Origin of the sequence: Nocardioides panacisoli, from assembly GCF_039537325.1 — a bacterium.
GTDB lineage: Bacteria > Actinomycetota > Actinomycetes > Propionibacteriales > Nocardioidaceae > Nocardioides > Nocardioides panacisoli.
In genome coordinates this window covers 112,504-168,549 of sequence record NZ_BAABAH010000002.1, presented here as the reverse complement: position 1 = coordinate 168,549, position 56,046 = coordinate 112,504, and the positions used below count along the sequence as shown (strand labels likewise).

54 protein-coding genes and 2 tRNA genes (2 of these 56 cut by a window edge) are annotated in these 56,046 nt (G+C 71.6%); 36 read left to right on the top strand and 20 right to left on the bottom strand.

Features of this window, described 5'->3' with window-relative positions; translation table 11 throughout:
* The 5 genes from ABD709_RS03795 to serA all read left to right on the top strand — a co-directional run.
* Positions 1-654: the 3' portion of a DsbA family oxidoreductase gene (locus ABD709_RS03795; protein ID WP_344772470.1), read on the top strand. 54 nt of this gene lie to the left of the window's left edge; the window shows 654 of its 708 coding nt (coding positions 55-708); its start codon lies beyond the left edge, outside the window; the stop codon is at positions 652-654.
* An 80-nt stretch (positions 655-734) separates the two neighbouring features.
* Positions 735-1,601, top strand: coding sequence for an iron uptake transporter permease EfeU (efeU, locus tag ABD709_RS03790; protein WP_344772469.1), 867 nt, complete (start codon positions 735-737; stop codon positions 1,599-1,601).
* A gap of 66 nt (positions 1,602-1,667) precedes the next feature.
* On the top strand, positions 1,668-2,828 hold the full coding sequence (gene efeO / locus ABD709_RS03785; RefSeq protein WP_344772468.1) for an iron uptake system protein EfeO: 1,161 nt from the start codon (positions 1,668-1,670) through the stop codon (positions 2,826-2,828).
* An 8-nt stretch (positions 2,829-2,836) separates the two neighbouring features.
* The gene (efeB, locus tag ABD709_RS03780) at positions 2,837-4,090 is read left to right on the top strand and encodes an iron uptake transporter deferrochelatase/peroxidase subunit (RefSeq protein ID WP_344772467.1); all 1,254 of its coding nucleotides are present in this window, start codon (positions 2,837-2,839) and stop codon (positions 4,088-4,090) included.
* A 125-nt stretch (positions 4,091-4,215) separates the two neighbouring features.
* Positions 4,216-5,805 carry a phosphoglycerate dehydrogenase gene (serA, locus tag ABD709_RS03775; RefSeq protein ID WP_344772466.1) on the top strand — a complete coding sequence of 530 codons (1,590 nt, stop codon included), beginning with the start codon at positions 4,216-4,218 and terminating at the stop codon, positions 5,803-5,805.
* A gap of 169 nt (positions 5,806-5,974) precedes the next feature.
* On the opposite strand, the gene ABD709_RS03770 is transcribed toward serA, so the two are convergent.
* Positions 5,975-6,784: a hypothetical protein gene (locus ABD709_RS03770; RefSeq protein ID WP_344772465.1), complete on the bottom strand. Its 810-nt coding sequence runs from the start codon at positions 6,782-6,784 to the stop codon at positions 5,975-5,977.
* 101 nt (positions 6,785-6,885) lie between these two features.
* Positions 6,886-8,331 carry a MocR-like transcription factor YczR gene (gene yczR / locus ABD709_RS03765; RefSeq protein ID WP_344772464.1) on the bottom strand — a complete coding sequence of 482 codons (1,446 nt, stop codon included), beginning with the start codon at positions 8,329-8,331 and terminating at the stop codon, positions 6,886-6,888.
* Positions 8,332-8,393: 62 nt separating this feature from the next.
* On the opposite strand from yczR, the gene yczE reads away from it, so the two are divergent.
* The 12 genes from yczE (at position 8,394) to ABD709_RS03705 (ending at position 21,795) form a co-directional block, all read left to right on the top strand.
* On the top strand, positions 8,394-9,083 hold the full coding sequence (yczE, locus tag ABD709_RS03760; RefSeq protein WP_344772463.1) for a membrane protein YczE: 690 nt from the start codon (positions 8,394-8,396) through the stop codon (positions 9,081-9,083).
* Positions 9,080-9,223 (top strand): hypothetical protein, encoded by a 144-nt coding sequence (locus tag ABD709_RS03755; protein WP_344772462.1) that lies wholly within the window; start codon positions 9,080-9,082, stop codon positions 9,221-9,223. The genes yczE and ABD709_RS03755 overlap by 4 nt, the downstream gene beginning before the upstream one ends.
* Positions 9,224-9,329: 106 nt before the next feature.
* Positions 9,330-10,565 carry a toxic anion resistance protein gene (locus ABD709_RS03750; RefSeq protein WP_344772461.1) on the top strand — a complete coding sequence of 412 codons (1,236 nt, stop codon included), beginning with the start codon at positions 9,330-9,332 and terminating at the stop codon, positions 10,563-10,565.
* 10 nt (positions 10,566-10,575) lie between these two features.
* Positions 10,576-11,094 (top strand): hypothetical protein, encoded by a 519-nt coding sequence (locus ABD709_RS03745; protein ID WP_344772460.1) that lies wholly within the window; start codon positions 10,576-10,578, stop codon positions 11,092-11,094.
* Positions 11,091-12,734, top strand: coding sequence for an AAA family ATPase (locus tag ABD709_RS03740; RefSeq protein WP_344772459.1), 1,644 nt, complete (start codon positions 11,091-11,093; stop codon positions 12,732-12,734). Before ABD709_RS03745 ends, ABD709_RS03740 begins: the two co-directional genes overlap by 4 nt.
* Positions 12,731-14,026 (top strand): hypothetical protein, encoded by a 1,296-nt coding sequence (locus ABD709_RS03735; RefSeq protein WP_344772458.1) that lies wholly within the window; start codon positions 12,731-12,733, stop codon positions 14,024-14,026. Before ABD709_RS03740 ends, ABD709_RS03735 begins: the two co-directional genes overlap by 4 nt.
* Entirely contained in the window at positions 14,023-15,015 is a 993-nt protein-coding gene (locus ABD709_RS03730) for a glutamate ABC transporter substrate-binding protein (protein ID WP_344772457.1), read from the top strand. The genes ABD709_RS03735 and ABD709_RS03730 overlap by 4 nt, the downstream gene beginning before the upstream one ends.
* Positions 15,016-15,022: 7 nt before the next feature.
* Entirely contained in the window at positions 15,023-16,138 is a 1,116-nt protein-coding gene (locus ABD709_RS03725; RefSeq protein ID WP_344772456.1) for a hypothetical protein, read from the top strand.
* Positions 16,135-18,540, top strand: a complete 2,406-nt coding sequence (locus ABD709_RS03720; RefSeq protein WP_344772455.1) for a serine/threonine-protein kinase — start codon at positions 16,135-16,137, stop codon at positions 18,538-18,540. Before ABD709_RS03725 ends, ABD709_RS03720 begins: the two co-directional genes overlap by 4 nt.
* A complete protein-coding gene (locus ABD709_RS03715; RefSeq protein WP_344772454.1) occupies positions 18,537-19,700 on the top strand; it encodes a PP2C family protein-serine/threonine phosphatase in 1,164 nt (387 codons plus the stop codon). The genes ABD709_RS03720 and ABD709_RS03715 overlap by 4 nt, the downstream gene beginning before the upstream one ends.
* A gap of 5 nt (positions 19,701-19,705) precedes the next feature.
* Positions 19,706-20,989 carry a vWA domain-containing protein gene (locus ABD709_RS03710; RefSeq protein ID WP_344772453.1) on the top strand — a complete coding sequence of 428 codons (1,284 nt, stop codon included), beginning with the start codon at positions 19,706-19,708 and terminating at the stop codon, positions 20,987-20,989.
* Positions 20,986-21,795 carry an FHA domain-containing protein gene (locus ABD709_RS03705; protein ID WP_344772452.1) on the top strand — a complete coding sequence of 270 codons (810 nt, stop codon included), beginning with the start codon at positions 20,986-20,988 and terminating at the stop codon, positions 21,793-21,795. The genes ABD709_RS03710 and ABD709_RS03705 overlap by 4 nt, the downstream gene beginning before the upstream one ends.
* A 236-nt stretch (positions 21,796-22,031) precedes the next feature.
* Here the strand turns inward: ABD709_RS03705 and ABD709_RS03700 are convergent, their stop codons facing one another.
* The gene (locus ABD709_RS03700) at positions 22,032-22,601 is read right to left on the bottom strand and encodes an O-methyltransferase (RefSeq protein WP_344772451.1); all 570 of its coding nucleotides are present in this window, start codon (positions 22,599-22,601) and stop codon (positions 22,032-22,034) included.
* A 265-nt stretch (positions 22,602-22,866) separates the two neighbouring features.
* Here ABD709_RS03700 and ABD709_RS03695 point away from each other — a divergent pair, with 265 nt between their 5' ends.
* The 4 genes from ABD709_RS03695 (at position 22,867) to ABD709_RS03680 (ending at position 27,052) form a co-directional block, all read left to right on the top strand.
* Positions 22,867-23,007: a hypothetical protein gene (locus tag ABD709_RS03695; RefSeq protein ID WP_344772450.1), complete on the top strand. Its 141-nt coding sequence runs from the start codon at positions 22,867-22,869 to the stop codon at positions 23,005-23,007.
* An 11-nt stretch (positions 23,008-23,018) separates the two neighbouring features.
* The gene (locus ABD709_RS03690; protein ID WP_344772449.1) at positions 23,019-24,101 is read left to right on the top strand and encodes a 3-isopropylmalate dehydrogenase; all 1,083 of its coding nucleotides are present in this window, start codon (positions 23,019-23,021) and stop codon (positions 24,099-24,101) included.
* A gap of 126 nt (positions 24,102-24,227) precedes the next feature.
* The gene (locus tag ABD709_RS03685) at positions 24,228-25,307 is read left to right on the top strand and encodes a branched-chain amino acid aminotransferase (RefSeq protein ID WP_344772448.1); all 1,080 of its coding nucleotides are present in this window, start codon (positions 24,228-24,230) and stop codon (positions 25,305-25,307) included.
* 47 nt (positions 25,308-25,354) lie between these two features.
* Positions 25,355-27,052 carry a serine/threonine-protein kinase gene (locus tag ABD709_RS03680; protein WP_344772447.1) on the top strand — a complete coding sequence of 566 codons (1,698 nt, stop codon included), beginning with the start codon at positions 25,355-25,357 and terminating at the stop codon, positions 27,050-27,052.
* A 9-nt stretch (positions 27,053-27,061) separates the two neighbouring features.
* Here the strand turns inward: ABD709_RS03680 and ABD709_RS03675 are convergent, their stop codons facing one another.
* Entirely contained in the window at positions 27,062-27,394 is a 333-nt protein-coding gene (locus ABD709_RS03675; RefSeq protein WP_344772446.1) for a hypothetical protein, read from the bottom strand.
* Positions 27,395-27,592: 198 nt separating this feature from the next.
* Between ABD709_RS03675 and cimA the strand changes: the two genes are divergently transcribed.
* Positions 27,593-29,209 (top strand): citramalate synthase, encoded by a 1,617-nt coding sequence (gene cimA, locus ABD709_RS03670; protein ID WP_344772445.1) that lies wholly within the window; start codon positions 27,593-27,595, stop codon positions 29,207-29,209.
* A 6-nt stretch (positions 29,210-29,215) separates the two neighbouring features.
* Here the strand turns inward: cimA and ABD709_RS03665 are convergent, their stop codons facing one another.
* Positions 29,216-31,069, bottom strand: a complete 1,854-nt coding sequence (locus ABD709_RS03665; protein ID WP_344772444.1) for a hypothetical protein — start codon at positions 31,067-31,069, stop codon at positions 29,216-29,218.
* A gap of 63 nt (positions 31,070-31,132) precedes the next feature.
* Complete coding sequence (locus tag ABD709_RS03660) at positions 31,133-31,747, bottom strand: TetR/AcrR family transcriptional regulator (protein ID WP_344772443.1); 615 nt, start codon at positions 31,745-31,747, stop codon at positions 31,133-31,135.
* A gap of 95 nt (positions 31,748-31,842) precedes the next feature.
* Between ABD709_RS03660 and ABD709_RS03655 the strand changes: the two genes are divergently transcribed.
* The gene (locus tag ABD709_RS03655) at positions 31,843-32,394 is read left to right on the top strand and encodes an NADPH-dependent FMN reductase (protein WP_344772442.1); all 552 of its coding nucleotides are present in this window, start codon (positions 31,843-31,845) and stop codon (positions 32,392-32,394) included.
* A 19-nt stretch (positions 32,395-32,413) separates the two neighbouring features.
* Complete coding sequence (locus tag ABD709_RS03650) at positions 32,414-33,859, top strand: amidase (RefSeq protein ID WP_344772441.1); 1,446 nt, start codon at positions 32,414-32,416, stop codon at positions 33,857-33,859.
* Positions 33,860-34,014: 155 nt separating this feature from the next.
* Here the strand turns inward: ABD709_RS03650 and bioD are convergent, their stop codons facing one another.
* Genes bioD through bioB form a run of 4 tightly spaced genes read right to left on the bottom strand, consistent with a single transcriptional unit; the run spans position 34,015 to position 38,315 of the window.
* A complete protein-coding gene (bioD, locus tag ABD709_RS03645; RefSeq protein WP_344772440.1) occupies positions 34,015-34,701 on the bottom strand; it encodes a dethiobiotin synthase in 687 nt (228 codons plus the stop codon).
* Complete coding sequence (locus ABD709_RS03640) at positions 34,698-35,822, bottom strand: 8-amino-7-oxononanoate synthase (RefSeq protein WP_344772439.1); 1,125 nt, start codon at positions 35,820-35,822, stop codon at positions 34,698-34,700. The genes bioD and ABD709_RS03640 overlap by 4 nt, the downstream gene beginning before the upstream one ends.
* Positions 35,819-37,117, bottom strand: coding sequence for an adenosylmethionine--8-amino-7-oxononanoate transaminase (locus ABD709_RS03635; protein WP_344772438.1), 1,299 nt, complete (start codon positions 37,115-37,117; stop codon positions 35,819-35,821). Before ABD709_RS03635 ends, ABD709_RS03640 begins: the two co-directional genes overlap by 4 nt.
* 13 nt (positions 37,118-37,130) lie before the next feature.
* Entirely contained in the window at positions 37,131-38,315 is a 1,185-nt protein-coding gene (bioB, locus tag ABD709_RS03630; RefSeq protein ID WP_344772437.1) for a biotin synthase BioB, read from the bottom strand.
* A 50-nt stretch (positions 38,316-38,365) separates the two neighbouring features.
* Here bioB and ABD709_RS03625 point away from each other — a divergent pair, with 50 nt between their 5' ends.
* From ABD709_RS03625 to zwf, 3 genes are read left to right on the top strand one after another with little or no spacing between them, the layout of a single operon-like run.
* Positions 38,366-38,566: a hypothetical protein gene (locus ABD709_RS03625; protein ID WP_344772436.1), complete on the top strand. Its 201-nt coding sequence runs from the start codon at positions 38,366-38,368 to the stop codon at positions 38,564-38,566.
* Positions 38,563-39,060 carry a TetR family transcriptional regulator gene (locus tag ABD709_RS03620; RefSeq protein WP_344772435.1) on the top strand — a complete coding sequence of 166 codons (498 nt, stop codon included), beginning with the start codon at positions 38,563-38,565 and terminating at the stop codon, positions 39,058-39,060. The genes ABD709_RS03625 and ABD709_RS03620 overlap by 4 nt, the downstream gene beginning before the upstream one ends.
* A gap of 58 nt (positions 39,061-39,118) precedes the next feature.
* Positions 39,119-40,564, top strand: a complete 1,446-nt coding sequence (zwf, locus tag ABD709_RS03615) for a glucose-6-phosphate dehydrogenase (protein ID WP_344772434.1) — start codon at positions 39,119-39,121, stop codon at positions 40,562-40,564.
* Positions 40,565-40,567: 3 nt separating this feature from the next.
* Here the strand turns inward: zwf and ABD709_RS03610 are convergent, their stop codons facing one another.
* Positions 40,568-42,079, bottom strand: a complete 1,512-nt coding sequence (locus tag ABD709_RS03610; protein WP_344772433.1) for a flavin-containing monooxygenase — start codon at positions 42,077-42,079, stop codon at positions 40,568-40,570.
* Positions 42,076-42,924: an SDR family oxidoreductase gene (locus ABD709_RS03605; RefSeq protein WP_344772432.1), complete on the bottom strand. Its 849-nt coding sequence runs from the start codon at positions 42,922-42,924 to the stop codon at positions 42,076-42,078. The genes ABD709_RS03610 and ABD709_RS03605 overlap by 4 nt, the downstream gene beginning before the upstream one ends.
* An 89-nt stretch (positions 42,925-43,013) precedes the next feature.
* Between ABD709_RS03605 and ABD709_RS03600 the strand changes: the two genes are divergently transcribed.
* On the top strand, positions 43,014-43,655 hold the full coding sequence (locus tag ABD709_RS03600; RefSeq protein ID WP_344772431.1) for a TetR/AcrR family transcriptional regulator: 642 nt from the start codon (positions 43,014-43,016) through the stop codon (positions 43,653-43,655).
* Positions 43,656-43,772: 117 nt separating this feature from the next.
* The gene (locus tag ABD709_RS03595; protein ID WP_344772430.1) at positions 43,773-45,302 is read left to right on the top strand and encodes an MXAN_6640 family putative metalloprotease; all 1,530 of its coding nucleotides are present in this window, start codon (positions 43,773-43,775) and stop codon (positions 45,300-45,302) included.
* On the opposite strand, the gene ABD709_RS03590 is transcribed toward ABD709_RS03595, so the two are convergent.
* Positions 45,295-46,098 (bottom strand): 3-methyladenine DNA glycosylase, encoded by an 804-nt coding sequence (locus ABD709_RS03590; protein ID WP_344772429.1) that lies wholly within the window; start codon positions 46,096-46,098, stop codon positions 45,295-45,297. The two genes, ABD709_RS03595 and ABD709_RS03590, sit on opposite strands and share 8 nt — an antisense overlap.
* Positions 46,099-46,130: 32 nt before the next feature.
* On the opposite strand from ABD709_RS03590, the gene ABD709_RS03585 reads away from it, so the two are divergent.
* The 5 genes from ABD709_RS03585 to ABD709_RS03565 all read left to right on the top strand — a co-directional run bounded on the left by ABD709_RS03585 (position 46,131) and on the right by ABD709_RS03565 (position 49,658).
* Positions 46,131-46,946, top strand: coding sequence for a fumarylacetoacetate hydrolase family protein (locus ABD709_RS03585; protein ID WP_344772428.1), 816 nt, complete (start codon positions 46,131-46,133; stop codon positions 46,944-46,946).
* Between the two features lie 22 nt (positions 46,947-46,968).
* Complete coding sequence (gene gltX / locus ABD709_RS03580) at positions 46,969-48,426, top strand: glutamate--tRNA ligase (RefSeq protein ID WP_425575039.1); 1,458 nt, start codon at positions 46,969-46,971, stop codon at positions 48,424-48,426.
* Positions 48,413-49,342: a CPBP family intramembrane glutamic endopeptidase gene (locus ABD709_RS03575; protein ID WP_344772426.1), complete on the top strand. Its 930-nt coding sequence runs from the start codon at positions 48,413-48,415 to the stop codon at positions 49,340-49,342. The genes gltX and ABD709_RS03575 overlap by 14 nt, the downstream gene beginning before the upstream one ends.
* Positions 49,343-49,409: 67 nt before the next feature.
* Positions 49,410-49,481 (top strand) — tRNA-Gln (locus tag ABD709_RS03570).
* 104 nt (positions 49,482-49,585) lie between these two features.
* Positions 49,586-49,658: transfer RNA gene (locus ABD709_RS03565), tRNA-Glu, on the top strand.
* Positions 49,659-49,717: 59 nt separating this feature from the next.
* Here ABD709_RS03565 and ABD709_RS03560 read toward each other — a convergent pair.
* Entirely contained in the window at positions 49,718-51,175 is a 1,458-nt protein-coding gene (locus ABD709_RS03560; RefSeq protein WP_344772425.1) for a phospholipase D family protein, read from the bottom strand.
* A 90-nt stretch (positions 51,176-51,265) separates the two neighbouring features.
* Between ABD709_RS03560 and ABD709_RS03555 the strand changes: the two genes are divergently transcribed.
* Positions 51,266-52,165: a patatin-like phospholipase family protein gene (locus ABD709_RS03555; RefSeq protein WP_344772424.1), complete on the top strand. Its 900-nt coding sequence runs from the start codon at positions 51,266-51,268 to the stop codon at positions 52,163-52,165.
* A 14-nt stretch (positions 52,166-52,179) separates the two neighbouring features.
* Here ABD709_RS03555 and ABD709_RS03550 read toward each other — a convergent pair whose 3' ends face one another.
* From ABD709_RS03550 to ABD709_RS03525, 6 genes are all read right to left on the bottom strand, one after another.
* A complete protein-coding gene (locus ABD709_RS03550) occupies positions 52,180-52,368 on the bottom strand; it encodes a hypothetical protein (protein ID WP_344772423.1) in 189 nt (62 codons plus the stop codon).
* Between the two features lie 370 nt (positions 52,369-52,738).
* Complete coding sequence (locus ABD709_RS03545) at positions 52,739-53,290, bottom strand: GrpB family protein (protein ID WP_344772422.1); 552 nt, start codon at positions 53,288-53,290, stop codon at positions 52,739-52,741.
* A 4-nt stretch (positions 53,291-53,294) separates the two neighbouring features.
* Positions 53,295-53,459 (bottom strand): hypothetical protein, encoded by a 165-nt coding sequence (locus tag ABD709_RS03540; protein WP_344772421.1) that lies wholly within the window; start codon positions 53,457-53,459, stop codon positions 53,295-53,297.
* Between the two features lie 7 nt (positions 53,460-53,466).
* On the bottom strand, positions 53,467-53,895 hold the full coding sequence (locus ABD709_RS03535) for an SRPBCC family protein (protein ID WP_344772420.1): 429 nt from the start codon (positions 53,893-53,895) through the stop codon (positions 53,467-53,469).
* Positions 53,896-53,968: 73 nt separating this feature from the next.
* Positions 53,969-55,252: a COG4705 family protein gene (locus tag ABD709_RS03530; protein WP_344772419.1), complete on the bottom strand. Its 1,284-nt coding sequence runs from the start codon at positions 55,250-55,252 to the stop codon at positions 53,969-53,971.
* Between the two features lie 63 nt (positions 55,253-55,315).
* Positions 55,316-55,822 (bottom strand): MarR family winged helix-turn-helix transcriptional regulator, encoded by a 507-nt coding sequence (locus ABD709_RS03525; protein ID WP_344772418.1) that lies wholly within the window; start codon positions 55,820-55,822, stop codon positions 55,316-55,318.
* A gap of 139 nt (positions 55,823-55,961) precedes the next feature.
* On the opposite strand from ABD709_RS03525, the gene ABD709_RS03520 reads away from it, so the two are divergent.
* Positions 55,962-56,046 carry the 5' portion of a phosphatase PAP2 family protein gene (locus tag ABD709_RS03520; RefSeq protein ID WP_344772417.1) on the top strand. It continues 698 nt past the right edge of the window, so the window shows 85 of its 783 coding nt (coding positions 1-85); its start codon is at positions 55,962-55,964; its stop codon lies beyond the right edge, outside the window.

The window sequence follows — 56,046 nt, the reverse complement described above, 5'->3', positions numbered from 1 at the left end:
CGCCGTCTCGAGAAGGCCCTCGCCGACTTCCCGCACCCGGTCGAGGTCGCGTGGCACTCCTTCCAGCTCGACCCGGGCGCTCCGATGGTGCCGACCGACACGGTCGCGACCCACCTCGGACGCAAGTACGGCGGCGGGGAGGCCGCCGGCCGGCAGATGGTCGAGCGCGTCGAGGCCGCGGCTGCCGAGGAGGGCATGATCTGGCGGCACCACGAGTCGCTGCGGGTCAACACCCTCGACGCGCACCGGCTGATCCACCTCGCCGAGGCGGAGGGCGGCCTCGCGCTGCAGGGCGCGCTCAAGGAGGCGCTGCTCGACGCCTACTTCGCGAAGGCCGCAAACATCGCCGATCACGACGTGCTGCGCCGGCTCGCGACCGGCGCCGGCCTCGACCCGGCACGGGTCGACGAGGTGCTCGCCTCGAGCGAGTACGGCGACGCGGTGTGGGCGGACCAGGAGCAGGCGGCGGCGTACGGCGCCAACGGCGTGCCGTTCTTCGTCATCGACGGCCGGTTCGCCGTCTCCGGCGCCCAGCCCGCCGCGCTGTTCGCCCAGGCTCTCGAGCAGGCCTGGTCCGCTGCCCACCCGGTTCTCCAACCGGTCGGCGGCGCCGCCGACGCCGACGCCTGCGGCCCCGACGGCTGCGCGCTCTGACGACGCCCTGGACAGCACGGAATAAGGCTTACCTCACATTGGTTAGCCAAGCCTAAGCAGCGTGGTCTACAGTCGATCTCATGATCGCCACTCTGCTGCTGGGCCTGCGCGAGGGCCTCGAGGCCGCGCTGGTCGTGAGCATCCTGGTCGCCTACCTGGTGAAGACCGAGCGTCGTCACCTGCTGCCCCGGATCTGGGGCGGCGTGGCGCTCGCGGTGCTGGTGAGCCTGACGTTCGGCGCGATCCTGTTCTTCGGTCCGCGCGGGCTGACCTCGGCGGCGCAGGAGGCCATCGGCGGGTCGCTGTCCATCCTCGCGGTCGGCCTGGTCACCTGGATGATCTTCTGGATGGCGCGCACGGCGCGCCACCTCAGCGCCGGGCTGCGCACCCAGGTCGACGACGCCGCCGAGGGCGGCTGGTTCTCGCTCGCGCTGGTCGCCGCGCTCGCCGTCGGCCGTGAGGGGCTCGAGACCGCGCTGTTCCTGTGGTCGACCACCGAGGCCGTCACGCGGGACCAGGACTCGACCTGGAAGCCGCTGGCGATGGCGCTGGTCGGCATCCTGATCGCGGTCGCGATCGCCTACGCCCTCTACCGCGGCGCCGTGGCGATCAACCTGCAGCAGTTCTTCACCTGGACCGGCGCGTTCCTGATCGTCGTCGCCGCCGGGGTCATGTCCTACGGCGTGCACGACCTGCAGGAGGCCGGCATCCTCCCGGGCCTGCACAGCCTGGCCTTCGACGTGTCCGGCACGATCAGCCTCGACAGCTGGTACGGCACCCTGCTCAAGGGCGTCTTCAACTTCTCGCCGGCCACCTCCAAGCTCGAGGCCGCGGCATGGCTGCTCTACATCGTGCCCGTCATGTACCTGTTCTTCCGGGTCCGGTCCGGCGGCTCGAAGTCGGCCGCCGCTCCGCGGCCCAAGACCCCGGTCGGCTCCGCGAGCTGATCCGATCCGGGAGCGCTCCCGCTCCCGCGCGTCCCCACGAGCCACACGAGAAGGAACCCCGATCCCGTGCGCAAGCCTGTCCTCGTCGCTGCCCTCGCCGCCCTGCCGCTGCTCGCAGCCTGCACCGAGAACGCCTCCGACTCCTCCGGCGACGACCGCCACATCACGGTGACGGCGGACGACGACGCGTGCGAGGTGTCGACCACGTCGGCGCCCTCGGGCCACCTCACCTTCGAGGTCACCAACAAGGGCGACAAGGTGACCGAGTTCTACCTCTACAAGGAGGACGGCAAGTCGATCGCCGGCGAGGTCGAGAACGTCGGCCCGCAGACGACGCAGTCGCTCACCGTCACGGCAGCAGCGGGCAAGTACGTCACCGCCTGCAAGCCCGGCATGGAGGGCGACGGCATCCGCGGCGACTTCACCGTCACCGACTCCGGCGAGGAGGTCACCAGCGGCGCCGACGCCGACCTGGTCGAGCAGGCGCAGGAGCAGTACGCGGCGTACGTCGAGAAGGAGGCCGGCGCGCTGCTGAAGGACACCACCCGGTTCGTGAACCTCTACAGCCGCAACCAGGACGACGCCGCCCGCGCCCTCTACCCCGTCGCGCGCAGCCACTGGGAGCGGATCGAGCCCGTGGCGGAGTCGTTCGGCGACCTCGACCCGAAGATGGATGCCCGCGAGGCCGACGTCGACTTCGCCGCCGGCGAGAAGTGGACCGGCTGGCACGTCATCGAGAAGGACCTGTGGCCGGCTCGCGCCGGCAAGAAGTACGACGCCCTGACGCCCGCGGTCCGCAAGGGGATGGCCGCCGACCTGCTGAAGAACACCAAGGAGCTCGTCAGCCGGATCAAGGGCGAGGAGTACGGCCTGGACCAGATCACCAACGGGGCGCGCGGCCTGCTCGAAGAGGTCGCCACCGGAAAGATCACCGGCGAGGAGGAGTACTGGTCGCGCACCGACCTCTACGACTTCCAGGCCAACGTCGACGGCGCGAAGGAGGCCTTCGAGGCCGTGGAGCCGATCCTCGACGAGAAGGACCCGGCCCTCGAGCAGGAGCTCGACACGCGGTTCGGCCAGCTGCAGGACCTGCTCGACCAGCACCGGCAGGGCAAGGGCTTCGAGACCTACGACCAGCTGTCCAAGGCCGAGATCGACGACCTCGCGAACGCCGTCAACGCGCTCTCCGAGCCGCTGTCCGAGCTGACCGCCACGGTCGTCTCCTGAGGGCTCCGATGCCCACGGTCTCGCGCAGGGGTCTGCTCGGCAGCGGCGTCGCCGCCGCCGGGGTGGCGGGTGCGTTCGCCGCGGGCCGGGTGACCGGTGAGGAGGACGCGACGGCCGGCGCGCCGTCGTCGTACCCCTTCCGCGGCGAGCGGCAGGCCGGGATCGTCACGCCCGCGCAGGACCGGCTGCACTTCGCCGCGCTCGACGTCACGACCGACGACCGGGCCGAGCTGGTCGACCTGCTCCAGCGGTGGACCGACGCCGCGGAGCGGATGACGCAGGGCCGCCCGGCGGGGCCCGTCGGTCCGACCCAGGGCTCGATCTACGCGCCGCCGGACGACACCGGCGAGGCGATCGGGCTGCCCCCGAGCCGGCTGACGATCACCTTCGGCTTCGGCCCGAGCCTCTTCGTCGACGAGCACGGCAGGGACCGGTTCGGCATCGCCGACCGCAAGCCGGCGGCGCTCGAGCCGCTGCCGCACTTCTCCGCCGACATGCTCGAGCCGGCGCGCACGGGCGGCGACCTGTGCATCCAGGCCTGCGCCGACGACCCGCAGGTCGCTGTGCACGCCGTCCGCAACCTCGTGCGGATGGGCTTCGGCACCACTGCGGTGCGCTGGTCGCAGCTGGGCTTCGGTCGTACGTCGACGACCTCGACGAGCCAGGACACCCCGCGCAACCTGTTCGGGTTCAAGGACGGCACTGCCAACATCAAGGCCGAGGACGCGGCGCTGCTCGACGACCACGTGTGGGTCGCCGACGGGGACGATCCGAAGGCGGACTGGCTCGTCGGCGGGTCCTACGTCGTGACGCGCCGGATCAACCAGACGATCGAGGTGTGGGACCGCCAGCCGTTGGGGGACCAGCAGGACTTCATCGGCCGCACCAAGGACACCGGCGCCCCGCTGTCCGGAGGCAGCGAGCTCACCGAGCCGGACTTCGGGGTGCAGGGCTCGGACGGACCGATCATCCCGAGGGACGCCCACGTCCGCGTCGTGCACCCCGAGTACAACGACGGCCTACGGATCCTGCGCCGCGGCTACAACTTCGTCGACGGCACCGACGCGATCGGCGGCCTCGACGCCGGACTGTTCTTCATCGCCTACCTGCGCGACCCGCGGACCCACTTCATCCCGCTCCAGCGCACGATGGCGGCGCACGACGCCCTGATGGAGTACCTCAGGTTCACCGGGCAGGCCGTGTTCGCCGTACCTCCCGGCACGGCGGCCGGCGAGCACGTCGGCCAGGCGCTCTTCGCCTGAGCGCGGCGACGTCCCGAATGGTGCTCATCGGCGGGAATCGGTGGGCCGGTCCGGTAGCGTGAGACCGGCACAGCGTGGTGCACCTCCTTCCTGCACGTCGCATGTCGCCTAAGGACGTTTCCGCTGTGACCGATCGCCCCGTCGTACTCATCGCCGAAGAGCTGAGCCCTGCCACCGTCGAGGCGCTCGGGCCGGACTTCGAGATCCGCAGCTGCAACGGCGCGGACCGGAGCGAGCTGCTCGCCGCGATCGCCGACGTCGACGCGATCCTGGTCCGCTCCGCCACCAAGGTCGACGCCGAGGCGCTGGCCGCGGCCAAGCGGCTCAAGGTGGTCGCCCGCGCAGGTGTGGGCCTCGACAACGTGGACGTGAAGGCCGCGACGCAGTCCGGCGTGATGGTCGTGAACGCCCCGACCTCCAACATCGTCTCCGCCGCCGAGCTCGCCGTCGCGCTGATGCTCGCTGCCGCCCGCCACGTCAGCCCGGCGCACGCCGCGCTCAAGGAAGGCGAGTGGAAGCGGTCGAAGTACTCGGGCATCGAGCTCTACGAGAAGACCGTCGGCATCGTCGGCCTCGGCCGGATCGGCGTCCTGGTCGCCCAGCGGCTGAGCGCGTTCGGCATGAACGTGATCGCCTACGACCCCTACGTCCAGGCCGGCCGTGCCGCGCAGATGGGCGTGCGGTTGGTCGACCTCGACACGCTGCTCGCGGAGGCGGACTTCATGTCGGTCCACCTCCCGAAGACCCCGGAGACCATCGGCCTGATCGGCGCCGATCAGCTTGCGAAGGCCCGGCCCAGCCTGGTGCTCGTCAACGCCGCACGTGGCGGGATCGTCGACGAGGCCGCGCTGTACGACGCCCTGAAGACCGGGCGGATCGCGGCCGCCGGCCTCGACGTGTTCGCCAAGGAGCCGTGCACCGACAGCCCGCTGTTCGAGCTCGAGAACGTCGTCGCCACCCCGCACCTCGGCGCGTCGACGGACGAGGCGCAGGAGAAGGCCGGCATCGCGGTCGCCAAGTCGGTGCGGCTCGCGCTCGCCGGCGAGCTGGTCCCCGACGCGGTCAACGTGCAGGGCGGCGTGATCGCCGAGGACGTGCGCCCCGGCATCCCGCTCACCGAGAAGCTCGGCCAGGTCTTCACCGGCGTGGCCGGCGAGGTCGCCCAGCAGCTCGACGTCGAGGTCCGCGGCGAGATCACCGACCACGACGTCAAGGTGCTCGAGCTCGCCGCCCTCAAGGGCGTCTTCAGCAGCGTGGTCGAGGACCAGGTGTCCTACGTCAACGCGCCGCTGCTCGCGGCGGAGCGCGGCATCGCCGTACGCCTCGTGACCGAGCCCGAGAGCCCCGACCACCGCAACCTGATCACGCTCCGCGGCACCCTCGCCGACGGCTCGCAGGTCTCGGTCAGCGGCACCCTGGTCGGCATCGCTCAGCGCGAGCGGCTCGTCGAGGTCAACGGCTACGACGTCGACATCGAGCCCACCGACCACCTCGCGTTCTTCACCTACACCGACCGCCCCGGCATGGTCGGCACCGTCGGCCAGATCCTCGGCCAGGCGCAGGTCAACATCGCGAGCATGCAGGTCGCCCGGGACGCCAAGGGCGGCCAGGCCCTCGTCGCCCTCTCCGTCGACTCCGCCATCCCCGCCGAGACCCTCGACGAGATCGAGTCCGCCATCGACGCCACCTCGATCCGCGCCGTCGACCTCGCCTAGCTGCCGAATCCTCCCTCAGGCCGTGGCGAATCCTCCCTCGTGCTGCGGCGAATCTTGCCTCGTGCCGGCCCGAATCGTCCCTTGTGGCGAGTGCGTCGTGCCGGCAGGCATGAGTGAAGATTCGCGGCGGCACGAGGAAGGATTCGCCGCCTGACGCCTCAAGATTCGGCTAGCTCATCGCGGACCAGTCGATGGTGGCGACGGAGGGTTCCTCGGGGAGGTAGCGCACAGGGACCTGGGATCCGGGCGGGGGGAGGGTGCTGCCGTCGGGGACGCGGATCATCGCGTTCATCGTCTGCTGCTGGCCGTCCGCGCCGGCCCAGCCAAAGGAGACCTGGAGCAGCGGGTCGTCGGCCTGGTCCGCCGGGAGCCCCTGGTTCACGTGAGCGGCCGTGAGGCCGGTCGGCGTGGCGGAGTACAGCGTGCCGGTGGCCGCGATGCCGCGCTCGAGGATGTCGGCCATCGAGCGCTTCTGGATCGGCGGGGTGCCGCCGCCCATCGCCATGCCGGCGCCGGCCGTCTGGGTGCTCCGGGTGTCGTCGTAGGCGACCTTGCTGTGGTCGTTGGGGTCGACCAGGACGGGCAGCACCACGCCCGGCTGGAGGACGCCCCACTGCGTACGACCGATCGGCAGGACCAGCGACGCCGGGAACGGCGCGACGCCGGGGATCGTGACGTTCGCCTGGACCCGGAACAGCGCCACGGTGTCGTTGATCGTGGTCCCGGTGTCCTGGACCGACGTCACCTCGGCGGTGCCCTGGACGCCGTTCTTGATGTTCGGGCCGGCCGCCTGGAACAGGCTGCCGAAGGCGAAGAAGAAGATCACGCCCATGAACAGCAGCGTCCCGGCCGTGATGCCGAGACCGAGGCCGTCGAGGCCCTTGTCGGACATCAGCCAGAGGACACCGGCGACCAGCCCGCCGACGATGAGGCCGAGACTGATGACGCGGACCAGGATGGCGATGAAGCGGATCGACAAGGCACACCTCGACGTCTAGTGGCTCCGCCGAGCCGGAGTCAGGGGTCAATTGCAGGTCGAAGATAAGCCGGACGGGCCACGCGGCGCATGACCCGAAGTGCCTAGGCCACGAGGACTCCGCTGGGACCACTGCTCGTCGCCGGCGCTGAGCCGCCGCCGCGGACGACCGCCCACGCCGCCGCGGTCCGTCGCACCGCCTCCTCCAGCTGCGGGACCGGGACGGTGTAAGGGAGCCGGACGAACCGGTCGAGGCCGCCCTCCGGCGCGAAGGCCGGCCCGGCCGCCAGCAGCAGGCCATGCCGCTCCGCCTCGGTCGCGAGTGCCATCGCGCCCGGGGCAGGAAGCTCGCACCACAGCACCATCCCGCCCGCCGGCAGCCGGAACCTCCAGTCCGGCAGCGTCGTCGCCAGCGCCCGGACCAGTGCGTCGCGCTGCTCGCGGAGCCGCGCGCGATGGGCAGCCAGCAGGTCGTCGATGCCGTCGGTGAGCAGCCGGGTCAGGACGAGCTGCTCGAGCACCGGCGCGCCGAGGTCGAGCCCCACCCTCGCCTGGGTCAGGCGGCCGACCAGGGGGAGCGGCGAGCGGATCCAGCCGAGCCGCAGCCCGCCCCAGATGCACTTGCTGGCGCTGCCGACACTCACGGCGTCGGGGGAGTACGCCGCGAAGGGCGCCAGCGCCGGCTGGCCGTCGAGACGCAGCAGGTGGTGGGCCTCGTCGACGACGGCGGTGGCGTGGTGCTTCGCCAGCAGCCGGGAGTACGTCGACCGCTGCTCCTCGGGCATGACCAGCCCCGTGGGGTTGTGGAAGTCCGGCATCACGTGCACCAGCCGCGGGCTGCGCCGCGCGAGCGCGCTCTCGACCGTGTCGAGGTCCCAGCCGGACGGGTCGAGCGGCGTGGTCACCAGCCGCCCGCCGCCGACACGCAGCGCCTGCGCCGCGTTCGGGTAGGTCGGCGACTCCATCAGCACCCGGTCGCGGGGCCCGGCCAGCGCGAAACCCACGACCGCGCTCGCCGCCAGCGCGCCGGTCGTCACGATGATCTGCTCGGGCAGGGTGGGAAGGCCGCGGTCGGCGTACGTCTGCGCGATGGCGGCCTGCAGGTCCGGCAGCCCGGCTGGGTAGTAGCCGTGCCCACCGAGGTGCGCCGGCAGCTCGGCCGCCGCCTCGGCGTAGGCCGCCGCGATCCCTGGCGGCGCGCTCGCCGCCGCGCACACCAGGTCGATGAAGCCGGGCGAGACGTCGGTCGGCCAGAGCGCCCGGTCGTGGGCCCGCGTCGGACCGCCGGGCAGCCGCGTGAAGGTGCCCGCTCCCTGCCGCGCCTCGGCGTACCCGGTGTCGCGCAGCACCGCATAGGCCCGGGTGACCGTCGTCCGCGAGACCTCCAGGGCCGCCATCAGGTCGCGCTCGCTCGGCAGCCGGACGCCGTACCCGATCCGCCCGTCGCCGATCAGCTCGCGCAGGGCGCCGGCGAGCCCGGCGTAGGCCGGGGAGCGGTCGAACCCGCCGACCAGACCCGCGAGCCGGCTGGCAGAAATGGCCTCGTTCATGCAGTCCACTACATCACGATTGGCTATTTGGCGCCAGTCCAATCTGGATGAGAATGGAGCACATGGTGGAGATGTCCGTGGCCGAGGAGGCCCGCGCGGGCCGTCGGCAGGCGGTCCTGCTCGCCGACCTCGGGCCGGTGGCGCAGCTGCGCGCCGGCAACCTCGCCCGCCGGCTGCCTCAGCTGCTCGTGGGCCTGGTGCTGTACGGCGTCTCGCTCGCCCTGATGGTGCGCGGCAGCATCGGGCTCGCGCCGTGGGACGTCCTCCACTCGGGCCTGATCCGGCACGTGCCGATCACCCTCGGGCAGGCCGTGGTGGTGATGAGCTTCGTCGTGCTGCTGCTCTGGATCCCGCTGCGCGAGACGCCCGGCATCGGGACGATCGCGAACGCGGTCGTCGTCGGCTTCTCCGCCGACGGGACGCTGGCCCTGCTCGACCCGGCGCACGGCTTCGCGGCGCGCACGGCGCTGATGGCCGGCGGCGTGCTCCTCTGCGGGCTGGCCTCGGCGCTCTACATCGGCGCACAGCTCGGACGCGGCCCGCGCGACGGGCTGATGACCGGCCTGTCCCGCCGTACCGGCTGGTCGCTGCGCCTGGTCCGCACCGGCATCGAGGTCGCGGTCGTCCTGGTCGGCCTGGTCCTCGGCGGTGTGCTCGGCGTGGGCACGGTCGTCTACGCGCTCGCCATCGGTCCGCTCACCCAGCTCATGCTCCCCTGGTTCATCGTCGACGTCGAAGGAGTCCCGTCATGATCACTCTCATCCTCATCGCTGTCGGCCTGGGTGCCGTCGCAGCCACGGTCCGCGAGGCCGTGCTCGACCGTCCGCGCTCGCGGCCGCAGTCGCACCGCACCGACCCCGAGCTGCTCCCGCCGGGGAGCCGGCTCGGCTGACGGGCCGGCGCCGGCGGCGGCCCGGTCGGTCCCTGGTTGCCGCAGCCGCGCCGAATCAGGGAAATCACCGAGTGTGCAGGCTCGACTTGCTGGATAGTCTCAGGCCATGACCACCGATGGTTCCCAGGCCGCCGCCGCGCCCGAACCCGCTCCGCTCGCCCCGCCGGACCCGGTCCTGACCCTCACCGCGCCCGAGCCGCCCAAGCCGGTCGTGGAGACCCAGGCCCCGAAGATGGCCCCGCAGGTGTCGCCGGAGATGGTGCCCGAGCTCGACGCCAAGGTCGACACCTTCCTGACCGCGCTCTCCAGCGCGCCCGTCGGCAGCCCGACGTTCTCGGCCCAGGCCGAGAACGTCCGCACCATGGGCGACGCCGACATGCGGCGCGCCGCCGAGACCTCCAACCGGATGCTCGACAAGCCGGTCACCGCCCTCAAGGAGGGCGGGATCTCGCAGGGCTCCGACGTCGGCAAGTCGCTGCTCGCGCTTCGCCGTACGATCGAGGACCTCGACCCCGGCCAGGCCAAGGGCGCCAAGAAGTTCTGGGACATGCTCCCGTTCAACGACAAGGTCGAGGACTACTTCCGCAAGTACCAGTCCTCCCAGAGCCAGCTCAACGGCATCCTCCACCACCTGCGCAGCGGCCAGGACGAGCTGACCAAGGACAACGTCGCGCTCAACCTCGAGAAGACCAACCTCTGGGCGGTCATGGGCCGGCTCAACCAGTACATCTACGTCGCCGAGAACCTCGACACCAAGCTCTCCGCGAAGATCGCGGAGATGGAGCTGAGCGACCCCGAGGGAGCCAAGACGATGAGCCAGGACGTGCTGTTCTACGTCCGGCAGAAGCACCAGGACCTGCTCACCCAGCTCGCCGTGTCGATCCAGGCCTACCTCGCCATCGACATCATCATCAAGAACAACATCGAGCTGATCAAGGGCGTCGACCGCGCCACGACGACCACCATCTCGGCGCTGCGCACCGCGGTCATCGTCGCCCAGGCGCTGGGCAACCAGAAGCTGGTGCTCGACCAGATCACCGCACTGAACACGACGACGTCGACGATGATCCAGCGCACCTCGGAGATGCTCAAGGACAACTCCGCCAAGATCCAGGAGCAGGCCGCGTCGTCGACGATCGGCATGGAGCAGCTCCAGGCGGCCTTCAACAACATCTACCTGACCATGGACTCGATCGACGAGTTCAAGTCCAAGGCCCTCGACAACATGTCCACCACCATCGGCGTGCTGGAGACCGAGGTCGAGAAGTCGAAGTCCTACCTCGCCCGGGTGCAGCAGCACGACCAGCGCAACGCCGCTGGCACGCTCGACATCGGCAGCTGAGGGAAGCCGGGTGGGGCTGAAGTCGTGGTGGCGGTCCCGCGGCGAGAAGGAGCAGGAACAGCAGTACGTCGCTCCGCCGGCGCCGACGGACAAGGACGTCCTCGCCGCGCTCAACCGGGTCAACGCGATGCTGCGTGAGGGGAACGCGCCGCCGGTGGTGACCTCCCGGGTGGTGCGGATCGCGCGCAGCATCGCGCAGACACTGCCGCGGCTCGACGAGCTCGGGCTCGGCAGCCAGGAGGGCTACTCCGTCGTGGCGACCGCGACCGACTACCTGCCCGAGGCCGTCGGCGGCTACCTCCGGCTGCCGCGCGACTGGGCCGACACCCGTCCGATCGACGGCCGGAAGACCGCGCTCATGGTGCTCATCGAGCAGCTGGAGCTGCTCGGCGTGACGATGGACAAGATCCTCGACGCGGCGAACCGCTCCGACGCACAAGCGCTGATCGCGCACGGCAAGTTCCTCGACGCGAAGTTCGGCCACTCGGCCGACGGCGGGCAGGACCTGAACCTGGGAGCACCGACATGAGCACGCTGCGCGAGGCCCTCGACGGCCTGGCGAGGGCCGCCCGCGACGCCGGTCTCGACGACGCGGCCGCGACCGCCGAGGGCGAGGCGCTCGCCGCGACCGTCGCCGAGCGGTCCAAGGGCGCCTTCGTCCCCTGGGGCGAGCAGACCGGGCGGACCGGCTCCGCAGCCGAGGCCTTCTTCGCCGCGGCCAAGCAGGGAAACCGCTTTCGCGCCGGACCCACGCCGCTGATGAACCAGCTGCTGCTCGAGAAGTCCGACCACGCCGGCGACTACGCCGCGGCTCTGACCGACGTCGCCGTCACCGCGCAGTCCCTCGGCGAGCCGGGCCCGGACGCCCGCGGCGCCGCCGCCACGATCCTCGCTGCGCAGGCCGGCGCCCCGATGGCGCCCGCTCCCACGGTCCCGGTCGGCAGCACACCCGTACCGCGCCAGCCGGCCCCCGGCATCGGCGACGAGATGCTCGACCAGGTCCGCGCGATGGGGGAGCAGGTACGCCGCCAGCTCGAGGCGATGGGCGGCAACAGTCCCGGTGGTTTCGAGCCTCGGTTGCAGGGCGACCTCGCACCTCAACCACCGGGGTCGCCACCGGTTGAGGAGCGAGGCGCCCCGGCGCCGAGCCTCGAAACCAAGGCCGCCGAGCCCGACAAGCCTGCCGAGCCGGAGAAGCCGGCTGAACCCGTCAAGACCGTCGAGGAGCTGCTGGCCGAGCTCGACGGGCTGACCGGGCTCAAGGACGTCAAGGACGAGATCCACCGGCAGGCGGCGGTGCTGCGGGTCGAGGGGCTGAGGAAGAAGGCGGGGCTGGAGAGCCCCACGCTGACGCGGCACATGGTCTTCAACGGCAACCCCGGCACCGGCAAGACGACGGTCGCCCGGCTGGTGGCCGGCATCTACCGCGCGCTCGGGCTGCTCAGCAAGGGCCAGCTCGTGGAGTGCGACCGCTCCGAGCTGGTCGCCGGCTACCTCGGCCAGACGGCGCAGAAGACCGCCGACCTCGTGAAGTCCGCCGAGGGCGGCGTGCTCTTCATCGACGAGGCCTACTCGCTCTCCGGCGACCAGTACGGCAAGGAGGCCATCGACACCCTGGTCAAGGAGATGGAGGACCACCGCGACGACCTCGTCGTGATCGTCGCCGGCTACCCCCTGCCGATGGCGATCTTCATCTCCGAGAACCCGGGCCTCGAGAGCCGGTTCCGCACGACCATCGACTTCGCCGACTACAGCGACGACGAGCTGGTCGAGATCTTCTCGGGCATGGCGGCCAAGGCCGACTACGACGCCGGCGACGACGTGGTGGCCCGGCTGCGCGAGCTGCTCAAGAACGTCGAGCGCGGGTCGTCGTTCGGCAACGCCCGCTACGTCCGCAACATGCTGGAAGCAGCCATCGGCCAGCATGCCTGGCGGCTCCGGGACGTCACCGACCCGACGCTGGACCAGCTGCGCACCCTCGAGCCGGAGGACCTGGTCGAGCAGAAGGAGGAGGACGAGCCCGCCGTCGCCGCGGACGGAACGTTGGTCCCTCCTGACAACCCCGAGCCCGCCCAGCCCGTGGACATCGGGGACCCCGGGTCCGAGCCGGTAGAGCCAGGACCCCCGCCTGCAACTGAAGACAAGCCCGAAGCGTTGGAGGAGTCGTGACCCAAGGAACTGCGGCCGCGGCGCCGGCGCCACCGCCGGCGGCTCCCGCCCCGGCCCAGCAGAGCGTCGTGCAGTACCCGGCGCCGAGCGGCGTACCTGCCGGCCACGCGGTGGAGGACACGCCCACGCTGCTCAACCGGCTGCAGCTGGCCGGCATGGCGATCGCGATCGTCTTCGGCCTGCTGAGCGCGATGCTCCAGTTCTTCGGCTGGCAGGCCGACGGCAACGCCGCCGGCGACACCGAGCAGCTGATCAGGGTCCAGGAGATCCAGTCGTCGCTGCTGCACGCCGACGCCCTCGCCACCAACGCGTTCCTCGAGCCCGGAAAGATCAACGCCGAGCAGTCCGCCGACTACACCGACGCGCTCGACACGGTCCTCACCGAGATCGCGGCCGCCGCCAAGGCGCAGCCGGCGGACCAGAAGGCGCTCGCGGCGCTCGCCGTCGACGTCAACGACTACGCGACCGGCGTCGCCCTCGCCCGCGCCTACAACGAGGAGCAGAAGCCGGTCGGTGCCGAGTACCTGAGCGAGGCGAGCGCGTCACTTCACGCCAACGCCCTGCCGATCCTCGACAACCTGACGACGGCCAACTCCGACCGCGCCCAGGGGTCCATGGCGGGCCAGCACCCGATCTGGCTGGCGCTCGTCGGGATCCTGGCGCTCGTCGGGCTTTGGTGGCTCAATCGCCGGCTCGCGCAGCTCTTCCGCCGCCGGGTCAACGTCGGCCTGGCCGTGGCGGCGGTGATCGTGCTGCTGGTCACCGTCGTGAGCGGGATCGCGGCATGGCGGGGGGACAACCAGAACGACAGCCTGCGCGGCGACCAGCTGGCGAATGCGATCGACCAGTCCGCCGCGCGCACCGCTGCCAACGACGCCAAGGCCAACGAGAGCCTGCGGCTGATCAACCGCGGGTCCGGTGACAAGTACGAGGGTCCGTGGGCCGATGACGCCAAGGTCGTCGAGGCCAAGGCCGACCCCGACTCGCTCTCGGACTGGGAGGCCTACACCCGGGTGCACAAGAAGATGATGGATCTCGAGGAGACCGACTTCCACAGGCAGGCCGTCGCCATCGCCACCGACTCCACCAAGGACGGCGCGACCGCGCTCTTCCAGAAGTTCGACGCCGCGTCGGTGTCGATCATCGACAAGGCCGGTGACGATGTCCAGGACCAGCTGCGCAGCGGTCGCTCGCTCGCATTCGCCGGTCTGGTCCTCACGGTCCTCCTCGGGATCGTGGCCGCGATGAGCGTGTCCCGCGGTCTCGGCGCCCGGCGGAGGGAGTACGCATGACGCGCAGGGCATCGGGCGTCGTCGCCGCGCTCGCGGTCGGCGTCCTGCTGCTGGCCGGTTGCTCCGCGGAGGAGACCCCCCTCCCGAGCCCGACCAAGGCGGCGGCCACGACCCCCGCAGCGCCCGTCGATTGCGAGAACGACGCCTCGACGGTCGCTTCCTACCCGCCGAGCACGTCGGGTGGGCCCACCCTGGACGAGATCCGGAGCCGCGACAACGGTCAGGGCAGGCTTGTCGTCGGCGTCTCGGGAGACACCTACCTGATGAGCTCGCAGGCGCCTGGTTCGCTGCAGCTCCAGGGCTTCGACATCGACATCGCCAAGGCGGTGGCGCGGGCCATCTTCGGGCCGGACGCCAACCTCGGCGAGCGCATCCAGTTCAAGGTGATCACTGCCGCCGACCGGATTCCCGATCTGCAGGACGGCACTGTCGACATGGTCGTGCGCAACATGACGATCACCTGCGACCGCTGGGAGCAGGTCGCGTTCTCGGCCGAGTACTACCACGCGACGCAGAAGATGCTCTTCCGCGATGCGGGCACGGCCGCGGACTACGGCTCTGTGTCCGACCTCGCGGGTCTCCGGATCTGCGCGCCAGCAGGCTCGACCAGCCTGACGAACATCAGCAACGACGAACCGGACGCGATCATCACGCCGGCGGCGACGCACACGGGGTGCCTGGTCAAGCTCCAGCAGGGCGAGGTCGACGCGATCACCGGAGACGACACGGTGCTGGCCGGACTCGCCGCCCAGGACCCCTACGCGGTGGTGCCGACGGACCAGCCGGACCTCTCCGAGGCCGAGCGCACCTACGGCGAGCCCTACGGCGTCGCGGTGAGCAAGGACGCGAAGGACCTGGCTGCGTTCATCAACGCGGTGCTGGCCGACCTGGACCGCACGGGGGAGTGGCAGCGGATCTACCACCGGTGGCTGGAGCCCTACCTCAAGGTGCCGGCGACGCAGCCGACCCCGGCATACGGCAGGTCGTGACGCCGGCATGACCGCCACCGCCCCCACCGCACCCGGGAAGCTCGGGGACGCCCTCGAGCCTGCGGTGATCCAGCGCTACCTGGGCGACCTGGACGAGTGGATCCGGGACCGGCGCATCGAGCTGGACAACGTCGACCAGACCGCGGTGTCGGCCGGGCGGGGCAACGAGATCGGGTCGGACATGGCGCTCGCGCTGGCGCTGTGGAAGGCGATCTCGGACCGCTACCAGCTGGTCTTCGCGACCTGGGACGGCGGCCGGGTCCTGCAGCAGGAGCGGGAGCGGATCTCGGCGCTGGTCTGGGGTCGCCTCGACGGCGCGGCGGAGATGCCCGGCGGGCTCGCGGTATCGATGCCCGAGGCATGCCGGCTCTGCGACGCCCTGACCGGTCAGCTGCAGGCGCGGCTCGAGCTCGCCCCGGACGCACTCGCCTCCGCCGGCCGGATCAGCGCGCTGCGCGCACAGCTCGAGCGGATCCGCGACCAGGTCGGGCTGGAGCCGGTGAACACGCGCGACGCGGCGGTCCAGCGGCTCGCCGAGATGATGCTGCGGCTGGACTCGATCTCCGCCCGCGCCGAGCGCGGTGCCGACGTCGGCGGCCTGCTGGCTCCGCTCGAGGTCGACGCCACCACCTTCGAGCGCGACCTGATCGTCGGCAACGCCCGGCGACGCGATGCGCGCGACCAGATCCTCTCGACGCGCGAGCTGCGGACCGACCTCGAGCAGCGCGCGGCCGCACTGCAGAAGCTCGCCGCCACCTGCGTCGCGACCGTCGACCCGGCGCCGCGGTACGCCGTACCCGAGGTCGACGCGCTGGGCCCGGTGCCCGTCACCGAGGACGCGATCGGGCCCTACCGCGAGCGGCTGGACCGGGTGTCGCAGGCGATGGAGCTGGCCCAGCACAAGTACTCCGACGCGCTCAACGAGCACACCGAGCTGGTCGCGCTGCTCGATGCGTACGTCGCGAAGGCGCGCGAGATCGGCCTGGCGGACCACCCCGACCTGGCCGACAGCGAGAAGTCCGCGCGCGCCATGCTCGACCGGCGCCCGTGCCCGGTCGTGATCGCGCGGCAGCTGATCGCGACCTACCAGACCTGGCTCCAGAAGGAGAGTGCAAGCCGATGAGCACCGGTCCCACCTGCACCCAACCCGGCTGCACCGGGACGATCGTCGACGGCTACTGCGACCAGTGCGGCATGGCCGCGGCCGAGGGCGTCGCGTCGGTGAAGAGCGCGATCCCGACCGCAGCGGTCGGGTCGGCGACGACCAGCCCCGCGGCGAACGGCACCCCGTGCCAGCAGGTCGGCTGCACGGGGCACATCCTCGACGGCTACTGCGACGTCTGCGGAACGCCGGCGATCCCGAACGCCACGGTCGCCGAGGCGGTCGCGGTCGCCTCCGCGGCAGCGGAGGCCCAGCCGCTGGCGGGCAACGAGGCGTCGGTCGCGACCTCGGCGAGCCGCGTGCAGTCCGCGGCGATCGGCTCCAAGCGCGCCGGGTCGGGCAGCAACGCGACCCGCCGTACGCGCACCGGCTCCCAGCGGATGCGCTCCGCGCGGATCGGCGCCGGCCTGACCAGCGTCCCGCCGGCGCCGCCCATCGACGCGGCCAAGGCGATCATGGCCAACCCGCAGGTGCCGGAGGACAAGCGCAACTGCGCCAAGTGCGGCAACCCGGTCGGGCGCAGCATCGACGGGAAGCCCGGCCGCAGCGAGGGGTTCTGCCCCCAGTGCGGCCAGGAGTTCTCGTTCACGCCGAAGCTGCAGCCGGGCGACCTGGTGGCCGGCCAGTACGAGGTCGCGGGCGCGCTCGCCCACGGCGGCCTCGGCTGGATCTACCTCGCCCGGGACCGCAACGTCTCCAACCGGTGGGTCGTCCTCAAGGGCCTGCTCAACTCCGGCGACCCCGACGCGCTCGCGGCGGCCATCGCCGAGCAGCAGTTCCTGGCCCAGGTCGAGCACCCCTCCATCGTCGAGATCTACAACTTCGTGACGCACGAGGGTGCCGGCTACATCGTCATGGAGTACGTCGGCGGCAAGTCGCTGAAGCAGATCCTCAAGGACCGCATGTCCGCCAACGGCGGCGCCTACGACCCGTTCCCCGTCGACCAGGCGCTGGCCTACATCCTCGAGCTGCTGCCCGCGTTCCAGTACCTGCACGACCTCGGCCTGATCTACTGCGACTTCAAGCCCGACAACATGATCCAGGTCGGCGACGCCATGAAGCTGATCGACCTCGGCGGCGTGCGCCGGGTCGACGACCAGGACTCGGCGATCTACGGCACCGTGGGCTACCAGGCGCCGGAGGTCGCGGACGTCGGGCCGACCGTCGCGTCCGACATCTACACGATCGGGCGCACGCTGCTGGTGCTCTGCATGGAGTTCCGCGGCTACCAGGGCACCTACCTCTACACGCTCCCGCCGGTCGACCAGACGCCGCTGTTCCAGCAGTACGACTCGCTCTACTGGCTGGTCGCCAAGTGCTGCGCGCCGGATCCCGCCGACCGGTTCGCGTCGGTCGACGAGCTGCGCACCCAGATGCTCGGCGTGCTGCGCGAGGTGGTGGCGCGGACCCGACAGGGCACGGCGAACACTTCCTCGGCGTCGGTGCTGTTCGAGTCGCTCGCGACGGCGAACCCGATCTCGGAGTGGGACCAGCTCCCCGCGCTGCGCCCGGACACGACCGACGCGCAGTACGGCTGGCTGTCCACCCTGCCCGCGGACAACCCGTCCGAGCGGCTCAAGGTGCTGCAGACGGCGCCCGAGGACACCGCCGAGGTCTGGCTCGCGCGGATCCACGCGGCGCTCGACATGGACGACCCGACCTCGGCGAACGACTACGCGGCGAAGCTGTTGTCCGCCGACCCGTGGGAGTGGCGCGCACTCTGGGGGCAGGGGCTGGCCGCCGTGCAGGTCGAGAACTGGGAGACCGCCAAGGCGTCGTTCAACGCCGTCTACCAACAGGTGCCCGGCGAGCTCGCGCCGAAGCTCGCCCTCGCCTACGCCTGCGAGCGCGGCGGCCTGCCCGAGGTGGCGGAGGGGCTCTACCAGACCTGCGCCGCCACCGACGCGGCGTACGTCGCGCCGGCGGCCTTCGGCATGGCGCGGGTGCGGGCAGCAGCCGGTGACACGACCGGCGCGGTGGCCGCGCTCGACCTGGTGCCGACGACGAGCCGCGGGTACGTCGAGAGCCGTCAGCAGCGTGCCGAGGTGCTGCTGGCCGGCAGCGGCCAGGACCTCGCCGTGCTCGACCAGGCCATGCAGACCATCGAGCGCGCGCAGCTGGACAACCCGACCCGTCAGCGGTTCACGGTCCGCATCCTCGGCCAGGCGCTCCCCGTCGTGACCGCCGCTGGGGCGGCGCAGCACCAGCACGGCAGGATCGGCTCGCACGAGGCCACCGAGAAGGGGCTCCGTGACGGGATGGAGGCTGCGCTGCGCAGCCTGGCCCGCGACACCAACGACCTCAAGGAGCGCGTCGACCTGGTCAACCAGGCCAACGCCGTGCGGAACTGGAGCCTCACATGACCGCCACCCCGCCTGCCGCCGGCCAGGCCACCGTCGCCTGCCCGTCGTGCGGGCAGCCGGTTCCCGTCGGCTCCCGGTTCTGCGAGGGCTGCGGCGCGCAGGTCGTCCCCGGGGACGCCCCGCCGCCACCTCCGCCGCCGCCGCCCGGATCGCCCGCCGACCAGCTCGGCAGCGCACCGATCAGCGCGCCGACCCGCCGGCCTGCCGACGCGCTGCCGGACCCGGCGCCGGCACAGGGCCGCCGTCCGTGCCCCACCTGTGGCGGCGAGGTCGGGCCCGACCACTACTGCCTCTCCTGCGGCACCAAGGTGCCGAGCGAGCGCGACCACTACGAGGAGACCCCGGCGCCGTGGGTGGCCGGCGTCTGCGACCGGGGCATCGTCCACGACCGCAACGAGGACGCGATGGCCGTGCTCGCGGCCCCCGAACCGGGTTCGCGTGCGGTGCTGATCGTGCTGGACGGGGTCTCCAACTCCATCGACTCCGACGTCGCCTCACTCGCCGGCGCCCACGCGGCGCGCGAGATGCTCCGGATGCCGTTGCCCGCGGGCATGGCCACCCCGGAGAGTCGTGCCGCGGCGGTGACCAAGGTCTTCGAGGACACGGTGAAGGCGGCGAACGCGGCCGTCATCGCGACGACCGACCCCGACTCGCCCAACCCGGCCTCGGCGACATTCGTCGCGGCCGTGCTCGAAGGCCGCCGGCTGCACTACGCCAACGTCGGCGACTCCCGCGGCTACTGGCTCCCCGACGAGGGTCCCGGCGTACAGCTGACGGTCGACGACTCCATGGCGCAGGCCCAGATGGCGGCCGGCGTACCGCGGGAGGTCGCCGAGAGCTCGCCCCAGGCACACGCGATCACCCGCTGGCTCGGTCGTGACTCCGACGACGCGACGCCGCGGGTCGGCGCGATCGACGTGACGGAGGACGGGTGGGTCCTGGTCTGCTCCGACGGCCTGTGGAACTACGCGTCCGAGCCCGAGGCGCTGCAGCAGCAGATCCGCGCCGCCGGGACGACCGACCCGCACCAGCTGGCCCTGGCGCTGGTCGCCTTCGCCATCGCACAGGGCGGCCACGACAACATCACCGTCACGCTGGCTCGCGTGGGCGTCGTGCAGAATGCCAGCGAGACCCCGCCCGCACCAGGAGAGGGAGCCTAGGACCGATGGCCCAGTTCACCGCCGCCGTCTACCAGAACGAGTTCCTCCCCGACGGGGGGACCGACGTCAACGCGATCGTCACCATCTCCTGCGAGGGCGCCGGCACCGCCGGGCAGAGCGGCTCCGGCAACGCCGGCGAGATCATCATCGTCGACACCTCCGGCTCGATGGGACCGGCCACCATGGCCGCCGCCAAGGACGCCGCCCAGGCCGCGCTCGCCGAGATCGTCGACGGCACCTACGTCGCCGTCATCGCCGGCGCGGACCGCGCGATGCTCGCCTTCCCCACCGTCTCCAGCGGCCCCGGGATGGTCCGGCTGGACGCCGGCACCCGCGCCCAGGCGCAGGCGGCGATCGACCGCTTCGTCGGCAGCGGCGGTACGGCGATCAGCACCTGGCTCGATCTCGCCGGCCAGCTGTTCGCGTCCGTGCCCGAGGTGACCCAGCGGCACGCGCTTCTGCTGACCGACGGGGAGAACCGCGAGCGCCCCGGCCGGCTCGACGAGGCGATCAACCGGGCAACCGGCTACTTCCAGTGCGACTGCCGCGGCGTCGGCACCGACTGGCAGGTCGCCGAGATCCGCCGGATCTCGCAGGCCCTGCTCGGCACGGTCGACATCATCCCGGGACCCGAGCAGATGAGGGCCCAGTTCCAGGAGATCATGCGCAAGTCGATGGCGCGCGGCGTCGCCGACGCGAAGCTGCGGCTCTGGACGCCGCAGGGCGCCCAGGTGCTCTTCGTGCGGCAGGTGTCGCCCACGCTGGAGGACCTGACCGACCGCAGGGTCCAGGTGAACCCGCTGACCAGTGACTACCCGACCGGGGCGTGGTCGGACGAGTCGCGCGACTACCACGTCGCGATCCGGGTCGCCGCGAAGGCGATCGGGCAGGAGCAGCTGGCGGCGCGAGTACAGCTCGCGCTCGGCGACGACGTCGTGACCCAGGGCCTGGTCAAGGCCGTGTGGTCGAACAACTCCGAGCTCACCGCCAAGATCGACAAGCAGGTCGCCCACTACACCGGCCAGGCGGAGCTCGCGGCGATGATCCAGGAGGGCCTCGCGGCCAAGGCCGCCGGCGATGAGGCGACCGCCACGACCAAGCTGGGCCGCGCCGTACAGCTCGCTGCCGAGACCGGCAACGACGAGGCCACCGCCAAGCTCAAGAAGGTGGTCGACGTCGAGAGCGAGACCGACGGCACGGTCCGGCTCAAGCGGACGGTCGAGAAGGCCGACGAGATGGCGCTGGACACTGCGTCGACCAAGACGACCCGCGTCCGCAAGGAGGCGTGAGCTCCCGCATGCCCCTCTGCCCCGCAGGCCACAACTCCACCGCCGACGACTACTGCGACGTCTGCGGGCTGCCGATCCCGGCCGGAGGTACGCCGCCCGCGACGCCTGACGTGCCGCAGCCGCCCGCTCCGGCGGACACGCCGCCGGCGCCGTCGGACAGCGGTCCGGAGAGCAGCGCGTGCCCCAACTGCCACGCGACGAACCCGCCCAACGCGCTGTTCTGCGAGGCGTGCGGCTACGACTTCACCACGGGCTCGCTGCCGCGTCCGATCCAGCCGTCGTCCCTCGACCTCGGCACGCCGCCCGCGCCCGGCGTCGACGACCCGCCGACGACCGAGCGCGAGGCCCTGCCCGGCGACATCGCGCAGGAACCGCCTGCCTCCATCGCCCCGCCGCTCCAGGACTCCTGGGTCGCCGAGGTCTGGATCGATCCCGACTGGTACGCCGACCAGGACTCCACCGACCCGCTCCCGTCGGCCGGCGTACCGACCGTGGTGCCGCTGAGGTCGACCTCGATCCTGGTCGGCCGCACGTCGGCGAGCCGGAACATCCACCCCGACATCGACCTCGGCACCGACAGCGGCATCAGCCGCCGGCACTGCCAGCTGACCACCGACGGCAGCCGCTGGTGGGTCGAGGACCTCGGATCGTCCAACGGCACCTACGTCGGCGCCACCGGCGCCGCGCTCCCCGAGCAACCCGTCCCGCCGGGGGAGAAGCGCGAGATCGGCCCCGACGACCGTATCTACCTCGGCGCCTGGACCCGCATCGTCATCCGCCGCGCCGCCCCCGGCGAACTAGGTTGAACCCTCAGTTCGAGCCTGCCGAACCCTCACTTCGAGCCCTTTGAACCCTCACCTCGAGCCTGTTGAACCTTCACTTCGAGCACGTTGAACCTTCACTTCGAGCCTGTTGAACCTTCACTTCGGGCATCGCGCTCACCGCGCGTTCTGCTCGAATCGACCGTTCGAGCTGCTCAAGCTGAAGGTTCGACATGCTCGAAGTGAGGGTTCGACGTGCTCGAACTGAGGGTTCGACGAGGTCAGCGGCGGGTGGCGATGACCACGGAGGCGTCGGGGGCGACCATGACCTCGGCGGCGGTGAACCGCTCATCGGTGAGCCAGTGCTCGCGGAGGGTGTCGACGCGGCCGCCGGTGATGGGGGGCCACATCTCGCACGGGTAGAAGTCGTCGAGCACGACGACGCCCCCGGGCTCGAGCAGGTCGGCGAGCTTGTCGACCGCGACCGCCTCGGGGTCGCCCGAGTCGAGGAAGAGCAGCGAGTAGGGGCCCTTGTCCATCAGCGTGGACCAGTCCGCCTCGAGCACGTCGACGAGCGGGTCGTCGGTGAAGATCTCCGCGGCGGCGTGGGCGAGCTTGGGGTCGAGCTCGGCGGTGAGGATCCGGGTGTCGCCGTTGCGCAGGCCGGATCGCAGCCAGGCCGTGCCGACGCCGCACCCGGTGCCGAACTCGGCCATGATCCCGGTCCGGGTCGCCGCGAGCGTCGCGAGCAGCCGACCGGTCTCGTTGCGGCAGAAGGACACATAGCCCGCGCGCCGCGACACGTCGAAGGCGCGCTCGACGATCGGGGGCAGGTCGGGGCGCGCGCTCACCGTCTGAGTCTTTCCCGGCGTCTCCCTCGGTGGGACCCCGGTCTCGGGATCCGAACACCTGCGTGAAATCCCGTGCGCCGGACGCGGCACGCCGTACGCTGGTCGGACCATGCGGACGTTCGCTGCTCTCGCAGTATCCATCGAACGCCGCGGCGAGGCCTGAGAGAGGCCACCTCGCCGCGGTGTGATGCGGCGTTTCTTCGATCCAGCCGGCATGGGCTTCTCGACACTGAACGACAAGCCCGTCCCGAGAGCGAGAAGATCGATGCCCACCACGTACGCCGCCCGCGCCGCCGCCAACCAGAACCTCGACTGGGGTCCCGCCCGCCTGGACCCCGAGCACCCGCTGCACCCCGGCGGGCTTGACCTGCGAGACGAGGCCGGCGAGCGTCCCGACGACAACTAACGTCTGCGCTCATGAGCACTTCCCCGATCACCGGTCAGGTCAACCTCGGCGTCATCCCCGGCGACGGCATCGGCCCCGAGGTGACGACCGAGGCCCTCAAGGTGCTCGAGGTTGCCGCGCCCGGCGACGTGAAGTTCGCGCAGACGACCTACGACCTCGGCGCCGAGCGCTACCTCGCCACCGGCGAGGTGCTGCCGGACGCGGTGCTCGCGGAGATCCGCGACCAGGACGCCCTGCTGCTCGGAGCGGTCGGTGGCAAGCCGAACGACCCGAACCTGCCGCCGGGCATCCTCGAGCGCGGCCTGCTGCTGAAGCTGCGTTTCGAGCTCGACCACTACGTCAACCTTCGCCCGTCGCGGATCTACCCCGGATCGGTCTCGCCGCTCTCGGCCGACGTGCTCGGCAAGGGTGACGTCGACTTCGTCGTCGTCCGCGAGGGCACCGAGGGCCCCTACACCGGCAACGGCGGCGCGCTCCGTGTCGGCACTTCCGCGGAGGTCGCAACCGAGGTCTCGGTGAACACGGCGTACGGCGTCGAGCGCGTCGTGCGGGACGCGTTCGCCCGCGCCCAGCGCCGGCCGCGGAAGAAGCTCACCCTGGTCCACAAGACCAACGTGCTCGTCAACGCCGGCTCGCTGTGGTGGCGGCTCTTCGAGGAGGTCGCGGGGGAGTTCGCCGACGTCACGACCGACTACTGCCACATCGACGCGGCGATGATCTACCTGTCGACCGACCCGCAGCGCTTCGACGTGATCGTCACCGACAACCTGTTCGGCGACATCATCACCGACCTCGCCGCCGCGATCACGGGCGGCATCGGCCTGGCCGCGTCCGGGAACGTGAACCCGGACCGGACCGCGCCCTCGATGTTCGAGCCCGTGCACGGCTCGGCGCCGGACATCGCCGGCCAGCTGATCGCCGACCCGACCGCGGCGATCCTCTCCGCCGGACTGCTGCTCGACCACCTCGGCCACCCCGAGGCAGCGGCCAGGATCGAGGAGGCCGTCATCGCCGACCTCGCCGCCCGTGAGCCCGGCGCCCGTCGCCGTACGCCCGAGATCGGCGACGCGATCGCCGCCCGAGTAGCCGGCTGAGCCACCCGGCACGACCCGGGCCGGCTCACCCCCACCTCGTCCACCCAGCGAGCCGCCCGTCCGCCGCCGCCTATCTGGCAGGATCTCGCGGTTCCGTTAGTAGGAAGTTCGACTAAATTGGCCGCCATGCAGATCACCACCTCGCCTTCTGCGAACCCCGTCGACGACGCCCGGCTGACAGAGATCCTGGCCAACCCCGGCTTCGGCACCCACTTCTCCGACCACATGCTCACCGTCGAGTGGACCCCTGACCGGGGTTGGCACGAGGCGCGCATCACGCCGTACGGCCCGATCACGCTCGACCCGGCTGCCGCCGTCCTGCACTACGCGCAGGAGATCTTCGAGGGCATGAAGGCCTACCACCACGACGACGGCTCGATCTGGACCTTCCGGCCCGAGGCCAACGCGGAGCGGATGCGGCGCTCGAGCCAGCGGCTCGCGCTGCCGGTGCTCGAGCCCGCCGACTTCGTCGAGTGCGTCGACGCGCTCGTCACCACGGACCGACGCTGGGTGCCGGACAACAGGGACGGCGGCGAGAAGAGTCTCTACGTGCGGCCGTTCATGTTCGCCTCGGAGAGCTTCCTCGGCGTGCGCCCGGCCGAGCACGTCACCTTCATGGTGATCCTCAGCCCGGCCGGCGCCTACTTCAAGGGTGGCGTCAAGCCGATCACGCTGTGGCTGAGCGAGGACTACACCCGCGCGGGTCGCGGCGGCATGGGCGCCGCGAAGACCGGCGGCAACTACGCCAGCTCGCTGCTCCCGCAGCAGGAGGCCTACGCCCAGGGCTGCGACCAGGTCGTCTTCCTGGACGCGACCGAGGGCAGGTACGTCGAGGAGCTCGGCGGCATGAACACCTACTTCGTCTTCGACGACGGCACCATCGTGACGCCGGAGACCGGCACGATCCTCGAGGGCATCACCCGCGCCAGCATCATCGAGCTCGCGGGGAAGATGGGCTACCAGGTGACCGAGCGCAAGTTCGACATCGACGAGTGGCGCGAGGGCATCGCCAGCGGCCGGCTCACCGAGGTCTTCGCCTGCGGCACCGCCGCCGTGGTCACGCCGATCGGCACCCTGAAGACCAAGGACGGCGACGTGCCCGCTCCCGCGAGCACCGACCTCACCATGCGGATCCGCCAGGCGCTGGTCGACGTGCAGCTCGGCCGGGCCGAGGACACCTTCGGCTGGATGCACCGGGTCTGTTGAGCGCGCGGTTGGGCGTGGAGCGGGCCGCGCGCGGGTAATCTGCGCCTGTGACGACACAGCCGGCCGCGCCCTCCCGGGTGGGTGACTACACGGTGCTGGCCCGCCTCGGTGAGGGCGGGATGGGCATCGTGCACCTGGCGCGCGCGGCCGACGGCCGGCGGGTCGCGCTCAAGGTGCTGCGCCCGCACATCGTGGGCGACGACGAGGCGCGGGCCCGGCTGGGGCGCGAGGTGTCCTCGCTGGAGCGGGTCCGCAGCCCGTGGGTCGCGGAGATCCTCGACGCCGACCCGTGGGCCGACGTGCCGTACGTCGTCATGCGCTACGTCCCCGGCCTGTCGCTGCACGACCAGGTGCGCGAGGAGGGCCCGGTCGACGACCGCGACCTGCTCTGGCTGGCGGGCTGCCTGGCGGAGGGCATCGGCGCCGTGCACGCCGCCGGCGTGCTGCACCGCGACGTCAAGCCGTCCAACGTCCTGATGGAGGGCCGCAGCCCGATCCTCATCGACTTCGGCCTCGCGCGCCTGGCCGAGGACCCGCGGCTGACGCACACCGGCTGGCTGATGGGCACGCCGGGCTACCTCGCGCCGGAGATCCTGTACGGCGAGGACGCCACCCCGGCCTCCGACGTGCACGCGTGGGCGGCCACCGTGGTCTACGGCGCGACGGGCCGGGCACCCTACGGTCGCGGCCCGGCGATGGCGATCATGGACCGCGCCCGTCGCGGGGAGCACGACCTCGGTGAGCTCTCCGGACCGTTGCGCGACGTGCTCGACGCCGCGCTCTCGCCCGACCCGCTGGCGCGCCCGAGCCTGCACGAGATCCTCGCCTGGATCCGGCCCCTGAGCACGCGTCCGGAGCTGCCGCAGGGCACGCCGCCGGTCGAGACTCCCGAGGACTTCACGCTGCCGCTCGCGCTCGCTGCCCAGGCAGGTCCGCCGCCAAGGGTCGCCGCGCCCGACGACCTGACCGACCGGCTCACCGACGACGTCCCCAGGCCGACGAGCGTCCTGCCCACCGAGGTCGGCCCGCCGGCGCCGTTCGCGCCGTTCGCGGGCCCTCCACCGCACGCCGCCCCGACCGTGGGACCGGCGGTCGCGCCGTTCGCGCCGCCGCCGGGCATGGCCCGGCTCGAGCAGGAGTGGGACCAGCAGTGGGGTGACCCGTTCGCACCTCCGCCGCCGAAGGCCCCGCTCGCCGAGCGGCTCCGCCGCGCGTCGGCGGTCGGTTGTGCCGCGGTCGCGGTCGGTGCGGCGACGGCCGCGGCGCCGTACGTCACGGCCTTCCTGCTCGTGCTCGCCGTCTGGCTGCTCCGGGCGGGCTCGCTCGCCGCGTCGTCGGTCGCCGGCAAGCGGATGGTCCGTGGGCGCAAGTGGCACGACGGCATCGGGCTCGCGTTCTCCAGCCCGTGGCACCTGCTCCGCGCGACGACGGGCACCGCCGTCCTGACCCTGTGGAGCGCCGGCATCGCGGCTGCCGTGGGTCTGGTCTGCTACGCCGCGGCCGCGTCCGTCGCCACCACCCTCTTCGCCGGCGGTACGGCGTTCGGCGTCGCGCTGTGGACCGGTATCGCCGCCGACCGGTTCCGTGGTCCGCTCTCCCGGATCGTCAACCCGCTCAGCCGGACCGCCGTGCCGTGGCTCGTGCTCTGTGGGGCGCTGCTCGCGGTCGCCGCCTTCCTCGGCGTCGCCGTCGCCGCGGGGGGCGTAAGCTGGCTCCCGGCCGACTCCGGTCCGTTCGGCCTCTGAGCCGGCGCGTCACCCCGACGTACGCCGACCTGCGGCCCACCACAGCGCGCCGACGGCAGCCGTGGCGGCCGCGATCGCGACGACCCGCGCCGGCCCGGGCGCGGCCGCCCGCTGGTAGCGCAGGACCTCGCCGTAGGACCGGGCGGACAGCACGGCCGCACGCGACTGGCTCGAGAGCACCGACAACGACGACGTCGAGGAGCCGAGGGACCCGATCGACGCGAAGGAGCCCACCGAGCCGATCGAGAGCGACGACCCGGCCGAGCCGATCGAGAGGACGGACTCGCAGGAGCCGATGCTGAGGATCGAGTTGCGGGACAGGATCGACCACTTCGACGGCATGGGCCCATCCTCGCCCCGTCCGACCCGGATCGCGAGACCCGGTGCCGCGCTCGGCCGGCCGTGGCATCATGGGCGCGTGCCGCACCTGAGCCTCAGCATCATCATTACCTAGCGCGTCGAGCCCAGCTCGACGCGCAGCCTCTCGTTCTCGGGAGGCTTTTCTTATGCCCGCGGCACGCCACGACCCGAGGACGACCGATGACGACCCAGCCCGACGCACTCGACCTGCACGGTGCGTTCCACGTCTACGACACCACCCTGCGCGACGGCGCGCAGCAGGAGGGGCTCAACCTCTCCGTCGCCGACAAGCTGTCGATCGCGCGCCAGCTCGACGGTCTCGGGGTCGGGTACATCGAGGGCGGCTGGCCCGGCGCCAACCCCAAGGACACCGAGTTCTTCCGGCGCGCGAGCCAGGAGCTGGACCTGCGGCACGCGCGGCTCGCGGCGTTCGGCGCCACCCGCCGGGCGGGCATGAAGGCCGCGGACGACCCGCTCGTCGCGGCACTGCGCGACAGCGGCGCGGGCGTCGTGACCCTCGTCGCGAAGTCGCACGACCGGCACGTCGAGAAGGCGTTGCGGACCACGCTCGAGGAGAACCTCGAGATGATCCGCGACACCGTCAGCCACCTGCGGGCCGAGGGTCAGCAGGTCTTCCTCGACGCCGAGCACTTCTTCGACGGCTACCGCGCCAACCGCGACTACGCGCTGGAGGTGCTGCGCACGGCGTACGACGCGGGCGCCGACGTGATCGCGCTCTGCGACACCAACGGCGGCATGCTGCCGGGCTGGGTCGGCGACGTCGTCAACGACGTGGTCGAGACGACCGGTGTCCGGGTCGGCATCCACTGCCACAACGACACCGGCTGCGCCGTCGCCAACACCCTCGCCGCGGTCGACGCGGGCGCGACCCACGTGCAGGGCTGCATCAACGGCTACGGCGAGCGCACCGGCAACGCCGACCTGGTGAACGTGGTCGCGAACCTCGAGCTCAAGCTGGACCGGCAGGTGCTGCCGCCGGGTCTGCTCACCGAGGCGACCCGGATCGCGCACGCGGTCGCGGAGGTCACCAACGTGCCGCCCGCCTCCCGGCAGCCCTACGTCGGCGTCTCGGCCTTCGCGCACAAGGCGGGCCTGCACGCGAGCGCGATCAAGGTCGACCCCGACCTCTACCAGCACATGGACCCCGCCGGCGTCGGCAACGACATGCGGCTGCTGGTCTCGGAGATGGCGGGCCGCGCCTCGATCGAGCTCAAGGGCCGCGAGCTCGGGTTCGACCTCTCCGGCGACCCCGAGCTCGTGTCGCGCGTGACCGGGAGGGTGAAGCAGATGGAGGCGGGCGGCTACACGTTCGAGGCCGCCGACGCCTCCTTCGAGCTGCTGCTGGTCGAGGAGGCCGAGGGCCGCCGGCCGTCGTACTTCGACGTCGAGTCGTGGCGGGTGATCACCGAGACCCTCACCCACTCCCAGCCCGGCGAGGAGGCCGTCTCCGAGGCCACGGTGAAGCTGCGGGCCGCCGGGGTCCGGTACGTCGTCACCGGCGAGGGCAACGGCCCGGTCAACGCCCTCGACCAGGCGCTGCGCTCGGCGATCGTGCAGGCCTACCCGGAGATCGCGAAGTTCGAGCTGATCGACTTCAAGGTCCGGATCCTCGACCAGGGCCACGGCACCGACGCGATCACGCGCGTGCTGATCGAGACCGCCGACGGCGAGTCGTCGTGGGTCACCGTCGGCGTCGGCGCCAACGTGATCGAGGCGTCCTGGGAGGCGCTGGCCGACGGCATCACCTACGGCCTGCGCCGCCACCACGACGGCTGAGGGCGGCTAGAGCGCCCCGACCGCCGGGCAGCTTCCGCCGACCTTCGGCGAGAACGTCAGCAGCGTGATCGAGTGCGACGGGAAGGTGTGCTTGAGCGTTCCGTCGCCCTTCCACACCTGGTGCGTCGGCCTGCGCACCGACACCGGTCGCGAGTGGACCGACCGCGGGCGGGTCAGCGTGTCGGGGTCCGTGCGCAGGGTGCGTACGCCGACGCAGGTCGTCGCGGGGTGGCCCGTGATGTCGATCGCGACCTTGTGGTCCGCCTTCCACGCGTGGTTCACCACGAGCATCGACGTCTTCGCGCCGGCGCGGGTCGCTGCGATCGTCAGGTCCGACGGCTCGCCCGTGACCTGGACCGGCTGCTGCCCGACCAGGTGGTGGACGTAGTCGAGGACGTAGGCACGGCCCGAGAGCGCCGGCTTGTCGCCGTACATCTCCAGCAGCGAGCGGAAGTTGGACAGGTCGGAGACCTGCACGCCCTGGTTGACCTGCCCGACGAGTACCATCGCCTGGACCAGCTCGCGCATGAACGTCGCCGTGCTCGGGCCGCCCTTGTCGCGGTGCTGGCCGCCGAACTCGGTGACGTTGAGGTAGCGGCCGGCCGCGCCCGGTCGTGACGACGAGCGCATCTCGGAGCGGAGGTAGGCGAGCCGGTTGTTCTGCTTGGTCGCGGCCTTCATCAGCGTCGTGAACATCCGCTGGATGCCGGTGGGGCCGCCGATGTTGGCGTAGGAGTGCACGGCCAGGCAGTCATAGGGCAGCCCGAGCTGCTCCATGCGCCGGATGAAGGAGTCGGTCGCCCAGCTGCTGCAGATCTGGACGTCGAGACCCGGGATCGCCTTCAGGGCCTGGTAGTAGTCCTTGAAGCCGGGCATCGGGCCGGCGGTGTAGCTGATCTTGAGCGTGGAGTGCCGCGGCGGCTTGCCGCCGCCCAGCAGTCCACCGCTGCCGAAGACGACGCGGTCGTGGTCGGGGCTGACCGTGAACTCGTTGGCGCCGAGCAGTCCGCCGCCCAGCGCGGGGACGTACTTCCACTCGCGTCCGTTGACCCACACCCGCGGCTTGGTCGACAGCGAGATCGGCGTGTAGCGCGGGCGGTAGGTCTGGTTCGGCGACCCGTCACCCTCGACGGGCTTGCGCAGGTTGCAGCCGGTGACCTTGTAGAGCCCGTGGTCGCCGGGCTCGCCGTCGGGCCGGACCTGGCCGCCGCTGATGTAGTCCTCGAGGCGCTCGGACAGCGCCTTGGCCCGCCAGTACCGCTGCGCCTTGTTGAACGGCTCGTTGCCGAGCTCGACGTAGATCTGCTTCTGGCCGGTTGCGGAGGCGATCTTCTTGACGTAGTCGACCGCGGCGTCGACCGGCGTGTTGATCATCGGGACCATCACGTTGGTCGTCGCGTGGGCCGCCTTCGCGAACTGCGCGTGCCGGGCGATCGTGTACTGCGACGCGGAGGCGGGGATCGGCGCGAACAGCGGTCGCAGGAGTCCGCCGCTGGTCTGGCAGCCCGGCTTGCCCTCGGCGTGGCTCGGGTTGAACAGGTTGGCGACGGTCCCGCCCGGGTAGCGGATGGCGCCGAGCCCGACCTTGCGGACCAGGCGGGCGACGTCGTCGCGGACCTTGTGATGCTTCGCGTCCCACGCGCCGTCGGCGCTGCCGAACCAGCGCAGGTTGCCGCCGACGATCGCGCGGGCGACCGGAGGCACGTCGCGGGGGGTGTCGGTGATGGTGACGGTCGGCGCGTCGCCCCGGTGCGTGCGGTGGTCCTGGCGGTCGGCGGCGACGCTGCTCGCCGGCAGCTGGACAGGTCCGAGGATCGCCACCAGGGCGAGCAGCACGAAGGCCATGGGACGGGCACGCACGGCGGAACAGTAAGTGACACCTACCGCCGTGCGAGGCAGAACCGTGCAATTCTGTCCGATCGTTCAGTGGTCGGCGACGACCCGTCGGACCAGGTCCTCCCACCCCGCCTGGATCCGCTCCAGCGGCACCTGCTCGCGGTTGACCTGCTGGCGCAGGACGATCATCTCCAGTGGGGCGACGAGCGCCGTGGCGAGGTAGGGGACGTCGCCCTGCACGCCGAGCTGCTCGAGCAGGTAGCGGACGTGCATCGTCGTGAACGACAGCGCGCCGAAGCTGCGGGCCGCCGGGTGCCGGGCGGCCTCGATGAGCTCGGCGTGGTGCAGGTTGAGGGTGACGCGTGAGCGACCGAACGCGAGGAGCCGCTCCATCGGCGGGGCGCCCGGACCGAGCGGGGGAGGGCCGCCGATGACCTGGGCCTGCCACTCGCGCTCGGAGTGGTCGAGAAGCTGGCCCATCAGCCCCTCGCGGGTGCCGAACCGCCGGAAGAGCGTGCCCTTGCCGACGCAGGCGCGGCGCGCGACGTCGTCCATCGTCACGGCGTCGATGCCGCGCTCCTCGACCAGCTCCTGGGCGGCGCGCAGCAGGACCTCGCGGTTGTGGGCGGCGTCACTGCGCTCGGGTCTCTCACGCTGCAGCAGCGGCAGCTCGCGGCCGCCGGGGGCGAGGGGTAGGTCCATGACGCCGCCACCCTAGGGGGCGGTGTGAGCGGGGTCCCACGAATTTCTCCTCCGCTAGGAGGAATGAAAACGGACCACGGTCCGTTTCGACCCACATGACCGCAACCACCCGCATCGCCGTACTCGTCGGCAGCCTGCGCGCCGACTCCACCCACCGCCGCTTGGCCGAGATCCTCGCGGAGGAGACCCCGGCCCACGTCGAGCTCGACATCGTCGACGGTCTCGACCGGGTCCCGTTCTACAACGAGGACCTCGACGGAGCCGACGCCCCGGCGACCGCGACCGCGCTGCGCGAGCGGGTCGCACGCGCTGACCGGGTCCTGGCGCTGACGCCCGAGTACAACGGGTCGATCCCCGCGGTCCTCAAGAACGCGATCGACTGGCTGTCGCGGCCCTACGGCGCCGGTGCGCTCGTGGGCAAGCCGTTCGGCGTGGCCGGTGCGACGCCGACGCCGTACGGCGGCAAGTGGGCCCACGGCGACACCGCTCGCGCCGCCGGCGTCGCGGGCGCGAAGGTCGTCGAGGACGTGACCGTCTCCCAGCCCGCCGTCGGCATCGACGTCACGACCGACGCCGAGCTGCGGGCGAAGCTGCTCGAGGCCGTTGCCAAGCTCGTCGAGTACGACGCCGAGGCCGCCGCCGCCTGATCCCCGATAGCGTCGGGGCGTGACCGAGCTGCACGACCTGACCGCGCTCGAGCAGGGCGACCTCGTCCGGAAGGGCGAGATCAGCCCGACCGAGCTGACCGAGCACTACCTCGAACGCGCCGAGCGACTGGACCCCGAGTTCGTCGCCGGCGCGTTCGCCTATCTCGGCCCGGACGAGGCCCGCGCCCGCGCCCGCGAGGTCGAGGCCGTCGGCCCGGTCGGCGACGGCGCGTCCCCGCTGGCCGGCGTGCCTACGGCCATCAAGGACCTCAACCTGACCCGCGGCGTACCGACCGCCTTCGGCTCGCCGGTCTTCGCGGGCAACGTGCCCGAGGTCTCGGACGCCGTGACGCTGGCGATCGAGGCGGCCGGGATGGTCAGCCTCGGCAAGACCGCGACACCGGAGTTCGGCTCGCCCTGCTACACCGAGCCGGAAGGGCGTCCGCCGGCCGTGACCCCGTGGGACACGACCCGGATGGCCGGTGGCTCGTCCGGCGGCGCGGCCGCTGCGGTCGCGGCGGGCCTGGCGCCGGTCGCGCACGGGTCCGACGGCGGCGGGTCGATCCGGATCCCCGCGTCCTGCTGCGGGCTGGTCGGCCTCAAGCCGACCCGCGGCCGGATCAGCGGCTTCCCGATGTACGGCGACCCGGTCGGCCTCGGCACGTCCGGGTCGATCGCGCGGACGGTCGCCGACGCCGCCGCGCTGCTCGACGTGCTCGCCGGCCGCCGCGTGGGTGACCCGACGTGGGCACCGGCGCCGGCCGGGACGTTCCTCGAGGCGACCCGCCGCGAGCCCGGCCGGCTGCGGGTCGCGCGCTTCCACGAGCCGGTGATCGGCGCGGCCGAGGTGCACCCCGAGGTGCGCACGGCGTACAATGACGCCTCCCGGCTGCTCGAGTCCCTCGGTCACGCCATCGAGGACGTCCAGGTGCCGATCCCGTCCGACGCCGTCCCCGTGTTCGAGACCTGCTGGTCGGTGCTGACGGCGCTCTCGGTGACGCCGCTGCCCGAGGACGTGCGGCCGCTGCTGAGGCCGCTGACCCTCTGGCTGGCCGAGCGGGGGGAGTCCGTCTCCGCGCCGGAGTTCGGGCTCGCGATCGGCGCCCTGCGCAGGTACGCCTCCGACGCGCTGGTCGCGCTGGCGCCGTACGACATCGTGTTGACGCCGACCCTCGCCCAGCCGCCGCTGCTGGTCGGCGCGATCCGCGACGACGACGACCCGGCTGCCGACTTCGAGGCGCAGAAGCGGTTCACGCCCTGGACGTCGGCCTGGAACGTCACCGGCATGCCCGCCATCAGCCTGCCGCTCCACCAGACCCCCGACGGCCTTCCCGTCGGCGTGATGCTCGCCGGCCGCCCCGCCGAGGAGGAGCTGCTGCTCTCCCTCGCCGCCCAGGTCGAGGCCGCTGCCCCCGCCGCCTCCTCCGGCCTCCCCTGGAAGGACCGCCACCCCCGCATGTGGTGAACGTTGATTCGAGGGTCTCTCGCCGTCGAATCGAGGGTCTCTCGCCGTCGAATCGAGGGTCTCTCCGCGTTGAATCGAAACTGGGTGCACGCAGCCTGACCGATCCTCGACTCAACCTCGACGGAACCTCGATTCGACCCGCAGAGACCTTCGATTCAACCTGGAGTGACCTTCGAATCAATCGTGAACCAGGTGGGGGCGGCGGCGAGGAAGGTGGGGCGGGGGAGGGAGCCGGCGCCGGCGGGGAGTAGGGCGAGCAGGGGGACGCCGGTGACACGCGGGAGGTCGGTGCGGTTGCAGGTGGCCGCGAGGCCGGGGTGCTCGGGCCAGGCGCCGATCACGACGCCGGCGGGCTCGATGCCGCGGGCGCGGAGGGCGGTGCAGGTCAGCTCGGTGTGGTTGAGCGTGCCCAGGCCGGCACGGGCGACCACGACGACGCCGGCCCCGAGCCGGTCGGCCAGGTCGAGGAGCGTGCCGCCCTCGGCGTCCAGCCGCACGAGCAGGCCGCCGGCGCCCTCGACGAGCACCGTGTCGAACCCGCTCGCGAGATCACGGATCCGGGCCGCGTGCTCGGCCACCGTCGGGATCTCGACACCCTGCCGGCGTGCGGCGGTGTCGGGCGCGAGCGGCTCGTCCAGGGCGGCGAGCTGGACGGCCTCGCAGCCGGTGAGCGCGCCCACGCTGTCGACGTCCGGCACGTCCGGGTCTGCGCCGCCGATCCCGGTCTGCACCGGTTTCACGACGAGCACCGAGCGGCCGGCGGCGAGCTCGCGCGCAGCCAGTGCCGCGACCGCGACCGTCTTGCCGACCCCGGTGTCGGTGCCCGTCACGGCGACGATCACTGGTGGTCCTTGACGACCACGCGGAGGACCTCGACCGCTCGCTGCCAGTCGGCGTCGGGTACGCCGGCGCTCGCGGTCACCCGGAGCCGGGAGATCCCGTCGGGCACCGACGGCGGCCGGAAGCAGCCGACCCGGACGCCGGCGTCGAGCGCGGCGGCCTGCGCGGCGACGGCCGCGGCGGGGGAGGGCATCGGGATCGAGAGGACCGCACCGTCCGGCGGGACCACGCCGAGCAGGTCCGCCAGCTCACGCACCCGTTCGTGGACGCGGGCGGCCAGCTCGGGTCGCTCCCGGAGGAGCCGCAGCGCGGCGAGAGCCGACCCGGTGGGCGCCGGCGCGAGCCCGGTGTCGAAGATGAACGGCCGGGCGCGGTTGACCAGGTGCTCGCGGACCCCGGTCGGCCCGAGCACGGCGCCGCCCTGGCTGCCGAGCGACTTCGAGAGCGTCGCGGTGACGACGACGTGCGGGAGCCCGGCGAGGCCGAGCCGGTGCACCAGCCCCGGCCCGTGCACGCCGAGGCCGTGCGCCTCGTCGACGACCAGCAGCGCGCCGTGCTCCTCGCACAGCGCGGCAAGGTCGGTCAGCGGCGCCGCGTCGCCGAGCACCGAGTACACCGACTCGGCCAGCACCAGCGTCCGCTCGCCGGCCTCACGTGCGGCCACCAGGCCGTCCCGGACCGCTGCCACGTCGCTGTGCGGAACCACGGTCAGCCGCGCGCGCGAGAGTCGTACGCCGTCCACGAGCGACGCGTGGATGTGCGCGTCGGACAGCACCCGGCAGCTGCGGTCCGCGAGCGCGGTCACGACCGCGAGGTTGGCGTGGTAGCCGGTGGAGAGCACCAGCGCCGCGGGCTGGCCCAGGTACGCCGCCAGCTCCTGCTCGAGCGTCTCGTGCAGCTCGAGGGTCCCCGTCACGAGGCGCGAGGCCGCGGACCCGGCGCCCCAGGCGAGCGCGGCGTCGGCCGCGGCCCGGCGTACGTCCGGGTGCCCCGCGAGGCCGAGGTAGTCGTTGCCCGCGAGGTCGGTCGTCGGGTCGGCCGCCGTCCGCGGCAGCAGCCGGCGGGTCAGTCCGGCCTCGTCCCGCTCGTCCGCCTGCTGCTCGAGCCAGCTCTGCCAGCTCATCCGGCCTTCACCGCCTCCGTGATGCCGCCGAGGAGCACGTCGAGCTCCGCGTCGCTGGTGACGTACGGCGGCATGGCATAGACCAGGTCCCGGAACGGCCGCAGCCACACCCCCGCGGCCACCGAGGCGTCCGTCGCGCCGGCCACGTCGACGTCGTGGTCGAGCTGGACCACCCCGACGGCGCCGACGGTGCGCACGTCCGCGACGCCGGGCAGGTCGCGCAGCGGCGCGAGCCCGGCGGTCAGCCGCCGGTTGATCCGGTCGACCTCGGCCGTCCAGTCCCCGTCGAGCAGCAGGTCGATGCTCGCGAGCGCCACCGCGCAGGCGAGCGGGTTGCCCATGAACGTCGGGCCGTGCATCAGGACGCCGGACTCGCTCGCGGAGATGCCCGCGGCGATGCGCCCGTTCGTCAGCACCGCGGCGAGCGTCACGTAACCGCCGGTCAGCGCCTTGCCGACGCACAGCACGTCGGGGGTGACCAGCTCGGAGACGAACAGGTGGCCGGTGCGGCCGAAGCCGGTGGCGATCTCGTCGAAGACGAGCACCAGGTCGTGCTCGTCCGCGACCTCGCGCAGCAGCCTCAGGCACTCCACGGGATAGGGGTGCATGCCACCCGCGCCCTGCAGCAGCGGTTCGACGACGATGCCCGCGAGCTCGCGTGCGTGCTCGGCGACGAGAGCCCGCACCGCGTCGGCCCAGGCCGAGACCTCCGCCCCCGTCGCGTCGGCCGCCGGCGGCTGCGGCGCGAACACGTGCTCCGGCAGCACCCCGCGCCACATCGAGTGCATGCCGCCGTCGGGGTCGGTGACGCTCATCGGGTGGAACGTGTCGCCGTGGTAGCCGCCGCGCACGGTCAGCAGCCGGGTCCGCTCGGGCCGTCCCGTGCCGCGCTGGTGCTGCAGCACCATCTTGAGCGCCACCTCGACCGAGACCGATCCGGAGTCGGCGAGGAAGACGTGGTCCAGTCCGTCGGGGGTGATCTCGACCAGGCGCTCGCCGAGCCGGATCGCCGGCGCGTGCGTGAGGCCGCCGAACATCACGTGCGCGAAGTCGCCGACCTGCGCCGACACCGCCGCGTCCAGCACCGGGTGCCGGTAGCCGTGGATCGCCGCCCACCACGACGACATCGCGTCGACCAGCTCCACCTCACCGCGCGCGGGGTCGGCGACGCGCAGCCGGGCACCGCTCGCGCCCGTGACCAGCCGCACCGGAGCGGGCGACGTCATCGACGTGTAGGGGTGCCAGAGGTGCTCGCGGTCGAAGGCGAGCTGGTCGGCGTACGTCGTCGCGGTCACGGGTCGGCTCGGGTCAGGCGTTCGCGGGCACCTCGGTGCCGGCACCGCGGGACCGGATCACCGGCTTGCCGCTCTCCGCCGGACCGTGCGAGCAGCTGCCGCCGCAGCCCTCACCGCAGCCCTCGGCGCCGGAGCCGCACGGCGTCGCGACGACCGCGCCCATCCGGTGCGCGCGAGCGTCCTGGTGCGCGGCGAGGATCTCGTCGAACGCGGTGTCCTCGAGGCCGAGGATCACGAAGCCGTTGTCGCGGAGCATCTCCAGGTCGGAGACCGCGTCCTGCCCCTCGGAGGTGAGGTAGTCCCCGAGGAAGATCGAGTTCGCGACCTGCAGGGCGAGCGGCTGCAGCGACCGCAGGTGCATCTCCCGGCCGCCGGCGATCCGGATCTCCTTGTCGGGGCAGACGAACCGCGCCATCGCGAGGATCTTCACGCAGCGGGTGGGGGAGAGCTCCCAGGTGTTCTCGTACGGCGTCCCGTCGAACGGCATCAGGAAGTTGACCGGGATCGAGTCCGCGTCCAGCGCCCGCAGCGCGAACAGCGCCTCGACCAGCTGCTCGTCGGTCTCGCGCAGGCCGGCGATCAGGCCCGAGCAGGGGGACAGGCCGGCCGACTTGGCCTTGCCGATCGTGTCGACGCGGTCGTCGTAGGTGTGCGTCTGGACGATGTTGTCGTGGTTGGACTCGGCGGTGTTGATGTTGTGGTTGTAGGCGTCCACGCCGGCGGCCTTGAGCTTCTCGGCCTGCCCGTCCTTGAGCAGCCCGAGGCACGCGCAGACCTCGACGCCCTCGTACTCGTCCTTGAGCGCCTCGGTCATCTCGACGACCTTGTCGATGTCGCGGTCGGACGGCCCGCGGCCCGACGACACCATGCAGACCCGCGTCGCGCCGCCGCGCAGGCCGGCGCCCGCCTGCTTGAGGGTCTCGTCCGTGGAGAGCCAGGAGTACTTGAGGATCGGGGCCGCGGACCCCAGCGCCTGAGAGCAGTAGTTGCAGTTCTCGGGGCACAGGCCGGACTTCAGGTTGACCAGGTAGTTGACCTTGACCGTGTTCCCGAAGTGCTCCCGGCGCAGCCGGCCCGCGGCCGCCACGACCGCCATCAGCTCCGCGTCCGACGCGCGGAGCACGGCGAGCGCGTCCGCCTCGGTCGCCGTGCCTCCGGCGAGGACCTTGTCGGCGATCTGGTCGAACTCGGTGGGCATGGCTCTCCTCGGGACGGCGACCTGAACGGTGTTCAGGTTAACCTGGGAGCATGTCCGGGTCGAACGAGGACCGCCCCGCGATCTTCTGCGCCTGGTGCGGTGGCGTGCTCGACGCGGACGCGTTCTGCGACTCCGACCAGGCGCGCGAGGCCTCCGACCACGCGGCCTGCGAGCGCCGGCTCGCGACCGAGCAGCCCCGCTACTGCGCCACCTGCCGACTGCCGCTGACCGACGGGTGCGAGCACCGATGAAGGTGCGCTACCGCCGTACCGACGTCGTCGCGCACGCCGTCGACACCCTCGACGCGCACGGCCTGGCGGCTCTCTCGATGCGGCGCCTGGCGGCCGACCTGGGGGTCCAGCCGGCCGCGCTCTACCACCACTTCACCGACAAGCAGGCGTTGCTGTCGGCGGTCGCCGAGGAGCTGCTGGACCGCGGCCGCCGCGCGACCGAGGTCGTGCCCTGGGACGCCGAGCTGCACCTGGTCTGCGTGGAGCTGCGCGACGCGATGACGGCGCACCGCGACGCCGCCGCCCTGATCGCCGCGGTGTACGACGCCGGCGGCGCGCGGGAGCCGGAGCGCCGGATGACCGACGCCCTGCTGCGCGGCGGCGCCGACGACGAGCTGGCGCGGGTCGGCGCACGGACCCTGCTGCGCCACGTCTTCGCCGCCGTGGGCGACGACCCCGAGGCGTTCGCGCTCGGGCTGTCCCTGGTGCTGGACGGACTGCGCGCGCGGCTCTGATATCGCGATCCGGGCCGCGTTAAAGTCGAGGAAACACCCGGGAGGCACGATGGAAGACATGGCCAGCACGATGAAGCCCGTGACCGTCGTCCTGTTCGGGGCGACCGGTGACCTCGCGAAGCGCAAGCTGCTGCCCGGCATGCTGCACCTCTTCGAGACCGGGCTGCTGCGCGACCTGCAGGTCGTCGGCACCTCCCTCGACGACTACACCACCGAGTCGTTCGTGGAGTTCGCGCACGAGGCGATGAAGGAGTTCGCCGGCAACGACGGCGACATGGAAGCCTGGCCGGAGTTCGCCAAGCGGCTGCACTGGGCGCCCGGCAAGGACGGTCCCCAGGGGCTGCGCGAGGTCGTCGAGAAGGTCGAGGCCGACGCCGGCGACGAGGTGGTCCGGCTGCACTACCTGAGCGTCCCGCCGAAGGCCGCCCTCGTCGTGGTCAAGGAGCTCGAGGAGGCCGGACTCGTCAAGGGCAGCCGGATCATCATGGAGAAGCCCTTCGGCACCGACCTCGAGAGCGCCAAGAAGCTCAACGACCAGCTGCACAAGGTCTTCGACGAGACACAGATCTACCGGATCGACCACTTCCTCGGGAAGGAAGCGGCACAGAACATCCTCGCCTTCCGGTTCGCGAACGGGCTGTTCGAGCAGATCTGGCACCGCAACAGCATCGAGCACGTCCAGATCGACGTACCCGAGGAGCTCGGCCTGGAGCAGCGCGCCCAGTTCTACGAGTCCACCGGTGCCTACAAGGACATGGTGGTCACGCACCTGTTCCAGGTCCTCGCCTTCACCGCCATGGAGCCGCCGACGTCGCTCTCGCCCGAGGCGATCAACGAGGAGAAGAACAAGGTCTTCCGGTCCATCCTGCCGATCGACCCGGCGAACGTGGTCCGCGGCCAGTACCAGGGCTACCGCCAGATCGACGGCGTCGCGCCCGAGTCCGAGACCGAGACGTTCATCGCCCTGAAGTGCTTCATCGACAACTGGCGCTGGGCGGGGGTGCCGTTCTTCCTGCGCACCGGCAAGCGGATGGCCGAGGGCGCGCGGATCATCTCGATCGCGTTCAAGGAGCCGCCGCGGTCGATGTTCCCGCACAACTCCGGCGTCGGCGACCACGGTCCCGACCACCTGACGTTCGACCTCGCCGACCGGGCGCGGATGTCGCTGTCGTTCTACGGCAAGCGCCCGGGCCCGGGCATGAAGCTCGACAAGCTCTCGATGCAGTTCGCGATGCAGGACACCGGGTGGGCGGGCTCGGTGCTCGAGGCCTACGAGCGGCTGATCTACGACGCCGCCCGCGGCGACCGCACCCTGTTCACCGAGGCCGAGGGCATCGAGCGGTTGTGGGAGGTCTCCCAGCCGCTCCTCGACGCACCGCCGATCGTGCGGCCCTACCGCCAGGGGAGCTGGGGTCCCAACCAGATCCACCAGCTGATCGCGCCCTTCGCGTGGCGGCTGCCGTTCGAGCGTGAGTGGCGCAACCCGGACACCACGGGCGGCTGATCGTCAGGCGGGAACGCGCTCGCGCGTCGAGTGGAACCGGTAGTCGCCGATCGGGAACCGCACCGCCTCACGGTGGGCGCTGATCGTCGAGGTCGGCCGCAGCAGCGTCGCCTCGCCGTGCTGGTTGAAGTAGTAGCTGCGCGCGGTCGCGCAGCTCCCGGCGTTGAACACCGAGTTGCCCAGCAGCTCGGTCATCCGGTCGAGGAACTCCTGGTTCGCCCGCTCGCTCACCTCGAAGACGTCCGCGTCCGCCTTCCGCATCGCGCGGAACAGCCGGTCCATGTGGGCCATCTGGGTCTCGATGGTCGTGAAGTAGGACAGCCCGGAGTAGGAGTAGGGGCTGTTCAGCGACAGGAAGTTGGGGAACTTCGGCACGGTGATGCCCTCGTAGGCGCAGAAGCGGTTGTCCCGCCACCACTTCCCCAGATCGCGCCCCTCGCGGCCGACCACCTGGATCGCGGGGAAGTTCGCGTCCCACAGGTTGAAGCCGGTCGCCAGCACGAGGACGTCGATGTCGGCGCGACGGCCGTCGGCCAGCACGACGCCGGTGGCGTCGACGTGGTCGATCGAGGTGGTCTCGAGGTCGACGTGCGGCTTCGTGAACGTCGGGAAGTAGGTGTTGGAGAACGTCGGTCGCTTGCACCCGAAGTCGTAGTCGGGCGTCAGCTTCGCCTTGAGCTCGGGGTCCTTGACCTGCCGGTCGAGGTGCCGCCGGCAGACCTGGGCGCCGATCCGGTTCGCCCACGGCAGGTCCCGGAAGTGCAGCACCCCGGCGACCATCATCACCTCGAGGATCGAGCTGCCGACCAGCCGGGCGATCCGCTGGGTCAGCGGCACCCTGGCGAACGCGGCACGTACGGCGCCGGGGACGGGGCCGTCGAGCTTCGGGCTGACGTAGATCGCGGTGCGCTGGAACACCGTGAGGTGGCCCGCCGCCCTGGCCAGCTCGGGGATCAGCTGCACCGCGGTCGCGCCGGTGCCGATGACACCGATCCGCTTGCCCTCGAGGTCGACGTCGTCGCGCCAGCGCGTCGTGTGGACCACCTCGCCCGCGAAGTCCTCGATCCCGGCGATGTCGGGCATCCGCGGCTGGGACAGGAAGCCGGTGGCGGTGAGCAGGTAGCGTCCGCGGACCTCGTCACCGCCCTCGAGGGAGACCACCCAGCACGACCCGTCCTCGTCCCAGCGCGCGCCCGTGACCACGACGGAGAAGCGCATGTGCCTGCGCAGGTCGTACTTGTCCGCCACGTGCTCGGCGTACCGCTTCAGCTCCGCGCCGGGCGCGAACAACCGCGACCAGTGCGGGTTCGGCTCGAAGGAGTAGGAATAGGTCGCCGACGGGATGTCGACGGCGAGGCCGGGGTAGCGGTTGACGTGCCAGGTGCCGCCGAGGTCGTCCTCGCGCTCCAGGACGACCAGGTCGTCGTAGCCCAGCCGGCGGAGCTGGATCGCCGCACCCATCCCGCCGAAGCCGGCACCGACGATGACGGCGTCGTGCATCTGTTCGCTGCTCATGAGGTGCTCCGTTCGTGGGTGGCGTCCGCCAGTCGTCGTGAGTACGCCGACCGCCGCTCGTCGTCCGCGTGCAGCGCCCGGTCGTCGCGGAGCACGCGCCGCACCCGGTCGAGCACCCGCGTGGGGACCAGGTGGCTCGTCGTGGCGAGGGCGCCGACGTAGCCCGGCACCGCGATCTCCGCGGCCCGGCTGGCGACCGAGCCGACGATGGCATCGGCGATCGCGGCAGGCGGGACCTTCGGGATCGGCTTCATGTCCAGCCCGGAGGCCAGGTCGGTGTCGACGGCCGAGGGCAGCACCGCGGTGAGGCCGACGCCGTACGGCGCCATCTCGAGCCGGGTTGCGGCGGTGAGCCCGACCACGGCGTACTTGCTGGCGTTGTAGACCGCCAGCCCCGGGACCGGGAACTTCCCCGCGAGCGAGGCGACGTTGACGACGTGACCGCGGCCGCGGTCGACCATGCCGGGCAGCACCAGCCGCATCCCGTGCAGCACGCCGGTCACGTTGACGTCCAGGACCAGGCGGTCGATCGCCTCGTCGCCGTCGAGGAAGGCGCCGTTCGGCATCACGCCGGCGTTGTTGACCAGGACGTCGACGGGACCGTGCTCCGCCACGGCGGCATCGAGCATCGCCGCGTAGGACGCGCGCTCGCGCACGTCCATGGCGTGCCCGCTGGCACCGGTCTCGGCCGCGGTGCGCTCCGCCGCCTCCGGATCGACGTCGCCGAACGACACCCGGGCACCGTGCGCGAGGAACGCCTCCACCGTCGAGCGCCCGATGCCGCGGGCACCGCCGGTGATGACGACGTGCGCGTCGGCCAGGTCGATCGAGGGGAGTCGGGTCATCGGAGCGTCAAGGTTCCCTCCGTGCGGAATCTGATGTCAGAAACGGAATCTAGTGTCAGTTTTCGGCCGTTGGCAATAGGCTGCGCGTCATGACCGCGATGCCTGCGACCGACCGCGCGGGGCTCAGTCGCGCCGAGCGGCGCAAGGCCGAGACCCGCCGCGAGATCATCGACGCGGCCTTCGCCTGCTTCGCCGAGCGCGGCTACCACGCGACAGGGATCGCCGACATCGCCGCGCGGCTCGGCATGGGCCACGGCACGTTCTACCGCTACTTCGAGAACAAGCGGGACATCGTGGAGCACGTCATCACCGACCTCGTCGAGCGGATCCTCGGCGCGCTCGGCGCGGAGAACGCGCCCGAGGCCGTCGACACCCTCGAGGACTACCGGCAGCAGTCCGCCCGCATCGGCGAGGCGCTCGCCTCGATCTTCGGCTCCGACCTGCGGATGCCGCGGCTGCTGCTCGAAGCCCCCGGCATCGACCAGGCCATGAGCGACCGGATGCTCGAGCTCTTCGACACGACGGCGCAGTTCACGGCGGCGTACCTCGACCACGGCGTCCGGCTCGGCTACCTGCGCGCCGACCTCGACGTGCGGGCGACGGCCCACGCGATCAACGGCATGATCCTCGGCTCGGTCCTCGCGGCGCTCCGCGACCCGGATCCCGAACGCCAGCATCGGCTGGGCGCTGCGATCAGGGCCGTCATGTACGACGGCATCGCCGCGCGCTGATCGACCCCGGGCGACGGCACCTTTCCTTGCAATTACGAGGTGCCGAGGTCGGCCGGGGTCCAGGGTGTCCCCAGCTTGGACCTACTCCCGCCCTGCGGGCCGACTCGAAGGATCCCCATGCGTCTCCGCCTCCCTGCCGCAGCACTCGCCGTCGCCCTCGGGCTCGCGGCCGTCACCGCCCCGACGGCGACCGCGACGCCCCGACCGCACGCCCCGAAGGCGCCGGCCTCGCACGCCCGGGCCGCCGCCGCTCTCGACCGCGCGCAGGCAGTCGTCTCCGGCCACTCCCGCGGAAAGGACGCCACCATCGCCCTGCGTGACCTGTGGGCGAGCATGGACGCGCTCTCGCCCGCCGATCGCGGCCGAGCGCGTGCGCTGCTGGCCCGCCCGACCCTGCCGAGCGCGAAGGTCCGCTGCAAGAAGACGATCTGCATCCACTACACGACGTCGGGGAAGAACGCCGTCAGCAGGCGGGACGTGAGCCCGCACAACGGGACCCCGGACTACGTCGACCTGGCGCTCAAGACGGTCCTGCGCATCCACGACGTCTACGTGACTGCGGGCTACCGCGAGCCGCTGCCCGACAAGGGCAAGAGCGGCAGCAGCGCGCTCGACGTCTTCCTCCAGGACGACGGCGCCAAGGGCCTCTATGGCTACTGCGCGCCGGACCAGAACACCCCGCAGGGCGTCTACACGTCCTACTCCTACTGCTCCTTCGACAACGACTTCAAGCACTCGCAGTTCCCGACGAACACGCCCAAGACGAACCTTCAGGTGACTGCCGCGCACGAGTACTTCCACGCGACGCAGTTCTCCTACGACGCCTACGAGGACTCCTGGATCCTGGAGGCCACCGCGACCTGGGCCGAGGACGAGCTCTATCCCGACGTCAACGACAACCTCCAGTACCTGCCCGACGGCCCGATCGGCGCGCCGGACCTCCCGCTCGACTACGCCCAGGGGTGCTGCCACCAGTACGGCGACTGGATCTTCTTCCGCTACCTGACCGAGGAGTTCAACGACGAGCAGGGCGGGCTGCCGTCGCTGATCCTCCACCTCTGGCAGCGGCTGGACGCCAAGGCCGGGGTGGGTCCCGACGACTACTCCGTGCAGGGCATCGAGAACGTCCTGGCGGACCTGGGCACGTCGTTGCCCGAGCAGCTCGGCTACTTCGCGGTGGCCAACCGCTACCCGTCCCTCGCGTACACCGAGGGCCAGCTCTACCCGACCGCGGACGCCACCGAGGTCGACGTGACCAGCGGCGCGCAGGACCCCGCGGCCTTCTCCCGCTCGCTCGACCACCTGTCGACGGCGACGGTCAGGTACGTCCCCGAGGGACTGTCCGAGGACAACCGCCGCCTGCAGCTCGCGTTCGATCTCGCGCCGACCGCCCGCGGATCCTTCGCTGTGATCGCCTACGAGAAGACCAACGGCCAGGTCGAGGTCAGCGGCGTGACCCTCGACGCCAACGGGGACGCGAACGTCTCCGTGGGGTTCGACTCCGACAACGTCGCAGGCGTCGAGGTGACGCTGGTGAACGCCGGCAGTCACTACGACTGCTGGACCGGCGGCGACTTCTCCTGCCAGGGAGACTCCACCGACGACAACCTCGCGGAGTCGGTGAACGCGCTGGCGTACCTCAGCTGAGGCGCACCCGCAGCAGCCGCTCGCACTCCCCGATCAGCCGCCCCCGCAAGGGGGCGGCTCGGTCGGCGAACGCGCGCTGCGCGGCGACGTACTCCTGCTTGCCCTCGGGGGTCTCGATCCGCACCGGCTCGAACCCGAGGTCGGCGAGGTCGTAGGGCGCCGCGCGCATGTCCATCACCCGGATGTCCCAGGCGAGCTCGAAGCAGTCCATCACCAGGTCCGAGGAGACCAGCGGCCACAGCCGGAAGGCGTGCTTGTAGAGGTCCATGCCGGCGTGGAAGCAGGCGGGCTGCTCGAAGGCGGGCCGGTCGTCGCGGCCGGGGGAGAGCGTGTTGAGCGGTCGGGCAGGTGTGGTGAAGAACCGGTAGGCGTCGAAGTGCGAGCAGGCGATCCGGTGCGACTCGACGACCTGGTCGGTGCCGGCGGGCCCGAGCCGGAGCGGCCAGTCGGCGTGCCGGGTCTGGTCCTCCGTGAGGCGGTAGACCATCGCCCACTCGTGCAGCCCGAAGCAGCCGAAGTGCGGCGTGCGGGCGGCGGTGGCGGTCAGCAGCCGGTGCAGGGACTCGATCAGGGGCCGCCTCGCCGCGACGTGCTCGTCGGTCACGGCCGGGTCGAGCCCGTACCCGGGCGTCCAGCGCCGGAGCTGGGACGGACGGAACGAGTAGTAGGTGAACAGGAAGTCGAAGACCGGATGCTTCGCGCCCTCGGCGCGGCGCGCGAGGTGCGGGTCGACGTACGCGTCGACGCGCGCGCGGTGCGCTGCCGCGCGCGTCTCCAGGTCCTCGGCCACCTCCACGACCGACCAGGGTAGGTCGCTAGGGTCGGACCGTGCGCATCGCGAGGTTCACCACGGGAGAAGAGCCGACGTACGGCGTCGTCACGGGCGACCTCGACGAGTACGGCCAGCTGCCCGACGACGCGGTCATCGTGGGGCTGGCCGGCGACCCGATGTACGCCGGCGTCAAGCTGCTGGACCAGGAGTACCGGCTCGGCGACGTGAAGCTGCTGGCGCCGGTGCTGCCGCGCAGCAAGGTGGTCGCGGTCGGCAAGAACTACGCCAAGCACGCGGCCGAGATGGGCGGCGAGCAGCCCAAGGAGCCGCTGATCTTCCTCAAGCCCAACACCAGCGTGATCGGGCCGAACGACCCGATCCAGTACCCGCCGCAGACCCAGGACCTGCACTACGAGGGCGAGCTCGCGGTCGTGATCGGCCGGATCTGCCGGGACGTCCCGGCAGAGCAGGCGACCGACGTGATCTTCGGGTACACGATCGCCAACGACGTCACCGCGCGCGACCTGCAGAAGAGCGACGGCCAGTGGGCGCGGGCCAAGGGCATGGACACGTTCTGCCCGCTGGGGCCGTGGATCGAGGACGACCTCGACCCGCAGGACTTCATCGAGGGCCGGCGGCTGCAGACGTTCCTCAACGGCGACGTGAAGCAGGACGGCTCGACCGCCGACATGAGCTGGCAGATCCCGGACCTGATCGCCTACATCTCGGCGGCGATGACGCTGCTGCCGGGCGACGTGATCCTCACCGGCACCCCCGAGGGTGTCGGCCCGATGCAGGTGGACGACGAGGTCGAGGTGTCCGTCGAGGGCCTCGGCTCGCTGACGAACAAGGTGGTCAAGCGTGGTCAGTAGCGACAAGCCCGTCCGCGTCCGGATGGCGCCGTCCCCGACCGGCAGCCCGCACGTGGGACTGGTCCGGACCGCGCTCTACAACTGGGCGTTCGCGCGCCACCACCAGCGCCACGGCGCCGGCGGCACGTTCGTGTTCCGGATCGAGGACACCGACAAGGAGCGCAGCACCGCGGAGTCCTACGCCGCGATCATCGACCTGATGCGCTGGCTCGGCATGGAGTGGGACGAGGGTCCCGAGGTCGGCGGGCCCTACGCGCCGTACAAGCAGAGCGAGCGGGAGGACCTCTACCGGGAGGTGCTCGCGAAGCTGCGGGAGAGCCGGTTCGGCTACGAGTGCTACTGCACGAACGCCGAGGTCGAGGAGCGCCGCAAGGCGAGCGGCTCCAAGGTGATGGGCTACGACGGCTACTGCCGCAACCTCACCGCCGACCAGGTCGCCGTCTTCGAGGCCGAGGGCCGTTCGCACATCACGCGGTTCCGGATGCCCGACGGGAAGATCACCTGGAACGACCTGGTCCGTGGCGAGATCACCTTCGAGACCGAGTTCGTGCCCGACTACGCGTTGTGCCGCGCCAACGGCGACCCGCTCTACACGCTGGTCAACCCGGTCGACGACGCGCTGATGGACATCACGCACGTGCTGCGCGGCGAAGACCTGCTGTCCTCGACCCCGCGCCAGGTCGCGCTCTACGGCGCGCTGATCGAGCTCGGCGTGACCGACTTCGTGCCGGAGTTCGGTCACCTGCCCTACGTCATGGGCGAGGGCAACAAGAAGCTCTCCAAGCGCGACCCCGAGGCGCACGCGCTGGCCTACCGCGACCAGGGGTTCCTGCCCGAGGGGCTGCTCAACTACCTCGCGCTGCTCGGGTGGGCGATCGCCGCAGACCGCGACGTGTTCACCCTGGACGAGATGGTCGATGCGTTCGAGATCGGCGACGTCAACCCCAACCCGGCACGGTTCGACCTCAAGAAGTGCGAGGCGATCAACGCCTCGCACATGCGGTTGCTGTCGCTGGAGGACATGACCCACCGGGTCCTGCCCTACCTCAAGGACGCCGGCGTGGTCGGTGACCCGGTCCACGACTCCGACGCACAGCTGCTCGAGCTCGCGATGCCGCTCGTCGCCGAGCGGATCAACAAGCTCACCGAGGCCGCCGGGATGCTCGGCTTCCTGTTCGTCGCCGAGGACGACTTCAGCGTCGACCCCGCCGATGCCGAGAAGATGCTCGGCGAGGACGGCCGGCCCGTCGTCCAGGCGGCGTACGACGCCCTGGCCGGCCTGCACGCCTGGTCCACCTCGGACATCCAGGAGGCGCTCCAGACCGCGCTGGTCGACGGCCTCGGGCTCAAGCCGCGCGTCGCCTTCGGTCCGGTCCGGGTCGCCGTGACCGGCCGCCGGGTGTCGCCGCCACTGTTCGAGTCGCTCGAGCTGCTCGGGCGGGAGCGGAGCCTCGGGCGGCTGCAGCGTGCCCTCGGCTGAGCAGTCGGCCGGTCCGGCCGAGCTCGAGTTCCACCGGCAGCACCTGCTCGGCCGCACGGGCTGGCTGGAGGCGCTCGCGGGGGTCTTCGCCGTCGTCATCGGCTGGTTCGTGCTGTCGATCCTCGTCGTCGGGCTCCTCGACGGCGTCGGCATCGACGTCACCGTCGACCCGCTGACGCCCGGCGCGCTGCTCGCCACCGACCTGGTGTGGGCGTTCGCGATCCTGCTGGTCGCGGCCGTGACGCTGCTCGTCCACCAGCTGCCGTTCGGCCGCGTGGTCTCGGTCGTCGGCCGGATCCGGTGGCGCTGGCTGCTGATCTGCCTCGGCCTCGCGGTCATCACCCTGGCGCTCGCCGTGGGCGTCTCGATGTTCTTCCCGCAGCAGCCCGGCACCGAGCTCAGTGACCACCTGAACGCGTTCACCGACCGGATGCGCGACTTCACGCTGATCGTCGTCCTGCTCACCCCGCTGCAGGCGGCGGGGGAGGAGTTCGTGTTCCGGGGCTACCTCACCCAGGCGTTCGGCGGGCTGGCGCGGGGCCGGGTGGGCGCCGCGCTGGCGGTCGTCGTACCGGCACTGCTGTTCGCGCTCGCCCACGGTGCGCAGTCGCTGCCGGTGTTCGTCGACCGGTTCGCGTTCGGTCTGATCGCGGGCGTCCTCGTGCTCGTCACCGGCGGCCTGGAGGCCGGCATCGCGATGCACCTGCTCAACAACTGGCTCAGCCTGGGCCTCGCGCTCGCGGTCGGCGACATCAACGCGGCGATCAACCCCGAGGGCGGCACCTGGGGCACCCTGCCGAGCACCCTCACCCAGTCGCTCGTCTACCTCGCCCTGGTCCTCTGGATCGCCCGGCGCACCGGCCTCGAGACGCGCTCCGAGGGGGGCGTTTTGGCGGGCAACAGCGGTCACAGGTAGTGTTTCCCGTCGGTTCCCGGACCGCTTCGTAGAGGCGGATCGGGGCAGCCGAACAGCAGTAACACAGTGGTCTATGGTGTAATTGGCAGCACGACTGGTTCTGGTCCAGTTAGTCTAGGTTCGAGTCCTAGTAGACCAGCGAGTTCTCGCGAGAAGTGCCCTGATCGGACGGCGATTTGGCCGGTCAGGACCGCGATCGCTAGAGTTCCGAAGGTTGTCCGCGAGAGATCGCGGCACCAGTTCGCCCCCGTTGTGTAGCGGCCTAGCACGCCTGCCTCTCACGCAGGTAGCGCCGGTTCGAATCCGGTCGGGGGTACAGGAGACAAGAGGCCCGGTCCTGGTGGACCGGGCCTCTTCCATGTCCGGGACGGGACCTCAGAAGGTCGTCGTGCCGCGCAGCTTCCTCGGCCGCCCGTCGGGGTCGCAGGCGATGCGGTACGCCGGCCGCGCCCACAGGCGCGTGCGTGCCGAGACCGTCGGCGGCTCGTGCCGGCGGATCCGGCTCCCCGGAGCGCCCACGCGCTCGTTCCACAGCCCGACCGGGTCGCTCGGGTCCGGGAGCCGCGGGTCCTCGTCCGCCAGCCCCAGGTGCTCGGCCCACAGGGCGCTGCGGAGCTGGCGGGGGAGCGTCCCGTCCGGATCGACGAACGCACACGTCATCTCGGAGTCGTGGGTCCACGAGCGCAGGTTCAGGTTGTCCGAGCCGATGGTGGTCCAGGTGTCGTCGACGACGCACACCTTGGCGTGCACGTAGATCGGCGTCCCCGCGGCGTTCTCGATGTCGAACATCGCGAACCGGTCGCCACCCGCCTCGCGCAGCGCGTCGAAGGCCAGCCGCTGCCCGTAGAGCATCGGCGGGCCGCCGAGCCGGCCGTCCTCCTCGGGAAAGCGCGGGACCACCGCGATGACCCGCAGCTCCGGCTCACGACGAAGCGCCTCCGCGAGGGCGTCGGCCACGAGGTCGGACCAGAAGTACTGGTCCTCGATGTAGATCAGTCGCCGGGCTCGGGAGAACGCGCGCGAGTAGGCCCGGGCGATCGAGCGCTCGCCGTGCGGGGCGAAGGGGTACCTCGGTCGCTTGGAGGGGTAGGTGCGCAGGATCTGCACCAGGTGCGGTCCGGCGTCGGGCGGCGGGTCCCAGCGCTCCGGCAGGGGATCGGGATGTCGCGGCATCCGGGCCAGCCGGTGGACCGCGGCGCGATAGGGGTTGCGATGGTCGAGCGGGGTCGAGTCGTCCCAGCGCTCGGAGAAGGTGTCGAGGACGTGGCTCACGGCGGGGCCGCGGATCTCGGCGATCGCGTCGTGCCAGGGCGGCGTCTCGCCGTACCGCTCGTCGAGCGGTGGGGCCTGCGGGTCGCCGTGGTGCGCGGCGTCGTCGCGGCGACCGTGGCAGAGGTCGATGCCGCCGACGAACGCCACGTCGTCCTGTGGACGGCCCTTCCGCCGTACGACGACCAGCTTCTGGTGGTGCGACCCGCCGCGCCGTACCCGCTCGTCGAGGAGGACCTCGCCGCCGGCCGCGTTCAGGCAGGTGCCGAGCTGGGTGTTCTCCTCGGCGTTGAGCTTGCCGCGGTGCGAGCGCCAGAGCAGTGCCCGAACCTCGACCCCGCGCTCCACCGCGGCACACAGCAGCTCCCCGACCGTCGGGCCGGTGTCCGTCAGCCGCTCGTCGGCGTCGCCGCGCCAGTCGGTGATGAAGATCCGGTCGCCCTCGTCGGTTGCCCCGACGACCTCGATCAGGCGCGCGAAGTAGTTCGACCCGTGCACGTGCGGCACGACCAGGTTCCCCGCGGACCACGGCCGCTCGGTCTGGGGCAGGAACCAGTCGCTCATGTCTCGACGCTAGACGATGCCGTCGAACGGGCGGGGCGACAGAAAAGCGCTACGGGTGCGCCTGCCGGCCGTGCGACGATCGCTGCTCCCATGGGCACGACCTACCCCTCACTCCCGCGCCGCGAGCGCGCGCTGGTCCTCGGCGGCGGTGGGTCGACCGGGAACGCGTGGCTGATCGGCGTGGTCGCGGGGCTGCTCGAAGCAGGGCTGGACGTCGCCCGCGCCGACCTGACCGTCGGGACGTCGGCAGGATCGACGGCTGCCGCCCAGCTCGGCGGAGCCAGCGCGATCGACCTGTACGCAGCCGTTCTGGGCTCGGAAGCCGGGCCACCGCGGGCCGGCGGAGCCCGCGCGCCGGGCGGCTCGGTGAGTGACCATCTGGAGCGGATGCGCTCGATCATCGCCGGGTGCGGCGACGCTGCCGAGCTCCGGCGCAGGATGGGTGCTGCCGCCCTCGAGAGGAGCGCCGCGGCAGACGGCTCCGCGCGGGAGAGGTGGCGGGCCGTCGTCGCCGCCCGGCTGCCCAGCACGCGATGGCCGGACCGCCCGCTGCTCATCACGGCGGTCGATGCCGAGACCGGCGAGCCGGCCGTCTTCGGCAACGACAGCGGCGTCGACCTGGCGGACGCCGTCGCCGCCAGCTGCTCGAGCTCCCTCGCCTACGAGATCGGCGGTCGTCGCTACGTCGACGGCGGCTACCGGTCCAACGCCGACAACGCCGACCTGGCTGCAGGCCACGAACGGGTCCTGGTCCTCTCGCCACTCGGCGGCCGGTCCCTGCACCCGCCCGCGTGGGGCACCCACCTCTCGACCCAGGTCGACGAGCTGCGCGCACGAGGCAGCCGGGTCGAGACGGTCTTCCCGGACAGCAGCTCCGAGCACCTGTTCGGAGTCAACGCGATGAACGTCTCGCTGCGTCCGGACGCTGCACGCGCCGGTCACGACCAGGGCGCCTCGCTCGCCGGCCGCCTCGCCGAGCTCTGGGGCTGAGTCTCGAGCCGTCGCTAGCGGGGGCGGCGGAGGCCGAACAGGATGAGGACGAGTCCGACCACGACGATGACCGGGCCCGCCACGGACCAGGTGGTGGTGTCGCTCATGGGGCTGCCCTGCAGCGTCCCGATGCCCTGCAGGGTGAAGATCGCACCGAGCAGCGCGACGATCGCCCCGACCAGCACGATCGTTCCTCTGCCCATCAGCCACCTCCGCCTTCCGTCGCGCTCCGAGCGGGCTCCGAGCGGGCTCCCACAGCATCCCACGCCGCGGGAAGGCGTCCGTGCGCTCGACAACAGTGGACGGCGCTGCTTGACGTCAGTCAGGGCCGGGCCTGACTGACGTCAGCCCTACCGCGACGCGCCTGCCGACGACGGCATCCCGCTGGCCCAGTCCGCCGTCGACGACGTCGTGACCGAGTACGAGCGTCTGGCGGCGGGGAACCTCATCCAGATCATCTCGGACAACCTGTGAGCTAGTGGCCGCCCACCAGCGCGTAGCCCCAGCAGCCGGGGTCGTCGTCCTCCAGGTGGACGACCACGCGCCGGGCCGAGGTACGTCCGCATCGACCGCTCACGCTCCCGCCCGGCGGGCACGTTCCTTGATCCCGGCGATGACGTCGGTCTTCGCCTCGGCGTAGGCGTTCATGTCCGCCCAGTCCTGCTCGACCAGGAGGCGCTTGGTCCGCTCGTAGAAGGCGCGGTCCTCGGGATGGGACCGCAGGCGGTCCCGGAACAGCAGGTAGTCCGCCGCGGCCCCGTCGCCGACCTCGAGCACGTGCACGTGGACATCGCGCGCGGGGGTCCGGACCAGGCGGTGACCGGGCTCGCGGACGCGCAGCTCGTAGCCGGCGGCCAGCAGCTGGTCGAGGTAGTCCTCCTCCGCGGTGATGTCCTCGACGGTCACGAGCACGTCGATGATCGGCTTGGCGGCGAGACCGGGCACCGACGTCGAGCCGATGTGCTCGACCTGGGCCGCGGTGGGCCCGAGCGCCCGGCGGATGCGCTGCTCGTGCTCGGCGTAGGCCGCGGGCCACGCGGGGTCGTAGTCCTCCAGCACGAGGGCGCGCCTCTCGACGCCGCCCACCATCTCGACGTCGGTCACGTCCGGTCGACGGGAAGGCACGGCGCTAGCCGTCCGAGTCCTTCAGGTGCCGGGCGATCTCCTGCACCGCGCCGGCGAGCTCGGTGATGGCGCGTTGCGTCGAGGGGTCCTCGACTGCCTGCGCCTCGCTGGCGGCGCGCTGGGCGTGCTCGTGGAGACTGGCGACGAGTTCGCTGAGGTCGGTGGTCACCGAGCCATCATGACGCGACGGCGCGCACCCGGCGTACGAGCGCGGTGAGCAGCACCTTGGAGATCCCGGCGACCGCGATCCGGTCGAGCACGGGGATCCGGGAGTCGGCGCTGACGGTGTAGGCGATCGTGGTCACGGCGCCGCTGGGGGAGAGGACCACCTCGCCGCTGTAGTTGCGCAGGGGTACACCGCCGAGCGCCCTGTAGCCGAGCTTCCTGCCGGGCTCGAAGGCGGTGATCTCCTCGACGATCGCCGGCGCCGGGCCGGGGGCGTTGATCTCGCGGACCGCGCCGACGCCGTTGCGGTCGCCCGTGCCTTCCTTGCGGAGCGAGACCTTGAGGCCGGGACCCCAGTGGGCCATGCCCTCGTGGTCGCAGAGCACCGACCAGACCTGGTCGGGCGTGGCGGACACCGTGGCGGTCGACGTCGTCTGCATACCGGGAGTATGCCGCCTCACGCGTCGGAGTCGGCGCCCCGCTCCGACGCGTGAGACGTCAACCCGGTGGGGATCAGCCGAGAGTGCTCAGGAGATCTTGCATTGCTCTCTCCTCCTGAGCCGGCTGCGGGTTGCTCGAGCGGACGGCGGACAGGACGGGGTCGATCTGCTGGTCGACGTAGGTCCAGGCCTGGCAGTCCTTGGGTTGGAGGCTGTCCTGGTCGTTGTCCCAGGCGGTCTCCAGGTCGGTGATCCGGCTGCTGGCGCCGGACTGGTCGCCGGACTTCACCAGCGCCTCGGTGTCGGTGACGATCTTCTTGTAGTCGGCGACCTTGTCGGCGGGGAAGTGCGCGGCGACCGCCTTGGTGGCCTCGTCCTGGTTCAGCGGCGAGCCGCTCGAGCACTTCGGCGGTGCGCCCTCCTCGGCCGCGAGCGCGTCGGTGTGGGGCTGGGCGTTGGCCCAGACCAGCAGGGCGGCGGTGGCGGCGGCCGCGGCGCCGAGGACGGCGAGCCCGACCCGCTCGCTGATCAGCTTGCGGCCGGTCGGTGCCGATTCGAGGTGGTGGCGGGGGTGGTGCTCCTCGTACTCCTCGATCACGTCGGTGCGCGTGACGGTCAGGTAGACCACGGTCGCGAGGATCGCGCCGAGGAAGATGAGGCTGGTCCACAAGGTGCCCAGGCCCAGTCCCTTCTCGCTGGATGGCGAGGCGAGGAAGTCACCGATGTTCGCGCCGAGCGGGCGGGTCAGGATGTAGGCCACCCAGAAGGTGAGCACCGGGTTGCCGCCGCTGTACCAGACCGCGGTGACGATCGCGATCAGCGTCAGGGGCAGCAGGATCGAGACGCCGGGACCCCAGCCGGTCAGCTCCAGGGTCCAGTCGCCGGTCGCGGTGCCGAGCGCGAAGGTGACGAGCACCGCGAGCCAGTAGAACGACTCGCGCGGCACGGTCCGGATGGAGTGGATCGACAGCGTGCGCTCGCGGTACCACCAGATCCCGAAGACCGCCGCGAGGAGGGCGGCGAAGACGGTGCTGCTGATCCACAGCGGCACGCCCTTGCTGTCGGTGAGGATGTCGGTGTAGAGCGTGCCGGTCACGCTGACCACCACCACGGTGAACCAGTACGGGCCCGGTACGTACTTCTTCAGGCTCATCTGGACCGCGAGGGCGATGACGAACACGACCGTGAACAAGATCGTGGTGTTGGTCAGGCCGAAGCCGAGGGTCTCGTTGATGTAGTCCGCGAAGCTCTCACCGACCGTGGTGCACAGGATCTTGATGACCCAGAACCAGATGGTGACCTCGGGGACCTTGTTCAACATCAGTCGCGCGCGCGTCGTCGCAGTCGTGGTGCTCATGCAAGCACGATCGCGGATCCGACCTGCCATCAACCTGACCGGCTGAGCGGGTGGTGCTGCGGGCTAGCAGGACCCGTTCTTCAGCCCGGTGACGATCTTCTGCGCGGCGTTGCGGAGAGCGAGCTGCTCGTCCTCGTCGAGTACGTCGAACACGAGCTTGCGCACGAGCGCGATGTGGCGGGGTGCCGCCTGCGTGAGGTGCTCGAGGCCGGCGTCGGTGAGGATCGCGTTGGTGAACCGCCGGTCGCTTCGGTCCGGCTCGCGTCGGACGAGCCCACGCTCCTCGAGCCGCCGCATCAGGTGGGAGAGCCGGGACAGCTCGGAGTGCGCGAGGGCCGCGAGGGTGCTCATCCGCAGGGTGCGGTCCGGCTGCTCGGAGAGCCCCTTCAGCACGTAGTACTCCAGGTGGCTCAGGCCGGCGTCGCATTGCAGCTGGCTGCCGAGGGCCGGGGGGAGGTGGGCCAGCAGCCGGTTCACGGCGCGCCAGGTCTCCATCTCCTCCGTTGTCAACGCACAGGCCTTCTCGTGCGTCAACGAATCGACCGCCGAGTCGGTCGCTTGAACCTTCATGTCATGAGAGTACAGTTGCTCCCGCTTGAATCTTCAAGTCAAAGGCTCCCCGCCCTAGGACACCGTCATCCTCCAAGAAGATCCGTCGCTGACGACGACTGCTGACACCCGGCGCAGCTCGCTCCCGGGACGGATCCGGGTGCCCGCCACGGCGCTGCTCGAGCTGGGTGTGCTCGTGGCGCTGTTCACTGCCTACAACGTGATCCGCGCGATGCAGGGGACCG

What these genes read in the sequence shown, in the direction of transcription:
- efeU (WP_344772469.1), top strand. Translation starts at nt 735, where the DNA reads ATGATCGCCACTCTGCTGCTGGGCCTGCGCGAGGGCCTCGAGGCCGCG.
- efeB (WP_344772467.1), top strand. Translation starts at nt 2,837, where the DNA reads ATGCCCACGGTCTCGCGCAGGGGTCTGCTCGGCAGCGGCGTCGCCGCC.
- yczR (WP_344772464.1), bottom strand. Translation starts at nt 8,331, where the DNA reads ATGAACGAGGCCATTTCTGCCAGCCGGCTCGCGGGTCTGGTCGGCGGG.
- yczE (WP_344772463.1), top strand. Translation starts at nt 8,394, where the DNA reads ATGGTGGAGATGTCCGTGGCCGAGGAGGCCCGCGCGGGCCGTCGGCAG.
- ABD709_RS03755 (WP_344772462.1), top strand. Translation starts at nt 9,080, where the DNA reads ATGATCACTCTCATCCTCATCGCTGTCGGCCTGGGTGCCGTCGCAGCC.
- ABD709_RS03750 (WP_344772461.1), top strand. Translation starts at nt 9,330, where the DNA reads ATGACCACCGATGGTTCCCAGGCCGCCGCCGCGCCCGAACCCGCTCCG.
- ABD709_RS03740 (WP_344772459.1), top strand. Translation starts at nt 11,091, where the DNA reads ATGAGCACGCTGCGCGAGGCCCTCGACGGCCTGGCGAGGGCCGCCCGC.
- ABD709_RS03730 (WP_344772457.1), top strand. Translation starts at nt 14,023, where the DNA reads ATGACGCGCAGGGCATCGGGCGTCGTCGCCGCGCTCGCGGTCGGCGTC.
- ABD709_RS03725 (WP_344772456.1), top strand. Translation starts at nt 15,023, where the DNA reads ATGACCGCCACCGCCCCCACCGCACCCGGGAAGCTCGGGGACGCCCTC.
- ABD709_RS03720 (WP_344772455.1), top strand. Translation starts at nt 16,135, where the DNA reads ATGAGCACCGGTCCCACCTGCACCCAACCCGGCTGCACCGGGACGATC.
- ABD709_RS03715 (WP_344772454.1), top strand. Translation starts at nt 18,537, where the DNA reads ATGACCGCCACCCCGCCTGCCGCCGGCCAGGCCACCGTCGCCTGCCCG.
- ABD709_RS03710 (WP_344772453.1), top strand. Translation starts at nt 19,706, where the DNA reads ATGGCCCAGTTCACCGCCGCCGTCTACCAGAACGAGTTCCTCCCCGAC.
- ABD709_RS03695 (WP_344772450.1), top strand. Translation starts at nt 22,867, where the DNA reads ATGCCCACCACGTACGCCGCCCGCGCCGCCGCCAACCAGAACCTCGAC.
- ABD709_RS03690 (WP_344772449.1), top strand. Translation starts at nt 23,019, where the DNA reads ATGAGCACTTCCCCGATCACCGGTCAGGTCAACCTCGGCGTCATCCCC.
- ABD709_RS03685 (WP_344772448.1), top strand. Translation starts at nt 24,228, where the DNA reads ATGCAGATCACCACCTCGCCTTCTGCGAACCCCGTCGACGACGCCCGG.
- ABD709_RS03675 (WP_344772446.1), bottom strand. Translation starts at nt 27,394, where the DNA reads ATGCCGTCGAAGTGGTCGATCCTGTCCCGCAACTCGATCCTCAGCATC.
- cimA (WP_344772445.1), top strand. Translation starts at nt 27,593, where the DNA reads ATGACGACCCAGCCCGACGCACTCGACCTGCACGGTGCGTTCCACGTC.
- ABD709_RS03660 (WP_344772443.1), bottom strand. Translation starts at nt 31,747, where the DNA reads ATGGACCTACCCCTCGCCCCCGGCGGCCGCGAGCTGCCGCTGCTGCAG.
- ABD709_RS03655 (WP_344772442.1), top strand. Translation starts at nt 31,843, where the DNA reads ATGACCGCAACCACCCGCATCGCCGTACTCGTCGGCAGCCTGCGCGCC.
- ABD709_RS03640 (WP_344772439.1), bottom strand. Translation starts at nt 35,822, where the DNA reads ATGAGCTGGCAGAGCTGGCTCGAGCAGCAGGCGGACGAGCGGGACGAG.
- bioB (WP_344772437.1), bottom strand. Translation starts at nt 38,315, where the DNA reads ATGCCCACCGAGTTCGACCAGATCGCCGACAAGGTCCTCGCCGGAGGC.
- ABD709_RS03625 (WP_344772436.1), top strand. Translation starts at nt 38,366, where the DNA reads ATGTCCGGGTCGAACGAGGACCGCCCCGCGATCTTCTGCGCCTGGTGC.
- ABD709_RS03620 (WP_344772435.1), top strand. Translation starts at nt 38,563, where the DNA reads ATGAAGGTGCGCTACCGCCGTACCGACGTCGTCGCGCACGCCGTCGAC.
- zwf (WP_344772434.1), top strand. Translation starts at nt 39,119, where the DNA reads ATGGCCAGCACGATGAAGCCCGTGACCGTCGTCCTGTTCGGGGCGACC.
- ABD709_RS03610 (WP_344772433.1), bottom strand. Translation starts at nt 42,079, where the DNA reads ATGAGCAGCGAACAGATGCACGACGCCGTCATCGTCGGTGCCGGCTTC.
- ABD709_RS03605 (WP_344772432.1), bottom strand. Translation starts at nt 42,924, where the DNA reads ATGACCCGACTCCCCTCGATCGACCTGGCCGACGCGCACGTCGTCATC.
- ABD709_RS03600 (WP_344772431.1), top strand. Translation starts at nt 43,014, where the DNA reads ATGACCGCGATGCCTGCGACCGACCGCGCGGGGCTCAGTCGCGCCGAG.
- ABD709_RS03595 (WP_344772430.1), top strand. Translation starts at nt 43,773, where the DNA reads ATGCGTCTCCGCCTCCCTGCCGCAGCACTCGCCGTCGCCCTCGGGCTC.
- gltX (WP_425575039.1), top strand. Translation starts at nt 46,969, where the DNA reads ATGGCGCCGTCCCCGACCGGCAGCCCGCACGTGGGACTGGTCCGGACC.
- ABD709_RS03560 (WP_344772425.1), bottom strand. Translation starts at nt 51,175, where the DNA reads ATGAGCGACTGGTTCCTGCCCCAGACCGAGCGGCCGTGGTCCGCGGGG.
- ABD709_RS03555 (WP_344772424.1), top strand. Translation starts at nt 51,266, where the DNA reads ATGGGCACGACCTACCCCTCACTCCCGCGCCGCGAGCGCGCGCTGGTC.
- ABD709_RS03550 (WP_344772423.1), bottom strand. Translation starts at nt 52,368, where the DNA reads ATGGGCAGAGGAACGATCGTGCTGGTCGGGGCGATCGTCGCGCTGCTC.
- ABD709_RS03535 (WP_344772420.1), bottom strand. Translation starts at nt 53,895, where the DNA reads ATGCAGACGACGTCGACCGCCACGGTGTCCGCCACGCCCGACCAGGTC.
- ABD709_RS03530 (WP_344772419.1), bottom strand. Translation starts at nt 55,252, where the DNA reads ATGAGCACCACGACTGCGACGACGCGCGCGCGACTGATGTTGAACAAG.
- ABD709_RS03525 (WP_344772418.1), bottom strand. Translation starts at nt 55,822, where the DNA reads ATGAAGGTTCAAGCGACCGACTCGGCGGTCGATTCGTTGACGCACGAG.